The following is a 57,671-nucleotide window of genomic DNA, read 5'->3' as shown; positions in this document are numbered from 1 at the left end:
TTAGTGTCAATTGAAGTTCAGCTAAGGATTTGCTCTCTTCCAACCTTTTATTGTTGCCATCAACGACGCGAAAGGTCATTTTGAGATGATCCGGTACATGCTCTAACTGCCAAGCTTCACGCTCGATCGTTACTCCGCTCATCCGTCGGAATTCACGTTCTAAGCATTCGAGTAACGGTAGGCTTAAATCCGTCACACGGCCTAAGAAAGCGTCAGCATAGTCAGGAGCAGGAACAAAATTACGGCGAATCGGTTTAGGTAAAGACTTAATCAGGGCCACTATTAAGGTTTTGCGCAGGCCCGGGATCTGCCAATCGAAGCCTTGCTCGCTGATCTGATTGAGCAGGGGCAACGGAATATGGACTGTCACGCCATCGGCATCCTTGCCTGGCTCGAATTGATAAGTAAGCGGTAATTGAACATTGCCCTGCTGCCAGCTATTGGGATAATCATTCGCATCGATATTCCCCGCCCCCTCTCGTACCAACATCGTTTTATCGAAATCGAGTTGATGAGGATCGTTTTGATAAGCCTTTTTCCACCACTTATCAAAATGGCGCACTGAGACGATATCTGCTGGGAGACGCTGTTCGTAAAACGCGAATAACGTTTCGTCATCCACCAAAATATCTCTGCGACGAGATTTATGCTCAAGGTCTTCTATCTCTATGCGTAGCTGTTGATTATGGCTAAAGAAACGGTGGTTTGTTTGCCACTCACCTTCAACTAAAGCGTGACGGATAAACAGTTCGCGGCAGAGCGCCGGATCAATCTTGCTGTAATTAACCTTACGTTGCGCAATAATCGGTAAACCATATAAAGTGACTTTTTCAAAGGCGGCGACTGACCCCTGTTTTTTCTCCCAGTGCGGTTCGCTATAGCTATGCTTCACTAAGTGACTTGCCAAAGGTTCGATCCATTCTGGTTCAATTTTTGCGGCGATCCTTCCCCATAACTTACTGGTTTCGACCAATTCGGCGACCATTACCCACTTAGGCGGCTTTTTAAACAGGCTGGAGGCAGGGAAAAGGTGGAAACGTGTTTGGCGCGAGCCCATAAACTCGCCCTTTTCGACCTCTTTCTGGCCTACGCGTGATAATAAACCACTTAATAATGCGCTATGTAATTCACGATAAGGGGCGGGTTCACTGTTCAGCGAGAAACCGAGTTCACGAACGACCTGGCGCAATTGCGTGTAAATATCTTGCCACTCACGGATACGAAGGTAGTTAAGATAGTCACTCTTACATTGTCGGCGGAATTGATTACCGGTTAACGCCTTCTGCTGTTCTTGCACGTAATTCCACAAATTCACCCAAGCAAGGAAATCAGACTCTTTATCTGCAAAACGGCGGTGTTTCTCATCTGATGCTTGCTGCCGGTCGGCTGGACGCTCTCGCGGATCTTGGATAGACAGTGCAGCGGTGATAATCATCGCTTCTCGTACACAGCCAAACTGCTGCGCAGTGAGGACCATCTTCGCCAGACGCGGATCAATGGGTAATTGCGCTAATTGTCGACCCGAAGGCGTGAGTTTCTGGACATCTTGCGTAGCATTTTCGACTGCACCCAGCTCTTCTAATAGACGAACACCATCTTGGATATTACGATTATCCGGTTTTTCAACAAAGGGAAAGTGTTGGATATTTCCTAACCCTAAAGCCGTCATTTGCAAAATGACAGAGGCCAAGTTGGTCCGTAAAATTTCCGGATCGGTAAATTCTGGGCGAGATTGGTAATCATCCTCGGCATAGAGCCGAATACAGATCCCTTCTGATACCCGTCCGCAGCGGCCTGCTCGCTGATTGGCAGAGGCTTGTGAGATGGGCTCAATCGGTAAACGCTGTACTTTAGTCCGGTAGCTGTAACGGCTGATTCTTGCTGTTCCGGGATCGATGACATATTTGATGCCGGGTACCGTCAGAGACGTTTCCGCAACATTGGTCGCTAAAACGATGCGTCGGCCAGTGTGCGTTTGAAACACACGGTTCTGTTCGCTGTTCGAGAGACGCGCATAAAGCGGTAAAATTTCAGTATGAGCGAGTCCCTGACGTGATAGAGCGTCAGCCGTATCCCGAATCTCACGTTCACCACTCATAAAAATAAGAATATCACCCGGCGGCTCGCGGTAAAGTTCATCTACCGCATCGAAAATGGCTTGCAGTTGGTCGCGATCTCCATCACTGCTTTCAGCACTGACCGGCCGATAGCGAATTTCTACCGGATAAGTTCGGCCTGACACCTCAATGATCGGTGCGTCATTAAAGTGCTTAGAAAATCGCTGTGGATCGATGGTCGCGGAGGTAATGATAACTTTTAAATCGGGACGTTTAGGCAGAAGCTCTCGTAAATAGCCTAATAAAAAATCGATATTAAGACTCCGTTCATGGGCCTCATCGATAATAATCGTATCATATTGTAGCAGGTGTTTATCCTGTTGAATTTCTGCCAGTAAAATACCATCAGTCATCAGTTTGATATGCGTCTGTTCAGAAATCTGATCGGTAAAACGCACGCGATAACCAACAACTCCGCCCAGTGAGGTTGCAAGTTCTTCAGCAATACGGGTAGCAACGGTACGCGCAGCTAAACGTCGTGGCTGAGTATGACCAATTAAGCCTTGACGTCCTCGTCCGAGTGCCAAACATATTTTTGGAATTTGTGTCGTCTTTCCTGACCCCGTTTCCCCAGCGATAATCACTACTTGATGTTTTTCGATGGCTTCAGCAATGGTCTGTTGCTTTTGGCTAACCGGTAAATTATCTGGAAAATTAATAACAGCTGGACGGCTAGCATCATGGGCGCTAAGCCGCTGCTCCGCCGTGACAAGGTCTTGTTCAATTTTAAACATAACCGCTTGCTGTGATTCGGGATCGGTAATCTTGTCGATACCTCTCAATCGTCGACGCAACTGCTGCCGGTCACGGAATGAAACGTGATCGGTACGCGTCCAAAGGGTGGATAGAGTCGTCGATTCAATTTTAGACATAGAACGGTATTACCTTGAAATGTAAGCAACGGAGGATATCAACACTGCGTTAGGCTGTTTTACTTAGCCTGTGATGGTCGGATTATAGCATAACTCTGCCTTAAACGGCAGGCGGCTCGGATGCCTTAAAAGGGGCCTCTCGCCAGAATTATTGTTCAGATAATTTGAAGAAAGACATCGAAAAGATTAGCTGTTCTCTCTTATAATGTATCCCTATAATGATGATAAATTACCGTTTAATAAGGAAATCTCATGAGCAAAGTTTTAGTACTTAAATCCAGCATACTCGCCGAATATTCGCAATCTAGCCTGTTGGCGGATTACTATGCAGAAGAAGCGACTGCTAATGGTGACACTGTCACAATTCGTGATCTCGCGGCAAACCCAATCCCTGTGCTTGATGGCGAACTGGTCGGTGCATTGCGCCCAAGCGACGCACCGCTTACTGACCGTCAACAGCAAGCACTGACACTTTCCGACCAATTAATCGCTGAGTTACAAGCACATGACATTATTGTGCTCGCAGCACCGATGTACAATTTTAATATCTCAACGCAATTGAAGACTTACTTTGATTTAATTGCCCGGGCAGGCGTAACCTTCCGTTACACCGAAAAAGGTCCTGAAGGATTGGTTACTGGTAAAAAAGCCGTGGTACTTTCAACCCGTGGCGGTATCCACAAAGACACACCAACAGATTTAGTTACACCCTACTTATCACTTTTCCTAGGTTTTATTGGTATCACCGATGTGAAGACCATCCTGGCAGAAGGAATTGCTTACGGTCCTGAGGTCGCGACGAAAGCGATTGAAGAAGCAAAAGCTGAAATTAAGCAATTAGTTTAGCGCGATACTCTGCGTACCAAAGCGCCTTAATTGGCGCTTTGTATTTTAGTTTGCCCTGGTGCTTGCATTTTTTCTGGCGTTTTCTCTGATTGCCGTTGTTTAATCAAACGCTCAACGTCGGGATCGGCTTTTATCGTGATCTCGTGATCCACTTTAACGTTCATATTAATAGTAATAGGCTGTTTTGGCGCCGCCACTTCGATTTTAGGAATACAACCCACCAAGGTTGTTGTAACAGCAAGTAATGCGATCATGCCTAATTTCATTTTGCATTTTCCTTATTAGCAGGCAGCCGTGTCTGCTCCTCTAACCACGACTGTAAATTATCGCCATAGCTTAAACTCCGCCATAACATAAAGATATTTTCGGTGTGCTGATAATTGAGATTGACTCGTTGTCTTTTGTCATCAAAGCGGCTCGTTCCATGAATCTGCGATTTCATCAGAAGCTCCCCTTTGGCACTGACTTGAACAGTGGCATAGGATTTTGAAATTTCCATGTAACGCAACCAATCAATTGCCGCGCCTGCCGCAAGGTTATTTTTTAATATTTGATCCAGTAAATCTTTATCAACACGCAGCGTTAAACCTTTATCATCTCTGATCCAACCGTTTTCGATCAACCACGGCGAATTTTCGAGCCAAAAAGGTAATTGGCCACTAATTTTGCCTGACATTGCGATTTGTTTAGGATGAATAGCCGTAATTAACTGACTCATACCAAGATGTTTAATCGCTAACAGCGCACTTTGTCGCTGCGGTAACCGCAAATGTGCTAGGGCTAAAGTACCGCCAAAAATATCTAATGAAGCATCATTAATTTCTAAAGGATTCTGTTCATCCCAAGGCCAGCTTCCCTTCAGCTTTAGGGTAAGATGGCTCATGGGGAATTTATTTTCGATATTTTCAATCGTTAATGATACCGGCTCGCGTAAACCAAAATGCCAACGATGGTCGTTAAAGCGGAAAGGTAAGGAGAAGTTAAGTCCCTTAAACTGATAATTAGGTAGCCAGATATCCCCTTGCTTAACCACCCAGTGCCCCCCTGCTTGGAAACCCTTATCCTCCGTTAAGGAGAAAGCCGCTTGTGCACGCAGACTGCCTGAGCGTAAGGCGACGCTTTTTGACGGCCCGGCTAAAGGTTGGAACACAGATAAGGGTTGTTCTGGCCACCATGCTCTGCCTAGCCAGCGACTATTATCCCGACGTCCTATGACGCTAACCGGCCCAATACGATTCGCCACCAATTGTCCCTTAAAACCAAACTGATCAGGGGTGGTGCCATTAACATCCAGATCAAGTTGCGCAGCGGGTAACTGGCTCGTTTCGCCAAAGAAGGTGTGATCTGCCGTGATTTTAAATTGACCCGTAAATTGCGGCTTATCCTGTTGCGTCACCCAATGTACAGGCTCAGTAAGCGTCATACGTGGCTTTTGCATTAACATGCTGCCATAACGAATTTGGTCGAAACCCGTCGATAATGATGTGAGTGTGATTTCTTCGTTATGCCAAAAACCACGACCTTGTACATCCCAATTCGCGGTGAGTGGCAGGATCATTCCTTTGCCCCAATAACGCCAATCCCAACGACCTTTATCCGGTAAAAAGCTGTCGGCCATACCTGCCAAGTGCAACAGATAGAAGCTGCTACGCTCATTTCTTACCATAAAGTTGGCTTGTAAAAGGCCGCTGAGCCCTTGTTGCGTAAGACGAGCCCCTGCTATCGGCCATCTCGCCTCATCCACTTCCCAGCCAGGTAGAATCTCGCCACGCATCAGCAGCAAAGCTTTAGGTTGGAAATGGATGGCCGGATCGATTAATGCTCCCGTTAAGGCGGCTGGAAGGCCAGCGTAAAACTGTAAGTCTTTAAGTTTTGCAGTACCGGTTAAACGTAAAGGAAATTGATTATTATAGAAGGATAATTTTCCCGGTCCTAAGGTCAGTACCACGTTGCCTTTACCCCCACGTCCTTGTGTCAGGGCATTGACCCGTCCACTCAATAGCGTCTGTTCGAAGCCTTGCTGCCAATTTTCAGCGGAAAGCGAGAAGAAACCACTAAGATGTTGTACTGGCATCGGCCACGCCCAAGTGCCTTTTTCAATCCGAAATTCATCTTGGCTCACGTTAAAGGGCGCGTTTAATAGGGGTTGCTGTGCGGTCGTATCCTTAACAACTAACGCACCATGCTGATGTTCGCGCGACAACGTAACCGTAAGAGGATTAGGATATGACGCAAGTTCCACCTTACCTACTAAGTTTGCTTCATCGGGAAGCACAGTGACACCATCAGCAAGCCTAATCTTTCCCGATAAGTTCAAAGGGTGCTTTAACAACGGATGGGAAATGCTAAGGGCCTTCAGGTTCAGCATCTGCCCCGAAAGTTCTGCGTCCAGGGTGGCCGCTTGCCCATGATAAGTCAGGTGTTGTTCTGCACCGGATGAAGAAAAATGTAACGCGCCTTGATAAGTTTGCCATGGAGAAATGGACAGCGAAGCAATATCAAGGCTAACACTGGGGATAATCTGCTGTAAGTGACGGAGGCTCAAGGGCTTCTGGTCGGAAGTCGAAGCAGACGGCCACTGTGTAAAACAGTTACTATTAATCGTCAGCTTATCCACCGCTATCTTTAGCGGATAACGGCTTAGCGCAATACGGGTGGGAGATATTTGGGCAAGTTGGCAACCCTGAGCTGATAAAGAAAAAGAGGGTAATGTAAAATGCGCGTGGGAGAGTGAAAAACCACTTTGTCGTTCAACGCTCACCCCTTTAGGCAAGAAATGTTGCACTAAAGGAATCGACCATTGATTAATGGATAGCCCAAGTCCAAGAAGGCTAATACCCACTATTGCTGCGGCAAATAAGATATAGCGTAACGCTAACGACATATTTCCTTATCCCTTATAACGCTTTTAACAAATCCCACTAATACATTGATATTATTTATTCATTTACTCTTATAAAAATGATGTAGCGCAAAATGTACCAATGCAGCTCGAAGTATAACATCACCCGTCTCTAATGGAGAAAAAACTATGAAAATTGCGGTTTATAGTACTAAGAGTTATGACCAAGCGGTACTTAATGAAGTGAATAAACAGTTTAATTATACTTTCAGTTTTTTTGATTTTCGGCTCACCGCTGAGACAGCTAAAAATGCGGTGGGACACCAAGCTGTCTGTTTATTTGTTAACGATGAGTGTGATCAAACTATTTTAGCGGAGTTACATCGTCTTGGCATACGCGTGGTTGCGCTACGTTGCGCCGGATTTGATAATATCGACCTTAGCAGCGCCCATCGACTGGGGATTGACGTTGTACGCGTCCCAGCTTATTCACCCGAAGCGGTAGCGGAACATACCATTGGCATGATGATGTGCCTCAATCGCCGTATTCACCGCGCTTATCAACGCACCCGCGAGGGTAATTTCTCACTTGAGGGATTAACTGGCTTCAATATGCACGGTAAAACCGTAGGCATTATTGGGACAGGTAAGATAGGTCTGGCAACGTTGCGTATTTTACACGGCTTTGGAATGGAGCTTCTTGCGACTGACCCTTACCCTAGCGCCGAGGCAGAAGCCTGTGGAGTGACCTATACCACTTTAGATGAGCTTCTCAAACGTTCTGACATCATTTCGCTACATTGTCCGATGACCTCCGACAACCACCACCTTCTTAATGCCGTTGCCTTTGATAAAATGAAAAAAGGGGTGATGATCATTAATACCAGTCGGGGCAGCTTAATCGACTCCTCCGCCGCCATTGAGGCGCTAAAAGAGGGCAAAGTCGGTGCCTTAGGCATGGATGTCTATGAGAACGAACGTGATCTCTTTTTTGAAGATAAGTCTAATGAAATTATCCAAGATGATATTTTTGGACGCCTCTCTGCTTGCCATAATGTCCTTTTCACTGGACACCAAGCCTTCTTGACCCGAGAAGCGCTTACCAGTATTGCCGAGACGACACTGAACAACTTATCGCAGATATTCTCTGGCCAACCTTGTGAAAATGCAGTGAATTAACTCAGTGCACGCGAAGAAAATCTTAGCGTGCGCAGTGACCACTCATCAATGCCGTCTCACTACAACGCTTACCGTTCACAAGCTGACACATGCCAACGCGACTGCCGTCGAGTTGCCGCGTGTAGGCTAATGAGCCCCCTGCCATCTCACAGTTATCTGAGGCGAGTGAAGACATGTGAACAGGCTGTATATGGGCAGCGGTTGCCTGCTGTTCAGGTTCCGCAGGTTGATGGCTGCTACAACCCGCTAGAAACATAACAGTGCCTGCCAGCATTAAAGAAAAAACTTTCATTCGGTAAGTTCCAGAGTCTATAAGCAAGAGCTTGAAAATATGTCAGAGTTGGCACAATTAATCGAGTTAATACATAACTATTTACGATTTAATTAAACATTGAGTCGTTAGAGGGGAATTTTAAAGACTTTTGATGCAATACTTCTGATTGAGGCAGGAATTATGCTAGACTTCGCCGCGCGTTGAACGACGACTTGTTCAACCACTGTCAAACGACTTTCTCGAAGAATTATTGATTCAGGTACTCGCTTAATGTCATTCAATCCCGAAATTACCAGTAAACAGCAATATAACCTCAATAAATTACAAAAACGCTTACGTCGCAATGTCGGTGAGGCGATTGCTGATTTTTCTATGATTGAGGAAGGCGACCGAATCATGGTTTGCCTCTCTGGCGGTAAGGATAGTTATACCCTACTTGAAATTCTACGTAGCTTACAAAAAAGCGCACCGATCAATTTTTCACTGATCGCAGTGAACCTCGATCAGAAGCAACCCGGTTTTCCTGGTCATATTCTCCCTGAATACCTTGAATCGTTAGGCGTTGAGTATAAGATTGTCGAAGAAGATACCTACTCTATCGTCAAAGAGAAGATCCCTGAAGGGAAAACGACTTGCTCGTTATGCTCGCGCCTACGACGCGGGATCCTGTATCGCACTGCCTCAGAGTTAGGCTGTACTAAAATCGCCTTGGGCCATCACCGCGATGACATCATTCAAACGTTATTTTTGAATATGTTCTATGGCGGCAAAATGAAAGGTATGCCACCGAAGTTAATGAGCGACGATGGTAAACATATTGTTATACGGCCCCTCGCCTATTGCCGCGAGAAAGATATTATTCGCTTCTCTGAAGCTAAACAGTTCCCGATTATTCCTTGTAACCTTTGTGGATCGCAACCTAATCTACAACGCCAGGTGATCGGTGATATGTTACGCGATTGGGATAAGCGTTATCCTGGTCGAATCGAAACGATGTTTAGCGCCATGCAAAATATTGTCCCTTCCCATATGGCTGATACCACATTATTTGATTTTCATGCAGTGACCCACGGGAGTCCTGTTGTAGAAGGCGGTGACCTAGCCTTTGATCGGGAGACACTGCCTGTGACGCCAATCGGCTGGCAGCCTGACGATAATGAGGATCAACCCCGTACCCATGACCGGCTCGATATTGTTGAACTCAACTAATTATTCTAGGAAGGCAATTGCCTTCCTTTTTTTTCCAAAAAAAAACCGGCCCTAGTTTCCTAGGTGCCGGGGTCATGAGAATCAATTTCGCTATGCTTTAATTCAAAAAATAAGACAATGTGGAGCACAACGCCCATCGCTTGACGTTGCATTCACCTGCGAAGGGAAGTATGCCCTAGCGACCAATCTTTCGTTTTGATTCAGATCACCTTTTTGTATGGCATTACCTAGAGCCATTTGCGGCTTTTTAACCATAATGTTACAGCGATTGCGATGGCAGCGAGAACTAGACAGAACACCGTAAAACCGTAGTGCCAACTTCCACCTGGAATACCGCCTAGATTAACGCCGAAAAGACCGGTAAGGAAGGTTGCCGGCAGAAAGACCATCGCCATTAACGACATAATATAGGTTCGACGATTCATGGATTCGGCAATGAGCGCATCAATCTCATCACTGATCACTGCGGTACGGGCGATGCCTGCATCAAGATCTTCTAAGCCACGACCTAATCTCTCCGCAATATCTTGCATCAAGCGTCGATCCTCATCAGCCATCCACGTAAATTTTTCATTAGCAATCCGCGCAAAGACATCGCGTTGTGGTGCCATATACCGTCTCATCACGATCAATTGTTTGCGTAAAAGCGCCATTTCGCCGCGAGCTGGGACTTTAGCATCCAATAGAGCATCTTCCAGCGCGATAATACGGTCATACAATTGTTCAATAAATTCGCCGCTTTGCTCGGTCAGCGCGTCACAAAATTCGACAATCCAGTTTCCTGCATTTTCTGCACCATGCCCATTTTGTAAATCTTCCCAGACCGTATCAATGGCGCGCGCTTTACGTTTGCGGGTAGTGATGATCAAATCTCCATTAATAAAGACTCGCACGGCCACCAGCTGATCGGGACGCGCATTATCGTTATGGTTAATGCTCCGTAACACCAACATAAAACCATCTGCAAGCCGACTAATACGCGGGCGAAGACTATCCCCTGCTAACGCATCACGAACGGTATCAGGAATAAGCGGCGTGGATTGTAACCAATCTCGGCTAACGGTGGAGGAATAGTCTAGATGAACCCAGCAAGGTTTGGTTGGCCCGACTTGCCCTGCCGAGGAAATGGGTAGCATTCCCCCCACCCCATCAAGTTGGCAAGCAATAATGGCATCAGGCACATGCAATTGCGAAATATCGATTGAACTCAAAACGGTTCCCTTCTTCTCGTGTTTTTTCCAGTGTAAGTGCAATGAACCCTAGCCTGTCACTCAATACGTAAAATTTTATTAATGCTTTTCGATACGTAATTGTCGGCTATAAGCGACATCTTCAGGATTGGTGATGGGATAGCCTTTTACCCAAGGTTTAATCAAACGCCCATTGGTGTATTGATAAATCGGCGCAATGGGTACGTTTTCCGCAATCATCTGTTCTGCAGCAGTGTAAATTTTTTCACGTGGGGCGAGCGTTGTTTCCCTACTGGCTTTATCCATTAATGCATCATAAGCGCTATTGGTGAACCGTGAAATATTACCTGTGTGCTGTGAGGTCAATAGTGAGAGGAATGTTGAGGGCTCGTTATAATCGCCCACCCACGACGCGCGGATCACGTCAAAGTTACCTTGTTTACGGCTATCGATATAGGTTTTCCATTCTTGATTAACCAAGCTCACTTCTGCGCCTAAGTTCTTTTTCCACATCGATGCCACGGCAATCGCTATCTGTTTGTTGCTGTCCGAGGTGTTATAAAGAATACTGATCTTCAACGGACGACTCGGCCCATACCCTGCTGCGTTTAACAGTAGTTTAGCCTGACGATTACGCTCAGCCTGGCTGAGTTGTTGATAGGCTAAGGTCGGAGGGGCAAAACCTTGAGTAATATCAGGGGTGAAATACCAAGCAGGTTTCTCGCCGGTTCGCAGAATTTTATCCGCGATAATGTGTCGATCGATGGTCCAAGATAAAGCTTTTCTTACATTAACGTTTGCCGTTGGCCCTTTATGAGTATTAAACGCATAATAATAGGTACCGAGTTGCGCGGGAGTATATACCTCACCCGGCATCGTTTGCTTTAAACGTTGATAGCGATTTTTTGGAAAGGACTCTGTTACATCAATATTATTCGCCTGATACCAATGGGTAGCAGTGACTGAATCGCTGAGTGGAACGAAGGTCACCTTATTAAGCGTCGAATGAGCATTATCCCAGTAATGGTTATTTCTGGTCAGTACCACACGTTCGTTAACAATGTGTTTCTCCAATTGATACGCCCCGTTTCCCACCAGATGCCCCGGTAATGTCCATTGATTACCGTATTGAGCAACAACTTTTTGCGGCACCGGATACAAAGCGAAACTACTGGTTAGCACTGGGAACCAGGCAACTGGGTGCGCTAAGGTCACTTTAAGATGGTAGTCATCGCTCGCCACCACCCCTAAACTTGCCAATGGCTTTTTACCCGCGGTAATCTCAGCAGCATTTTCGATCGCCGCCAAGGCGGGGAACCAGGCATAAGGAGAACTGGTGCGTGGGTCAACCATCCGCTGCCAGCTGTATACAAAATCTTTTGCCGTGACCGGGTCACCGTTCGACCACTTGGCATCTTTACGTAGAGTGAATAACCACACTTTTTGGTCACTGCTATGCCAGCTAACTGCTACACCGGGTACTGGATGTCCTTGTGCATCCTGATTGGTCAGTCCTTCGAATAAGTCACGAAGGATAGGAATTTCTGGAAGCCCAACAGCCTGTGCGGGGTCTAAGGATGCCGGCTCATCTTTAATCTGACGCACAATCTCTTGGTTGGCTGCCAAGCTGTCAGACTGAGCAGAAGCAACACAAGGTAAATAGAGTGGCACTAAACAGGCGACGGTAATGCTCGATAGATAACGCATAGACGATATTCCTTAATCCTCAGTTAACTCACTGTCATGGTCCAATACACGGATTCGCATTTCAGCTCTCGATTAAACCGCAAAAGTATGTCATAAAAGTAGGGTTAACTCATTAAAGTTCCTACTAAACAGGGACGCACTATTTGAATTAAGGAATCCATAATGTCGCAATCTGTTACGCTCAAAGGTTCACCTATCACCGTCGCTGGTCAATTCCCAAGCGCTGGCAGCAAAGCCCCTGCGTTAACGCTAACGAATAAAGATCTTGCCGATATTGGCTTAACAGCCTATGCAGGTCAGCGTAAAGTACTGAATATTTTCCCAAGCGTTGATACGGGCGTCTGCGCGGCCTCTGTCCGTAAATTTAACCAATTAGCGTCAGAGCTAGCCAATACCGTTGTGCTATGCGTCTCCGCTGATTTACCTTTCGCACAATCTCGCTTTTGTGCGGCGGATGGTCTAGATAACGTTGAATCATTATCCACATTCCGCCATCCAGAGTTTAAAAAGTCATGGGGCGTAGATATCGAAGAAGGTCCTTTAGCCGGCCTCACCGCTCGTGCGGTAATCGTATTAAACGAAAACGATGAAGTGATTTATTGCGAGCTAGTGTCAGAAATCGCTCAAGAACCTGATTATGATGCAGCCTTGAACAGCTTAAAATAATCACGCTGGCCAAGCAGAATCTGCTTGGCCTTGTTAGCGTACCGCTCTACTTACTCTTTCGGCTTACTGTTTTTCTGCCCGACACCATATTCACGCAATTTATTCGCTATCGCGGTGTGTGATACCCCTAATCGCTTGGCTAATTTACGTGTGCTGGGATAACTGGCATAGAGTTTTGTTAAGACTGAGCGTTCAAAGCGTCCGTTAATCTCGTCGAGACTCCCTTCAAGCTGCAAAATATCGACGTCGTCATCATTCGTGAAGTTTGGTAGATTCACATCTTGCGGCCGTAGTTCATCCCCCTCACATTGCGTCATCGCTGCATAAAGGCAGTTTTTCAACTGGCGAACATTTCCCGGCCAGTGATAGCGTGATAGATGGGTAGCAAGTGAAGGTGCCAATCGGGGTACGGTAATCCCCTGCTCGTGGGCAAAACGCGCAACAAAGAAGCTCGCCAAGGCCATAAGATCTTGCGGGTGCTCGCGTAGTGCAGGTAACTGTAGGGATAACACATTTAAGCGATAAAACAGGTCTTCGCGGAAGGTGCCCAAGTCAACAAGTTCTTGTAGATTTTTCTGGGTCGCACAAATCACTCTGACATCCACATGCACTTCATGCTCATCCCCTACGCGCCTAAAGGTTCCATCATTAAGAAACCTCAGCAGTTTAGTCTGTAGACTTGGGGACATTTCGCCGATTTCATCGAGAAATACCGAACCGCCCGCGGCTTGTTCAAAAAAACCTTTTTGAGTTTCAAATGCGTTAGGGTATGCGCCTGCCGCATGACCAAATAATTCACTTTCCGCGACATCATCAGGCAATGAACCGCAGTTTAACGCCAAGAAAGGATGGCTATGGCGTGGGCTTAATTGGTGACAAGCACGAGCAATAATGTCTTTACCTGTTCCCGTCTCCCCAATAATCAACAAAGGTGCATCGTGCATCGCGAGTTTTTTTGCTCGTTGTACCACCTGGCGCATCTTTGGACTGTCGGCAATGACATGATTAAACGCCCCCTCTGTATCAAGCTCGGCGACCGTTACCCCCCTACCGATTTCGGTCGCGGATTTAAAAATCACTAAGGTGCCGGTTTGTTGTACTTGTGAGGTGTCATCATCTGGCAAGAAAAGTGGACATATCTCAACCAAAAAGTCGCGTCCCTGTAAAGTAAAGGGCAGTGACCTCTTAGTATGAAATTGAGGAAGCTCAATATTCGGAAGCAAGCTGGTCAGTAACTGCGCTGGCGAGTGATTATCGAGTGCAAAAAGCTGCTGGGCTGCCATGTTAGTCAGTTCAATGCGCCCTTTCAAATCAGTACATAACACCGGTTCAGGCAGGCTGTTGACCAAAGCATGTAAAGCGCGTTTGGCCTGTTCAGAGGGCATGTACGTTACACGGCGTACATCGCTCACACCTGGTGTTCTCCTAATTTCAGCCATGAGTCCGCTGAAATCGTCGAAGTTTACGGAGCTAAATCGCAGATAGACCGTATAGTTCTCACTAATCTCGATACCATAAAGATCGATATTACGTTTTACTAATAAGTTTAAAAGTTCGTGAACCAATCCTTGACGATCTTGGCATTGTACTTCTAAGCGCATGACAACTCTCCCCGACTGCGTAATACCTTAAGTATACGCTAGGTATAAATAAAGCAGAATATTTCTGTCAGGAAAAGTTGACACTCGCGAGTACAATAGACACGTCAATCATTAATCTGATTTACGATGCCGAAATTTATCGCCAAGATCGGCAATTAACCCGCGCCGAAACTCACTGACTTTCGGTGCCTCTCCCTCAACCCAAGGGATTGGCCGGCAGAGAGACATTGTCTTAACCCCTAAACGCGCCGTCAGTAATCCAATTCCCACACCCTGCGCAACACGACCAGAGAGGCGTGCCGCGAGATCTTGTGATAACCAATCAAGGCTACTTTCTTGGATCCATTCGCTGGCACCTGCGACGGCCATATTCACTAATAAGGCACGCAGTAGCTTTATACGCCCGAAATAACCTGGTTCAACCTGATAAAGCTTGGCAATTTGATTAATCATACGCAGGCTGCGCCAAGCGACCAATCCCATATCGACCAGTGCATAAGGACTTGCAGCGACCATAAAGGCCGATTGGGTTGCTGTTTGACGAATTAAACGGCGAGCTTGGTTATCGAATGTCGGTTGGACAAGGGTGGAGTAGAGGGTGACGACCTCTTTATCACTCAGTGAAGGGTCAAGGGCTGCATGCCATTGCATCACAGCCGGATGCTCAGCGGGCAGTCCAGCATCCTTAATCAAGCTTTCACAAAATGCCACGCCATGCTGATGGCTGTGGCTGGATAACAACCTCTGCGCATACTGATGAATGTGCATCTGTTTTTTTAACCGTCGTAATCGTGATAACTCTGCCAGCATTGCACCCAACCCAGCACACACAATCATCACCCCAGCAGTTGCCATCCCAATGGTAACCCACTGTTTCTCATACCAAGCCGTGAGAATAGTTTGGACCAGCTGTGCAACACCACTCACGAATAAAACGAGTACACCCAGCAGTAGCAGACGGGCCCACACAGGAAATCTAGGACGTAAACTCTGTTCCAATATGATTTCTTCAACGTCATTCAGCCCATCATGGTGTTCATACTCTTCAGCAACAAAATGCTGCTCTGCGTGCTGTTCGTCAAAGTGATGGGCTATTTTAATCTTTTCTGCGTTCGACTCTGAGGGCGTCACGGCAAAATCTATGCGTGGCCTAACATCATTGCCCTTCATTTCAGTTTATCTCCCAATAAAAAATCTAACGCGTTATCCATACGTAAATGTGGTAATGGCTTATTGGCATCCATCTCCAGTGGCGAGAAGTTTTCGAACTTGAATCCTTGCTGTTGCCAAAAAGAAGCGGTAGGCAGCTGTGTAGGGACTTCACCAGGATAGAGTGAAACCGGCTGATAGTCTGGTAAACGTCGTCCTCTCAGCGCGGGGACCTGTTGATGTTGATGTTCGATAATGCCAGGAATTGTTGCTTGGATTGAACTCAACGCTAAGCATTCGATATTTACCCCTTCAAACGCAGCATTTTGCCAAGCTGCTTGGGTCACCTGGCGGAGTAAAGAGACCATATTGGCGTGTTGATCGCTGGTAACATGATCAGCTTTTGTCGCAGCAAAAAGCAGTTTATCGATTACCGGAGAAAAGAGCCGTCTAATTAGTGAGCGCTGACCGTAGTGAAAGCTCTGCATCAGTTGCGTCAAGGCTAAGCGCATATCATTAAAAGCATTCGGTCCCCTATTCAGGGGCTGTAAACAATCCACCAACACAATCTGACGATCAAATTTCACAAAAAACTCTTTATAGAATTTCTTCACGACATGTTGGCAATAAAAATCGTAGCGTTGTCTCAGCGTAGCAAACGTGGAGGTTTTATCGTGGCTATCTGCGTGGTTAGCGGGAAGATCATCAAATGGCCAAGGAAAAAATTGTAATGCAGGAGCGCCAGCCATTTCACCGGGTAAAATAAAGCGACCGGGCTGGATAAAGTGGTAGCCTTCTTTTTTACACTGATGAAGGTAATCGGTCCAACGCTGTGCAATCTCGGTGAGTAATAGGTCGTCGGCTGGCGCGTGGGGATCGAGGTCGGCGCAAGCCGCCTGCCAAGTTGATGCCCACTCTGCACGCTGACCTGTGAGTAACTCGCGCATTTGCGCAGACCATTGTGTATAGCTTTGCTCTAACATCGGCAGATCAAGTAACCATTCACCTGGATAATCGATGATTTCAAGGCGAAGCGATGAGGTCGCTTTAAGGTAACGCATCAGTGAATGCTGAGTACGGTAACGAATAACCAACTCGATTTTACTCACCCCTTGCGTGGGAGTGGGCCAACTCGCAGGAAGTCCATAGAGTTGGGCAAGTCCAGTGTCATAGCTAAAACTTGGCGTAGCAAGGTCACGTTGAGGCACTCGTTTTACGCCAATAATCCGCCCTTCACGCACTGGGGTAAAGAGCGGTAAACGTGTACCATGATTAACAGAAAGTAGCTGATTGACTAAAGAGGTGATAAACGCCGTTTTACCACTGCGACTCAATCCTGTCACCGCAAGACAGAGATGCTGATCTGTGCTGCGTTGCACCCAAGAGATCACCTCATTTTGGATTTTTTTCATGCTGCTCTTTTAGTAATTTAGCGGAAATTTTTTTCATCATTTTACTCAGAAGCGGTTCTAAGACCATCCCGAGAAAGAGTTTCACCGGCTTTTTACTCACCGATTTTACTGCCCAGCCAGCCACGCCTGCAGGACCAAAAGTAATAGCATTAATGAGTACAAATTTACCCACTGATTTTAAGGCAGGTTTCACCTGCCGTTTTGCTGAGTCTTTCCATTGTTTGTTCATCAAACCCTCACTTTATAATCCGCTCACGATGAGACAGATGACTTAAAGCTTCCGAAAACGACTACGAACCGAAAAGGTTTCTGATGTGACATAGCCTTCCATCTTACGCAGACGTTGTTCACTCTCTTTCAAGGTTTGATCTGCTTGACTCAATACCTCATCAATAGAAAGTGTAGCGGGTTCTACTTCATACCCGCGAGGTTTTTTATCCAAAATGAAACCCAGCGCCACATAAATTAATAACGTGACAAAAAATAGGCCAAACGTTGAAAGAACCGCAATAATCCGAACCACGTTAGCCGGTACACCACTGTAATCAGCAATCCCTGCACAGACACCTAAGATCTTGCCCTGTTCACTATTACGGTAAAGGGGTTTATCACTGATAAATGGCAGTTTAATCATGATTGTCTCCACTCTGGGTTTTCGGCATCAAGAATAGCTTCTAAAGCATGAATACGATTTTGCATCCGATCCGCATCTTTTTTCAGCTGTTCAATCTGTGCAATTTCTTTGACTGATAGCTTATTGGAGAGTTTCCCTCTATTGCTATAGTGTAGCCACAGCCATAAGGGCGCGATAAAGACTACAAATAGCGTTAAAGGTACACTTAACAAAAATCCGCTCATCAACACTCCTTTTTTGTCGGTTAGGTCACACTCTGTTATTCGGGCTTGGCGACTTGCTGACGAATTTTGGCTAATTGTTGGCTGATTTCATCGTCAGCACTTAATTCAGAAAACTGCTGGTCCAGACTAGCAGTATTGGCAGATTTTAAGACTTCGGCTTCGGCTTCCATGTGGTCAATGCGTCGTTCAAAGGATTCGAAACGCGCTAGGTTCTTCTCAACCTTGCCGCTGTCAATATGTTGACGAATTTGGCGGCTGGTTGAAGCCGTTTGATAACGTACTGTTAATGCTTTTTGACGTGCACGCGTTTCAGTTAATTTTGTCTCAAGCTCGGCTGTTTCGTTTTTCATCTTGCTAATATTTTCATCGAGCATTTCGGCATCAGCTTGGAGTTTCTCTGCTAACTGCGTCAACTTTTGTTTCTCGATTAAAGCCGCCCGTGCAAGATCTTCTTTATCTTTACGAACCGCTAATTCTGCCTTTTGCTGCCACTCTTCAGACTGTACAGCTGCCGAATCAATACGGCGTTGCAGCATTTTTTTTTCTGCTAACGCTTTAGCTGAATGAGTCCGTACCTCAACCAGCGTATCTTCCATCTCTTGGATCATCAATCGCACCATTTTTTGAGGATCTTCTGCCTTTTCTAATAGCGTATTGATATTTGAATTAATGATGTCGGTGAACCGTGAAAAAATACCCATTAGTAAACTCCTTTAAAATTACGTGTAATACTCATATCAGTCTTAGCAAATCTCATGCCAAAATATAACGTATTGTTTTTGATAGGAATTAATATCTATGCTTTTTAAGTTCTTATTATAAAATGGTTAAATTGACTAACTTTTAGCGAAATAAACCAATCATGAAGAGTGATAATGTATTAGGTGAGGCGGAAAATTTTCTCAATATGCTCGATCACGTCTCCACTTTAGCGCCGCTCAATAAACCGGTGATTATTCAAGGTGAGCGCGGGAGTGGTAAAGAGCTGGTGGCACAACGATTACATTACTTATCAACACGTTGGGAAGAGAACTTTATTACTCTCAATTGTGCCGCGCTCAATGAAAACTTATTAGATTCTGAGTTATTTGGCCACGAGACCGGTGCTTTTACGGGTGCACAAAAACGCCATCTTGGTCGCTTCGAACGCGCGAATCAGGGCACGCTTTTCTTAGATGAGATTGGTAACGCTCCATTGGTAGTACAGGAAAAATTATTAAGGGTGATTGAATATGGTCAGTTTGAACGGATCGGCGGCAGTACCACCCTCACGGTAGATGTTCGTGTGATATGTGCCTCTCACGAGGATTTACCCGCACTGGTTAAGGCGGGGAAATTTCGCGCGGATTTACTTGATCGCCTCGCTTTTGATGTGATTTATGTTCCCCCGCTGCGGGAACGCCGAGCGGATATCCTGCCCTTGGCCAATTATTTTGCCATGCAAATGTGTCGGGAACTGAAAAGAGCCTATTTTCCGGGCTTCAGTCAATTTGCTGAGCAGCAACTGATAGCGGCGTCTTGGCCTGGTAACGTACGAGAGTTAAAAAATGTCGTTGAACGCTCAATCTATCGCTCGGCCCAAACGGATAAACCTCTTGCTGAAGTGATTCTTTCACCTTTTCAGTCAGCGACTCTTCAACCAGAGGTTCCCTCAACTCCTCCTCGACTTCCCGCGCTTCCTATCAATTTGCGTGATTGGCAACACCAGCAAGAAGCGGATTTTGTGCAAGCGAGTTTACAGCAATTCCCTCAACATACGCTTGCCGCCAAGGCCTTAGGGTTAACCTACCATCAATTTAGGGCCTTATTAAAAAAACATAGAATATAAAATTGTAGGAAATGCAGAGATCGAGATAGGGGCTGATCCCGTGAGTAGCCTCCTCCCACACCAGTGTACTTACAGGTCCGTATACGGCGGTTCGGTTATGTTGAGGAGGCTGTAGTCCAACCGTAAGAGAACGTATGCCAAGTACTTTTTCGAACAGATTTGTTTATGGGCAAGATCAGTATCGAAAGTATCGACTGAATTTAGTCATCTGAAAGATCGGGGTGTACCATTCTAATTTCTTCTATGCGTCTTATCCCCATGTTTATCTGGCAACTTAACGCTGTTGTGCCATAACCATCAATTCTTTCAGCTCCGGTACTGGCTGCTTTACAGTAGTCCTGACGATATTTCAACCATAGCTCCTGGCTTCGAATAAAAGCGTCTTTCATCTCTTCCCTTTGTTTTTTCTCTCCCATCCACCACTGGTTATAATCGTAATTTGAAATCTCATGTAATTTGTCCTGATAGACAGTATTTAATATTTTTTCTGCCTTTTCACTTAGAGACCCCAGACACTCACTATTATTATCACTATGCTCTTCTGTACAGGCGAAAACTTCATTATTTTCGACGATGGTTCCTGAATTTGATACAGCATAAGAATTAATAGTGAAGACTGAAAATATCGCACAAAAAATATATTCAGAAAAAAAATCTAATCATTTATTCAGCTCCCTTATTCTTATTTCATTTCTTCGCCAGTCCCTACTTAAAATCGGATCATTTTTTAGGTATTGTATGATTTCATGTCGGCTCCCTCCTCGTGCCATTATTTTTACCATGTCTGGTGCTGACCTGTTACCCTAGTATATTGTATCTACAAACACATCACGTATTGCTTTATCGATTTTGTACCAGGTGAGAGCATCCGTTATATGGCGTGAATTTCTTGAATATACACCTTGTGTATAATTAAGTTTTTCGCTGTACACAATCTCAAAAAGTCTAACCTGCTGGGTGTGAGTGATCTCACCAATAAGGGGACCATAAACCTTCACAAATTGTCCTGCCTGACGACCTTAGAACATATAACAGCTTTATATTCCTCAATGCCAGCCTGTCTAAGTGTTGAGAATATCTCACCACTACTGCGACTTCCCATATCGTACCCTCGTCCGATAGTTACACCCGATGAGATTTTTGCAGGCCAGTGTAATATCCTAGAAAAACCCGGATAACGCTGCTGCCTGAAAGGCTCCACTGCGGTGATGTAATCAAGTCCTTCTGAATCAAATGTTACCTGTCCCTCGCTTACCCGGAGAGAACCTGATGTATGCTGTGGTCTCCATCCCGGAGAGTACGCATTTTTCATAGCATAAATAAAAAAACTATCTGTAGGATGAATAAGCCCGGTAGGAGATAATGTCAAAAGACGTTGATACCATATTATCGCCTGATCGGTTTCCAGACCGCATACGCCATTTGCACTGATAGTCCTTCCAGTAGATAACTGGTATCCAGCCCCAATTATCATTTTCTTTATTTCTTTTACGTCATAAGCATTATTGGTTCCACAGCTACCAACCGTTCCTTTCAGACGGTATATTCGTGGTTTATGATATGGCATTTATTTCTCCTTTCCTATTGAATTTCAATTCCATTTTACCATTATGTAATAATAATATTATTGTCAGCCGCTAACTACCAATTATTTTCAATTTTTGATGCATCAATATATTTATAAAGAGTGAGTCTCGATACCTTCATTAATTAACATATCTACTTGACGGTATGTTTTATTTCATCATAAAGTTGAGCTCCCAGAGCCTGTTTACCTTTATTCAGGACATTTGGCCCCCCTTTTTCGAGCCCTGGAACGTGCAGAGTGAAGCCCGGTCTGAGTCCTTTCCCGAGTCAGGTTGCGTTCAAATTCTGCTAGTGCACCAAAGAAGCATTCCGGAGCTGGAAGTAGTATCGATGGATTCCTGAAGACGCTTTAAACGGATACAGCAGGCCCCAGTGACCAGATTTTTGGCCCTTTATGGTTGCTGGGCTATCAGTTTTCTCCACGCCTGGCGGATGCAGGCGCTTCAGTGTTCTGGCGCGTAGACAAAAGCGGATTATGGCGTACTGAATGATCTTGTCTGTAACACAGCCAATATGCGGAAGATAGCGCAGCACGTGGACGACATGATGCATAGGGCCGGTTCCCTCGCTGGGAAAAATTCGGGCCTCAGTGACGATCCATTCATTATTGAACAGCGACCGACCTTCAGCCTGAGGCAGGCGACAATCGAAGCGGGAAAAACAAATACAACGTCGTATCTGCTTAATTATATTGATGAAGATTGCATGCCCGACACACCCAAAAAAAGCCCGCGGTCAGCGGGCAAGAAATACTAGAAGCAATGTGAGCAATGTCGTATCTGATAACCTGTCATCACCAGATATTTTTGATAGTAATCATTATCATTACCGTTTGCAAATATTTCTCATTCTTTTTTAAACAAGTTCCTGTCTCTCATTATTGCCCTGCGATTGGTTTTACGGGCGGCTTAGGGTAAAATTACTCAATGGTTCATTAATTTAGCTCCCTATGACAAAAATGTTACGAGCTTTGCTCGCCAGTTTTGGTGTGCTATACGCAACGTCTACACTGTGCGCCGCCTCTCCGACTCACAATACCGGTATTGTTTATTGTGTAAACGGTGAGGTGAACACCTTCAATCCCCAACTTGCGAGTGGCGGTGTAGTGATCGATACGCTCTCCGCGCAGCTCTATGACCGCCTATTAGATGTCGATCCTTATACCTTCCGTCTCATTCCAGCCCTGGCAAAGCGCTGGGAGATTAAAGACGAAGGCGCAACGTTTATCTTCCATCTTCAATCCGATGTTTCGTTTCAACATACTCAATGGTTTACTCCTACCCGTAAAATGAATGCTGACGATGTCGTGTTCAGCTTTACGAGAATGTTTGATAAACATCATCCTTGGCACCAAGTGAATGGCGGCCACTACCCCTATTTCGATAGTTTACAGTTTGCTGATAGTGTTCAGTCCGTAAAAAAATTGGACAGTCACACGGTAGAAATTAAGCTGGCCCATCCTGATGCCAGCTTTTTATGGCATATGGCCACCCACTATGCGCCGATTCTCTCAGCCGAATATGCACAACGTTTAAGTCAAGAGCATCAGCAAGAAACGCTAGACCGTCAACCTGTGGGCACAGGCCCGTACCAGTTAAGTGAACACCGCAGTGGCCAGTTTATCCGTCTGCAAAGAAATCCATTTTATTGGAAAGGCGTTCCGCGTTTGCGCCAGGTGGTTATCGACTTAGGTGCAGGTGGCACAGGACGGCTGTCTAAACTGTTAACCGGTGAGTGTGATGTGCTGGCCTATCCCGCTGCAAGCCAGCTGACTATACTGCGGGATGACCCACGCTTACGAATGACACTGCGCCCTGGAATGAATATGGCATTTTTGGCCTTCAATACTCGGCGCCCACCGTTAGATAACGTTAACGTTCGTCGAGCCTTATCTCTTGCCATTAATAATGAGCGATTAATGGCCTCGATCTATTATGGTACGGCTGAAACGGCGGCTTCGGTACTCCCCAGAGCGTCATGGGCTTACGATAACGATTCAAAGGTAACTGAATACGCTCCTGAAAAGGCCAAACAACTTCTTAAACAATTGAATATCAATGATCTTCACTTAAAAATGTTGGTCCCAGTGGCTTCTGAGCCATGGAATCCCAGTCAATTGAAGACGGCAGAACTTATCCAAGCAGATCTTGCTCGAATTGGCGTTCATGTTGAAATTCAACCTGTCGAAGGACGTTTTCAAGAGAATCAGCTCATGGCGATGAACCACGATTTAACCCTAGGGGGCTGGAGCACCGATAGTAATGATCCCGATAGCTTCTTTCGTCCTATGCTAAGTTGTGCGGCCATCAACTCGGGCACTAATTATGCCCATTGGTGTGATGAGCAATTTGATAATACATTACAATTAGCCCTTCGTTCGCAGCAGCTATCCGGTAGAATTGACTATTACCGTCAAGCACAGCAGATATTAGCGCAGCAGCTTCCTATCTTGCCCCTTGCCTCATCGTTACGGTTACAAGCTTATCGTTACGATATTAAAGGATTAGTTCTCAGCCCATTTGGTAACAGTTCTTTTGCGGGGGTTTACCGCGATAACTCACAGGGGGAGACACCATGAGCCTCTATATCGCGCGACGTCTCTTTTTACTTCTTATCACTTTAGTTCTGCTCTCTTGGGTGAGTTTTAGCCTCTGTTATTATACTCCTCACGCGCCATTACAAGGCGCGACCTTAACGGATGCCTACTTTTTCTGGTTACAAGGGATGTTGCATTTCGATTTTGGCGTGTCCAGCATTAATGGACAGGCGGTCAGTGAACAATTGCTTGAAGTATTGCCTGCCACCCTTGAGCTCTGTTTCTTAGCCGCGATACTGGCCACGTTGGTCGGGTTACCTTTAGGGATCATTGCCGCCCTTAATCGCTATAAATGGCAAGATAAACTGATCAGTGGTTTTGCATTGGTCGGATTTTCACTGCCGGTCTTTTGGCTCGCCCTCCTCTTAACCATGCTCTTTTCACTCTCTCTCGGTTGGTTTCCCGTTTCCGGACGCATAAATCTTCTTTATCCTGCCCCAGCCATTACCGGGTCAGCGTTAGTGGATGCATGGTTATCTCGTTCTCCTCTACGTCATGAGATGCTCTTGAGTGTATTACGCCATTTGGTATTGCCGGTAGTGACCTTATCGATCGTGCCAATGACTGAATTGATCCGCCTGATGCGCGACAGTACGCTGGATATAATTAATCAGGGCTATATTAAAGCCGCAACCATTCGCGGACTTTCACGTGTTACCGTGGTGCGGCGGCATGTGATTCATAACGCGCTGCCACCCATCGTTCCGCATCTGGGTCTGCAATTTTCGACACTGCTGACCTTAGCAATGATCACTGAGGCGGTATTCAATTGGCCGGGAATCGGACGTTGGTTAATCACCGCCGTGCGGCAAGCCGACTATAATGCCATCTCAGCCGGAGTAATGACCGTGGGGAGTTTGGTCATCTTCATCAATATGCTGGCAGATATTTTCGGTGCCATCATTGACCCATTAAAACATAAGGAATGGTATGCCAATCGATAAGATCTATCAGGAAGAAAAGCTTCCTGGCGCATTTCGACGAGCATGGCATTTTTTCTATCGTGATACCTCAGCGATGATCGGCTTTTATGGTACCTGTGCCCTGCTTTTACTCTGTATTTTCGGTCGATTACTGGCTCCCTACGGCCTTGACCAACAATTTATCAGCTACCAGTTACTACCGCCTTCATGGTCTCGTTATGGTGATGTCTCTTTCTTCCTAGGTACCGATGATCTTGGCCGTGACCTGTTAAGTCGATTGTTAGCGGGTGCTCTGCCTACCATTGGCGGCGCGTTGATCGCGACCTTTTTTGCAGCGGCCTGTGCCTTTTTACTCGGAATTTTAGCGGGAATGACCCGTGGATTACGCTCAGCAACCATCAATCACTTTTTAGATATCGCATTATCCTTACCGTCATTGTTAATCGCTATCATAGTGGTCGCGTTTCTAGGACCCAGTCTCGGCCACGCGATATTGGCAGTATGGCTTGCCCTCACCCCGAGAATGATCCGTACGCTCTATTTGGCGATTCGTGAGGAGATGAGCGAGGCTTATGTTGTCGCGGCAAAAATGGATGGCGCGAGTCCATTTTTATTATTAAAAGGAACGATTTTACCGAATATTTTACCTATTCTGGTCAGTGACGTAACGCGATGTCTATCTATCGCTATCTTTGATATTTCAGCACTAGGCTTTCTCGGTTTTGGCGCACGACTGCCTTCACCGGAATGGGGAACCATACTCGGGGATTCGCTCGAATTGATTTATGTCGCCCCATGGACGGTTATGCTACCCGGAGCCGCCATTATGATCGCTACCCTACTGATTAATCTATTCGGTGAAGGAATACGCCGTGCTATTGACGCAGGAGTAAAGTAGATGCCACTGCTCGATATCCGTAATTTAACCATTGAGTTTGTTAACGACAATAAGCCAATCAAAGCAGTAGATCGCGTCAATCTCTTACTGAATGAGGGCGAAATCTTAGGACTGGTCGGTGAATCGGGGTCTGGTAAAAGCCTGGTGGCCAAAGCAATCTGTGGCGTTACCTCTGATAATTGGCGGATTACCGCTGATCGTATGCGCTTTGGCGATATCGATTTGCTTCGTTTGTCGCCACGCGAACGACGTAAAATTATCGGTCGTCATATCTCGATGATTTTTCAAGAGCCACAAGCTTGTCTTGACCCTTCTGCCTCGATCGGTCGTCAGCTAAAACAAGCAATACCGCGTGAGACCTTTAAAGGTCCTTGGTATAAACGTCTGTTACCCTGGCGTAAAGAACGAGTGATCGATATCCTGCACCGCGTCGGATTTAGCGATCATCGTGATATTATGCGCAGCTACCCTTATGCCTTAACCGAGGGTGAATGTCAGAAAGTGATGATCGCTATCGCGCTGGCCAGTCAACCGAAATTGTTGATAGCGGATGAACCGACAAATGCCATGGAATCGACCACTCAAGACCAAATTTTTCGCCTGTTAAGACGCTTAAACCAAAACAATAATACGACTATCTTATTAATCAGCCATGACCTGCGTACGGTAAGCCAGTGGTCGAACCGTATCCAAGTGCTGTACTGCGGTCAGACGGTGGAAGCCGCAACGAGTAAAGAGTTGATTGCCACGCCCCATCATCCTTACACTCAAGCGTTGATGCGTGCGATGCCAGATTTTGGTCAGCCGCTTCCTCATAAAAGCCGCTTAAATACCCTGAATGGGTCAATTCCCTCTTTAGAGCATCTGCCCCTTGGCTGCCGATTAGGTCCTCGTTGTCCTTATGGTCAACGTGAGTGTATTGTGCGTCCACCTTTAACTGGGACTAAGCATCATCAATATGCCTGCCATTTCCCTCTTAATATCGAGAGTTAGCTATGTTAGAAACCCTATTAGAAGTCAGGAATCTGAACAAAACGTATCGATATAAGACTGGATTATTTCGTTCCCAACAGATCGATGCGGTAAAAAATGTCAGCTTTACATTAAAGGAGCGACAAACCCTAGCAATCATTGGCAAAAATGGTTCTGGGAAATCAACCTTAGCGAAGATGCTAGCAGGGATGGTTGCACCCACCTCGGGGGAGATGCTAATTAATAATCAACCCCTGGTCTACGGCGATTATCGTTTTCGTAGCCCGCTTATTCGGATGATATTACAAGACCCCACTGCCTCACTGAATCCACGACAGCGCATCAGCCAAATTCTTGATCTGCCGCTAAGACTCAATAGTGAATTGACCGATGAACTGCGTTACCAACATATTATCGCCACGCTACAAAAAGTGGGATTACTTAAAGAACATGCTGGATTGTATCCGCACATGTTGGCACCGGGACAGCGGCAGCGTCTTGCCCTGGCCCGAGCGTTGATTTTACAGCCAAAAATCCTGATTGCCGATGAGGCCATGACCTCCTTGGACATGACTATGCGTTCACAGTTAGTCAATTTGATGTTGGAATTGCAAGAGCGTGATGGGCTCTCTTATATCTATGTCACTCAACAAATCGGTATGATGAAGCATGTTAGCGATTCACTATTAGTGATGCGAGACGGTGAAGTGGTCGAACGTGGTGGAACCGCTGATGTTCTAGCCTGTCCGCTCCATGATTTAACGCGAAAATTAATCAACAGTCATTTTGGCAGTGAATTAACCTCTGATGCATGGCGTAATGATTAGGCAATCTGTCTATATTTTCGCCGTAAATCTCGCCAAATTAGCCTATCGAAGAAAAGTCGTGTTAGAATCGCGCCAACTTTATCGCAGAGACAGTATCTGCTAACAATACTGATAGTTAAGGGATCAAAATTATGGGTTTTCTTTCAGGTAAACGCATTCTTATTACAGGTGTAGCAAGCAAGTTATCTATCGCTTGGGGCATCGCACAAGCGATGCACAAACAAGGCGCAGAATTAGCTTTCACCTATCAAAATGACAAACTTAAAGGTCGTGTTGAAGAATTCGCTAAAGAAGTCGGTTCTGATATCGTCCTGCCATGTGATGTTGCTGAAGACGAAAGCATCAAAACACTGTTCGCTGAATTAGCGAAAACCTGGCCTAAGTTTGATGGTTTTGTTCATTCAATTGGTTTTGCTCCAGCAGACCAATTAGATGGCGACTATGTGAATGCAGTGACTCGCGAAGGATTCAAAATTGCTCATGACATCAGCGCGTATAGCTTTGTTGCGATGGCAAAAGAGTGCCGTGAAATGCTAAATCCTAATGCTGCTTTGCTGACCCTGTCATACTTGGGTGCTGAGCGCGCAATCCCTAACTACAACGTAATGGGCTTAGCGAAAGCATCTTTAGAAGCTAACGTGCGTTACATGGCTAACGCGATGGGCCCTGACAGCGTACGTGTCAATGCTGTCTCGGCGGGTCCAATCCGTACTCTGGCCGCATCAGGGATCAAAGATTTCCGTAAGATGTTGTCACATTGCGAAGCAGTAACACCAATCCGTCGTACCGTTACTATCGAAGATGTCGGTAACTCAGCGGCCTTCTTATGTTCTGATCTGGCCGGCGGGATCACCGGTGAAATCGTTCACGTTGATGGTGGTTTTAGCATTGCCGCAATGAATGAATTAGAACTGAAATAATATCTTTAGGCAGGTATGCTCAGTACCTGCCTAATTCCTCCTGTCATTCCACTCCCACTCGCTAATTGCGCGATTAATGTCTTGCCGCAGCGTACCGATTCGCGTAAAACTGATTGCCGCCAATTAGCCACTGATGACTGAAAATTATGCTTCAAGATAATCCGCTGCTGGCGCAGCTAAAACAGACACTGCATGAGAAGACCCCACGCGTTGAAGGTGAGGTCAAAGGAACCGATAAAGGGTTCGGCTTCTTAGAAGTTGAAGGCCAAAAAAGCTATTTTATTCCCCCACCACAAATGAAAAAAGTGATGCATGGCGATAAAATTAGCGCGGTGATCCAAACAAACAAAGATAAAGAAAGCGCCGAGCCAGAGAAACTGATTGAACCCTTCCTCAGTCGTTTCGTGGGAAGAGTTCAGAAAAAAGATGACCGGTTATCCATTATTCCTGACCATCCATTATTAAAGGATGCCATCCAATGCCGTCCAGCACGTGATGTTGATCACGATTTTGTCGCGGGCGATTGGGCGGTTGCCGAGATGAAACGCCACCCTCTTAAGGGAGATCGTGGGTTTTATGCAGAACTAACAGAATTCATTACCTTTGGTGAAGATCATCTTGCTCCATGGTGGGTGACACTGTCACGTCATAACTTAGGACGCAGTGCTCCTGAAGCCGATCTTCCAGAGTTTCAGCCGGAGACCCTCGAACGTCGTGATCTGACGGCATTTGATTTTGTGACGATCGATAGTGCGTCTACTGAAGATATGGATGACGCATTGTTTACACGACAACTCGACGATGGAAAGCTATGCTTGACTGTCGCGATTGCCGATCCTACCGCGTGGGTGGTACCTAACACCCCTTTAGACGACATTGCGGCCGAACGAGCTTTCACAAACTATCTCCCGGGTTTCAATATCCCAATGTTACCGCGTGAGCTTTCTGATAATTTATGCTCGTTACGCCCTAACGTTAAAAGACCTGTTTTAGCCTGCGATATCACTATCGATAGCGAAGGCGCTGTGGTTGGCACACCAGAATTCTATGCAGCTTGGATTGAGTCGAAAGCGAAGCTCGTCTACGATAACGTATCAAACTGGCTGGAAAATACCGGTGAGTGGCAACCAGAAAGTGAAGCCATTGCACAACAAATTACCTTGTTGCAAAACTTCTGCACCACACGCCATCAATGGCGTAAGACGCATGCGCTAGTATTCCGCGACCGCCCTGATTATCGCTTTGTCTTGGGCGAGAAAGGTGAAGTCTTAGAAATCATTACTGAGCAGCGTAGGGTCGCCAATAAAATGGTTGAAGAGGCCATGATCACTGCTAATATCGTGGCGGGTGAAGTCCTTCGGGATCAACTTGGATTTGGTATTTACAACCTACATAGTGGCTTTGATGAACAAAATGCTGAGCAAGCGAGCGCTATTCTTGCTAATCACGGCATCACCGTTGAAGCTGCGTCGATTGCCACGTTAGAAGGCTTTAAAGTCTTACGCCGCCGTTTAGATGAAGAGCCGACACAATATTTAGATAGTCGTATTCGTCGCTTCCAGTCTTTTGCAGAAATTGGGACTGCAGCAGGCCCACATTTTGGATTAGGGCTAGACGCTTACGCAACCTGGACTTCGCCTATTCGTAAATATGGCGATATGGTTAACCACCGTCTTCTGAAGTCAATTATCCTAAAACAACAAGATAGCAAGCCTGAAGACGCCTTAACCCTGCGCATGTCTGAGCGTCGTCGTCAGCATCGTATGGCTGAGCGTGATGTAGGTGATTGGCTCTATGCACGGTATTTAGTACCCTTTGCAGGGACCGAACAGAAGTTTAGTGCTGAAATTATCGATATTAGCCGTGGTGGAATGCGTATCCGCCTAGTCGATAACGGTGCTGTGGCCTTTATTCCTGCTCCATTTATTCACGCTGTTCGTGATGAGCTGGTCTGTAGCCAAGAACTTGGTACCGCGCTGGTCAAAGGTGAAGAGCGTTATCGAGTGACTGATATCATTGAGGTAACCATCGCCGAAGTGAGAATGGAGACGCGATCCGTTGTCGCTCGACCTATCGCATAATAGCTTTGTAAAATTCTCAACCACCCTACAGGGTGGTTTTTTTACCGTTAAATAAAGTATTTCATGGTACACATATCCTGATAACAAGAGGGTAAATAGCGATTAATTGTAAAATTAGGTCAGCACCTCAATATATAAGAGAATTCACCTATAATTTAGATTGTATACAAATTAAAATCCTTGATACTTGCTATTAAATCCCATATAACTAACAGTCTGATTTAGTTGGATGGATTACGTTGGATAGTAACTGTTCAACAAGGAGAATTTATGACACTTAATAATAAAACAATGGTCAAAGCAGTTATTGCATTAACGCTAGTGACAGTTTTAAGTGGTTGTTCCAACTGGTCTAAAAGAAACCGAAATACTGCTATCGGCGCAGGGATTGGTGCCATTGGTGGCTCAGTATTAACCCATGGTGATGGGCTAGGTACGCTCGGTGGCGCTGCGTTAGGCGGTGTGATAGGACATCAGTCAGGTAATTAAGTGAAGCCGGTGTTCGCACCGGCCTCTCGTACGAGGATTACCCCCCAGCAAGCTTCACGTGAAAACCCTTCCCTTCTAAATAGTTTTTAAGAAAATCACGTTTGTCACCCTGAATTTCAATACTCCCCTCACTTACTGTCCCCCCACACCCACATTTTTTTTTGAGCTCTGCGGCGAGTTGGCTAAGGGCTGTATCCTCTAAATCAAGACCTGTAATGATGCAAACACCTTTACCTTTACGTCCGCTGGTTTGACGGCTAAGGCGAACAATACCATCCCCTTTTGGACGAGAAATTGCTTCTTTTGGTGGTGTAATCCTTCCCCCCTCAGTCGAATAGACTAATGGTGCATCATCTTTCATGCTAGTGCCTCCAACGAGCGTAAAATCGTTTTAAGAGTATGCTCTGGGTTAGCTGACTGAGTGATGGGACGACCGATAACCATGTAATCAACACCAGCATTAACCGCGTCGACCGGAGTCATAATACGGCGCTGGTCGCCTTGTTCACTGCCTGCAGGACGAATACCTGGCGTGACAAGAAGAAACTCTTTACCCAGCGTCTGCTTAAACTGTACCGCTTCCTGTGCAGAGCAGACGACCCCTGCTACGCCACAGGATTTTGCAAGACTCGCTAATTTGGCAGCATGCTGTGATGGGGTATCTTGAATGCCTAGGCCATGGAGATCAGATTGGTCCATACTCGTTAATACGGTGACAGCAATAAGGTGAGGTGCTTCATTACCATATTTATCCAGTGCATGTTTGGCAGCTTCCATCATCCGAGCTCCCCCTCCAGCATGTACGTTAACCATCCATACCCCAAGGTCTGCGGCAGCAGTCACCGCTTTGGCAACGGTGTTAGGAATATCGTGGAACTTTAAGTCAAGAAACAGCTCAAAATTACGACTATGTAAGGCATGAATGACTTCTGGTCCGAAACGTGTGAACATCTCTTTACCAATCTTCAAACGACAACTTTTAGGGTCGATTCGATCGGCCAAAGCCAAGGCAGAATTCAAATTGTCGAAGTCGAAAGCCACAATCACGGGTGAAGATACAGACATATTATTCCTTACAGTAGGGAGGCAACCAATTCCCTTCCATTTTACCTGCTTAACTAAATCGGTGACAATGCCAAAGTATCGCTGTTTTTGAAACTTCAATAGTATGTTGTAACTAATGTGTATCTTTTTTATGAGTCCAAACCTCTCATCGGTTTTATTGTCGACCAGCTTTTACAAGATGGGCAATGCCAATAAATAGCATGAGCAGTAAACCCACATTTTTGACAACGATACCGGGGTTTTAAACGTAACTGTTCACCCACCATATCTCGCAGTACCGCTAGACTCTCTTTAGCTCGGCCATCTTGAGTACCTTCCAAGTAGTAGTTAACTAATCGATGGAAGCCATACAAGGTTGGTGCGGAATGGAGTTGTGCTTCGAGAAAATGTTGAGCCGGCTCAAGTCCCTGATGAGATTCGATCTCTTCAGCTAAGTAGAGTTCCGCCATACTCCCTCGATGTTTCGCCACACATTTTTCTAAAAATAGTCGCCATTGACTCATATCCTCTAACCGTTGATAGGACTCTTTGATTAACGGCAGTACCTCGCTAATCATCTCTGGGTCCTGTTCTGGGACTTTTTGTAGAACTTGGACCGCTTTCTCTGGCTCTTCTTTGGCCGTCCATACCCTACCAAACATAATAGAAACACGCGCACAGTTCTTATCTGCCGATTCGGCTTTACGTAATAAGGTCAATGCCCTTTCTAAGTCATCCCCAGCCATTGCTTGAAGTGCTAATTCACAATAGAAATGAGCGATATTGGTCCCTTGTGGTGATTTATCAGCACGTGCCAGTTTTTCTGCGGTATCAATAGATTGCTGCCAATCGCTAGTCAATTGGTAAATAGAGAGGAGTTGTTTTAATGCACTAACTTTAAAATCATTTTCATTGATCAATTGCTTAGACATCGACTCGGCACGGTCGTAAAGCCCCGCTGCCATATAGTCTCGCCCCAATTGTTGAGTAGCAAGCAATCGTTGATCATAATCAAGAGAGGTACTTTCTATTAAGGATTGGTGAATTCTTATTGCCCGGTCAACTTCACCACGTGAGCGAAAGAGATTACCCAAGGTTAAGTGGGCTTCGATCTCTGTCGCATCTTCTTTAAGCATATCTAAGAAGAGGTCAACGGCTTTGTCTTGTTGATTGGAGAGCAAAAAGTTGACACCTGTCACATATTCACGAGACAGACGATTAGCCTCTTGTTGCTTACCCTGCTGCGCACTCCTTCTCCCCATATACCAACCATAGGCGGCTGCGACAGGCAATAGCAGGAACAACAACTCAAGCATCGTATGATCCTAGGTAGAGTGGCTTAACGAACATACGACTATCGCTACTTAGTGAGCTGTTGTTCAAGTTTGATAACTTTGTTTTTCGCATGAGCTAAGGCAACACGGGCTCGTAACCAAAACAGACCACATATCGCCCATCCTAAAAGGAAGCCGATACCAAATAAAGAAGCCAGAAGTGTCGATAATCTGAATGTCCCTTCAGCCACTAAAAAGTTGAAGGTCACTATTTGTTCATTTTTCGCCCCAAGGGTAAAAGAGACAATAAAAATAAATAGAACGACGATAAATAATAGCAAATATTTAAATTTCACTTGGCATCCCTTCAAACCGTTGGTCCAACAAACCAACTATTTAATCAAATTGTATTAAAAAAATTTTACCAATTACTGCTTATAGTATGGGGATCATTCACGCTTTTACAATCGATATTGGTAAAAAAACCACTTTATGATCGTCGGTGCGAAAAGAAGTGGTAAATTACCAAGACTAAAAATGTAAAGCCCCAAGCAATCACAACAGAGGCGATGAGATCTCTTGGCCAATGCATACCTAATAACATTCTACTCCACATCACCGCCCATGCCCACAGCGTGACAATAATTAACAGCGGCCAAGATTTTTTAATACTCAGTAGGCCGTAGAAAAGCAGTAGCCAACTTGCAACGAAGAAACTATGTCCTGAAGGAAATGAGTACCCTGTCTCTTTTAGCCAGTGCCCTTGCTGCCAAGCAGGTAAGGTTGGCCAGAAGGTGCTGGCCTCGCGAATAAGCTGTTGACGCTCAGACTGCGTTTGCTGATAAAAATAGCTCGGGGTTTGGTGCATCTCTTCCATCAAGGCCACTACGTAAGGTCGCGGTTGAGCGAAATAAGGTTTTAATAAAGATTTAATACCCTGCCCACCCCATACAACAATCACCATCAAAAGAAGTGACACACCTAAGTTACGTGTTAGCGGTAACGCATTGCGATAGAGCAGGAGACCCAAAAGTATTGAGGTGACAATACCCCATGGACGCGTAACCGTTTGTGTAAACAGGTAAAAGGGATAGGCGGTAATTGAGGTCTGCTGTCCATGCCAATGCCATCCACAAACGAGTGCTAATAGTGCCGGTAGTAATAATAGTATTGCACCGAGTGTTAAGTTCTTCAGCTGCTTACTCATAATTCCTCATTACAATAGTATCTTGGTGTGCTTTTTCGTTAACATCTTACAGACTTCTGCTGTGACTATGGCAGAATATAGGCAAGCATTGAGGATATTGAGTATAAATTAAATACTGGGGTAAGTAATGCAGTTAACACGTATAGCCGAGGCCAAACTTCCTACCCAATGGGGCGAGTTCCTAATGGTTGGCTTTGAAGAAATTTCAACCCAAAAAGATCATGTAGCACTAGTGTTTGGCGATATTAGTGGCGATACACCAGTCCTCACCCGTGTTCATTCCGAATGTTTAACGGGTGATGCACTGTTCAGTCTGCGTTGTGATTGCGGGTTTCAACTTGAGTCGGCACTGGATGCCATTGCAAAAGAAGGACGAGGGATTTTGCTTTATCATCGTCAAGAAGGACGGGGTATAGGATTACTCAATAAAATTAAAGCCTATGCGTTACAGGATAAAGGCTATGATACGGTTGAAGCCAACGAAGCCTTAGGCTTTGCTCCGGACCAACGTGACTTTTCCTTCTGTGCGGATATGCTCACCCTATTGGGTGTCGATAAAATCCGTTTACTGACCAATAATCCGAAGAAAGTCAGTGTACTCAGTGAGGCCGGAATTAAAATTAGTGAAAGGGTTCCTCTTCAAGTCGGGCGTAATCCTAAAAATAGCCACTACCTCGATACCAAAGCAGAGAAATTAGGGCATTTGCTGGGACGTTCGTGAACTCGCCCTTAACTGCTGGGATAGGTTGCTTAACACAAGAGCTGGGTTCTGATACTGGAACTCGGTTCTAATTGTCATTGTTTCATCGAGCAATGAGTTGCTAAAGCAAAACTTTCCACAATAAGTAGCCACAAAGAGCCCAAAAACCGATACAAAACCCAAAGCTTAGTAACCAGATTGTCTTGACTAAGACTCGCTGAGTTACGTATTTCGCTATGGGTGATTCAATTTGGTGATCCATTATTCTTCCATACCACACGTTCATTAATCGTTGGTGTGCAGTATGGCGGGAATTGCCAACTCGCCCATGACTGTGATCAAGCTTAGCTTTACTAACTTGAAGAATAGTCATAAATCAATGTAGTGACCTATTTAAAAGGTAACTTTATATCTTTAAACATAGCTTCAATATCATCGTTTGAACGTAAGGCTATTGCCGTGTCAACGACATCTCTTGTTAAGTGTGATGCAAAACGTTGGATAAAGTCATACATGTAGCTGCGTAAAAAGCTACTACTGCGAAAGCCAATTTTTGTCGTGCTATGCGTGAAGATATTGGAGGCATCTATTCCGACCAAATCTGGGTCAGAAACGGGGTCGACCGCCATGCTGGCAATCACACCGATTCCTAGTCCTAACCGCACATAAGTTTTGATGACATCAGCATCCGTCGCGGTGAACACAATTTTCGGTGTTAATCCCGCATGGCTAAAAGCGGTATCGAGCTCAGAACGCCCGGTAAAGCCAAAGGTATAAGTGACCAAAGGATACTCGGCCAGTTCTTGAATTGTGATCTCTTTCTTCTGCGCAAGGGGATGCGAAGGTGGGACAACGATTGAACGGTTCCAATGGTAACAAGGTAACATAATTAAATCGTCATAAAGATGCAGCGCTTCCGTTGCAATAGCAAAATCTGCATTTCCTTTTGAGACCGACTCAGCAATTTGGGTGGGTGAGCCTTGGTGCATATGCAAAGAAACCCGTGGGTATTTTTGCATAAATCCTTTTATCGTCTCGGGTAGCGCATAACGGGCTTGCGTATGCGTTGTTGCAACGTAAAGCGAGCCTTGGTCAGGCCAAGTATGCTCCCCTGCTACCGATTTTATTGCGTCAACTTTCGATAAGACTTCGCGTGCGATGCGAATAATTTCTTGACCCGCCGGTGTCACTTGCGTGAGGTGTTTGCCGCTACGTGAGAAAATTTGAATACCCAGTTCGTCTTCAAGCATCCTGACTTGCTTACTGATCCCAGGTTGTGAGGTATAAAGCCCCTCAGCCGTCGAACTAACATTCAAATTATGGTTAACAACTTCGACGATATAACGTAACTGCTGTAATTTCATTAATCTTCCTTAACACGCTACGACGTAGGGGCTAGGCTGGCCAAAAAGAAGCGGGAGAAAAGTAGCTTTCTATAACCATCATAACATTATTTATATACAGAAAGAATAATGGGTTATAACACTTTTAAGGGCTTTATCATGCAGGAAGAGATACACACGCCCTAGTGGGGCGTGCGTGGAGGGGTTACTTTTTAGCTTCTTGCCATTTACCATTGATATAAAACAGAGTCCAATTGGTCGCTTTACCCTCTTTTTCAGAAGAGACATATTGCTGCTTTGTTTTACGGCTGTATCTAACGAGAGTTTTATTATCTTGAGGATCCGTTGCAGGCGCTTCGGTCAAATAAATAAACTTCTCAGGTAAACGTTCTTTAAAACGCTGCAACTCTTCAATAAGAGGGGCGCGTGTTTCACGTGATTTAGGGAAAGTATTGGCCGCAAGGAAAATTCCAGATGCCCCATCCCGTAATACAAAATAGGCTTCAGATTTTTCGCAAACTAATTCAGGTAAGGGAACCGGATCTTCCTTCGGTGGCGCCACCTCTCCGTTACGTAAAATTTTTCGCGTATTTTTACACTCTTCATTGGTACAGGCCATGTACTTACCAAAGCGTCCCAATTTTAGATGCATCTCACTGCCGCATTTGTCGCATTCAACAATTGGGCCATCATAGCCTTTAATACGAAACTCGCCTTCTTCAACTTCATAACCGTCGCACGAAGGATTGTTACCACACACATGAAGTTTACGTTTCTCATCGATGAGATAACTGTCCATTGCCGTACCACATTTAACACAGCGACGGCGTGCACGTAAGGCATTAGTTTCCGCATCATCCCCTTCGAGGATATTCAACACTTCGCTTTCAGGAATGAGATTGATAGTTTGCTTACACCGTTCTTTAGGAGGCAAGGCGTAGCCTGAACACCCTAAAAAGACGCCAGTGGTGGCGGTACGAATTCCCATAGCGCGTTCACAGGTCGGGCAATCGATAGAGGTGAGCACCATTGGGTTAGGTTGCATTCCCCCTTCTGCCGGATCTTTTTCAGCTTGGGTTAGCTGCTGAGTGAAGTCACCGAAGAAATTATCAAGTACCCCTTTCCATTCGGCCTGGTCATTGGCGACTTGGTCAAGATTATCTTCCATCCGCGCGGTAAAATCATAATTCATCAACTCTTGGAAATTCTCTTCCAAGCGATCAGTGACGATCTCGCCCATTTTTTCCGCGTAGAAGCGGCGATTCTCGACTTGTACGTAACCACGGTCTTGAATGGTGGAAATGATTGACGCATAGGTAGAAGGTCGACCAATACCCCGCTTCTCTAATTCACGCACCAATGACGCTTCACTAAAGCGAGCCGGTGGCTTGGTGAAAAGCTGCCGCGGTAAAACTTCTTGTAAATCGAGCGCATCACCGACCGTCACGACAGGAAGCGTCATATCTTCATCATTTTTACGCAGGGCTGGCATCACCTTTGTCCAACCATCAAAACGTAAAGTACGTCCTTTCGCCTTGAGTAGATACTCGTCCGCTTTAACCGTCAACGTCGTCGAATCGTAACGGGCGTGGGTCATCTGACAGGCAACGAATTGACGCCAAATAAGTTGATATAACTTACGTGCGTCAGCTTCCATATCTTTAAGCTGATCGGCATCAACTGAAACGTCTGAAGGGCGGATGGCTTCGTGAGCTTCTTGGGAATTCTCTTTATTCGAATAAAGGGTCGCAGAGTCTGGCAAATACTTATCACCAAATTCTGATTGGATATAGTCGCGTGCCATACTCAGCGCGTCCTGGCTTAAGTTGGTTGAGTCAGTACGCATATAGGTGATGTGACCACCCTCATACAGACGTTGCGCCAACATCATGGTCTTTTTCACGCCATAGCCAAGCCGTGTGCTGGCAGCTTGTTGTAACGTTGAAGTGATAAAAGGGGCGCTGGCTTTACTACTCGTTGGTTTATCTTCGCGGTCAAGGACCTCAAATCGTGCTTTTTTAAGTAGCTTAACTGCTGAGTCAGCGTCTTGTTTGTTGGTTGGACGAAATGCACTGTCATGTTTATGAGTGACGCGCATCAGTAGCTCATCACCTTTCGGGGTGTTGAGCGTAGTATCCACTTCCCAATACTCTTGAGGCACAAAAGCTTTAATTTCACGCTCGCGCTCAACCACTAAACGTACCGCGACAGACTGCACACGACCAGCAGAAAGGCCACGCGCTATCTTTTTCCACAATAATGGGGAGACCATATAGCCCACAACGCGGTCCATAAAGCGGCGAGCTTGTTGGGCATTGACGCGGTCGATATTTAACTGCCCTGGCTTTTCGAAGGCTTGTTGGATAGCGTTCTTAGTAATCTCGTTAAACACCACACGGCTGAAACGTTGATCGTCACCGCCGATAATTTCCCGTAAGTGCCACGCAATAGCTTCCCCTTCGCGGTCCAAATCCGTTGCGAGGTAAATATGGTCAGCATCTTTCGCGAGTGCTTGTAACTCAGCCACTACTTTCTCTTTGCCCGGTAAGATTTGGTAATTCGCTTTCCAACCGTGCCACGGATCAACGCCCATACGGTTCACTAACGCTTCGGTTGCGTCCTTTTTAACCGCTTTGGTCCCTTTGGCTTTACTGGTAGTCCCACTTTTTTTTGTTGCCGAACCACTTGTTGGTAAGTCACGAATGTGACCCACACTTGATTTGACAACGTAGCCACTGCCCAGATATTTATTAATCGTTTTGGCCTTTGCAGGTGACTCCACTATTACAAGTGCTTTACCCATAAATAATCTACCTAATAGAAACGTTCAACGAACGTAAAAAAACGTTGATGGATAACATTCATTACCCGCTAAATTCTGTTACAGAATATGTTGTATAGCATAATTGTGGCATTCCAGCGGGAAATAACCAACTGATTAAAATAATTTAATTTCCAGCATTATCATAAAACCAGACCTGTTAGTCTGCTACGCTAAATCGCCACACTCTACCTGATAAAATCAGTTTCGCAACATTAATTCTAGCCACTTGCGGGATAACCCTAGAAAAAAACTGACAGGATAATTATCCAGATAACGGCTAAAAAGCCTCTGGTAAAAGAGGCTTCAACATAGAGAGATTGGTGTTAGAGTAGCGGTTTCTGACCCCGTTGCCATAACTTAAGTATTGCCTTTTCAAATACCGTTGCACCGCTTTGAGTAAAGCGTTCCATGACGGTTTTACGACGGGTATAGCATAGACTTAGCAACCTGAATTGCTGCATCTTACTGATTATCAGTGCATCGCTAGTCGCGATCTCATCGATAAGCCCTTTTTCTAACGCCTGTTTGCCATACCAATGCTCTCCAGTCGCCACGCTATTGATATCTAGGCTCGGACGCATCTCTGCAACGAATGACTTAAACAGCTGATGGGTTTCATCCAGGTCTTGACGGAATTTTTCGCGCCCCTCTTCACTGTTCTCACCCAACATGGTCAGCGTACGTTTATATTGTCCTGCCGTATGCAACTCGACATCGATGTCATTTTTCTTTAATAAACGATGGATATTGGGAATTTGCGCCACAACGCCAATAGAACCGATAATAGAGAAAGGGGCTGCTACGATATGGTTAGCTACGCAAGCCATCATATAGCCGCCGCTGGCTGCCACTTTATCAACCACGGCCGTCAGGGTTAATCCTTTATCACGGATACGTTGTAATTGTGAAGCCGCTAAACCATAGCCATGTACAACACCGCCGGGACTTTCCAGTTTGAGTAAAACTTCATCACCTGGTTTCGCAACAGACAGGACGGCAGAGACTTCTTTACGAAGTGTCTCGACTTCATGAGCATCCATACTGCCTTTAAAATTTAATAAGAAGAGGACAGACTTAGTAGGCGTACTTCCCGCTTTCGCATTGGCTTTCTCTTCTTTTAAACGCGCCTTCTCATTCTGTTTTTGTGTTTTGCGCCACTGCTTCTGAGCTGAGGGGTCAACGAGAGCTTGTTCAAGACGTTTCTGAAGTTGTTCAAACTCTTTACCAGGATCGCGAATCAGTAACTCACCAGGGGATTGCTTCGTTTTGCTACGCTGATTCACAATAAAAACCACTATACCCAAGATGACCACTACCAAGGTCACACTTTTGGCTAGGAATAAACTATATTCTGCTGTAAAACCCACGTTATTCTCCTCTCGAGGGTAAGTGACGATAAAAATTAATTGTTTGAAATAATCTGTCGCGGTGAGTCATCCCCTATAATTGTAACATAGCCATAGAAACGGCATAACCGCTCATCTCTTCTGCTTAAGGAAAACGCTATGCAATATCAAGCAGCCAACGATCTGTTAAAAAATCGAACAATACTTGTCACGGGTGCAACCGATGGAATTGGACATGAAGCAGCGCTCACTTATGCGCGACACGGTGCGCGGTTGATCCTTCTTGGCCGTAATCAACAGAAGCTCGATCATGTTGGCGCCGAAATCCATCATAAATTTGGTCAATTCCCTTCCCTCTTCAAAATAGATTTCGCTACTGCTAAACCAGAAGATTATCAGACACTCGCGCAACATATTGCCTTAGTCGCTCCCACCCTTGATGGGGTCTTACATAACGCAGGAATATTGGGTAAAATTTTACCATTGATGGATACGCCACCCACACTTTGGAAACAGGTGATGACCGTCAATCTCGATGCAACTTTTTACCTTACGCAAGCCATCATGCCCTTACTGCTTAATGCTGAGCAAGCCTCGTTGATTTTCACAACATCGAGTGTTGGTCGCCAAGGCCGCGAAGGTTGGGGAGCTTATGCGATGTCCAAGTTTGCCACCGAAGGGATGATGCAAGTGTTAGCAGAAGAGCTTGCCGATACACAAGTTCGGGTAAATTGTATTAATCCTGGTGGCACTCGCACCCAGATGCGGGCTAACGCTTACCCGAGTGAAGATAGTACGAAGCTGAAAACGCCGAGCGATATTATGCCGCTTTATCTTTGGTTGATGGGTGATGATAGTCAAGCGACTCACGGTCAAAGTCTCGATGCACAGCCTGGGCGCAAAGCGGGCCCTGCGGAATAATCAGGCGTCTCTCACTGGAAAATGTGACTTATCTTTGCCATGCTTGGTGCATAAACAATCATTAACGCAAGGATAAGTACCATGACTGACGTCCTATTTCACCATAGCGAGCAGAGCTTTACTTGGGGAAGTGGAGATCCTGTGTTAGAGGTTTTTTTAGAACCCACATGTCCTTTTTCAGTTCTGACTTTTAATAAACTCCCTGCCTTGCTGGCTGACGCCGGCAAGGATCATTTACAAATTAAAATCCGGCTGCAGTCGCAGCCTTGGCATATGTTCTCCAGCATTATTGTGCGTTATATCCTTGCAGCATCTACTTTGGTTGAAGGTCAAGCGGCAGTGCAAGCAGTGATGCAAAGTGTGGCTGATCACCGTGAGCAATTTGAATTTATCGATCACTGTCGGGGGCCAAACTTGCATACCACGCCAGAACAATTGCTGAAACGTTTAGCGGCTTACAGTGGCGTGGATGTGAGAGATATCTTTGACCAAACCAATTTGCAAGATTTAGTGAAACGGCAAGCAAAATATGCTCGGCAGAATGGGATACATGTGTCGCCGAGCTTTATGGTCAACGGCTTATTACAACCTGATATGAGTAGCCAAGACACTGTCGAAGAATGGATGCATAAGCTTGGTCTAGGCTAACAAATTCAGTGAGTTAACCTATTTTTTAACCAAGTTGTCGCTTTCTTATTCACTCAGACGTTATGATGTAATTTTAGCTTTGACATGGCTGCGGTGAATCGTTACGATGCGCCGCGTTAACCCAATTCCTCTGTAGTTCAGTTGGTAGAACGGCGGACTGTTAATCCGTATGTCACTGGTTCGAGTCCAGTCTGAGGAGCCATATTAAAGAAACCAGATGTCTACTGACGTCTGGTTTTTTGCTTTCTATCAATAGGTTATTCCCTCTCGTTTGCCTACTCTCGTTCACTAAAAACACTCTACGCTACACCCTTTGCTGGTAAAGCGGGTTCGATTTTCTTTTTACCAGTAATCAGGGAAACCGTTATTTCACTTACTGATACTAAAGTAAAAAATGCAAAGCTTTCTGAAAAGACCATCAAGCTCACTGATGGGTTCGGCCTCTGCCTGCTGTTTCATCTCAACGACTCAAAATACTGGCGGTTAGGTGATCGCTTTGAAGATAAAAAAGTTGTTATCCATAGGCGCCTACCCTGCCGTATCTCTGGCAGACGCAAGGCAACATCGCGACGAAGCTAGAAGCTTTTCACATCCGGAATTGATCCCAGCGCTAAAAATAGGATGACAACAAAATCATGCTGGAAAAGAGTAATAATACCCATATCAAATAAAGGGTTTTACGTTATACTTTGTTAAAAGGGTGATTTGTAATGTTAATCAACATAAATCCAAATCCAGGTAAGGGAGTACCCCCTATGAGTAATGCAGTATTTCCTGCAACGGTGTTTACAACCCAGCGGTGTTTCAATGATTTGTCTACAGATGATATGCGTTATGGGGACATGCCGGAAGACAGGCTCAAAAGAGAGTTCGGGCTTAACTACATATCGAATGTGGTTGATCCCTACACCTTAACTCGACTGACAGCGTTTGATAATCCGCAATCAAGGTTCGCAGGGACTTATGGTGGTATTCACCGTGGGGCTAAGTTAAGCATTCAGCAATGTGCTCAGCTATTATTTGAAGAAATGCAGGTAACATCTCTACCTTTTTCTTTCATTGGTCCGCACAGGCATTTAATCAATCAGATGCTTAGCAATTTTCAGTCATCACGCGGAGTAGATTTCCATAATCCTCAATTAGATATAGCTTATCGGGATAAGTTGCACTCTGACTATGCAGTCAAGAAAACAATCTCTATTATGCAAGAAACTATTGGATCATTTATTGACTACACCTCTAGAGGATATCCTCAGGAGCGCTTAGGTGATTTAACATCTGCCATCAAACTCTCAGTACTTCCCAAATTTGATTCTTTGATACTTGATAAAATTAATGGGATGGGAATTACTATCCACGACGTTTATGCAACAAAAATCGACATCCTCCGTCTTGATGTTAATAACTATGGTTGGAAAGCAAGTGTCAGGTTCACAGGTCAGGATCATTTTGGCCTGGATGTCAGTGATATACGTAAGCAGAAATTTTATCAATTCCAGTTTTTCAGAATATGGTTTGTTCTTCAGCGATTTAATAAATTTAGCTTTCGCCCATTCCTGACAACGATGCAAGCAGTCATCGATATAAAAGGAAACCGATAATGCGAAGGTTTGTAATCTCAATATTTTTACTACTATTAATTGTTATTGGCTATCTGATAATAACGAAGCCACATGTCTCTGTGGTTGATGCACATTATGATGGCAGAACTGGACAGGTGATTGTCGATAAATTACCTTTTCTCGAATCAGACAAGATATCATGGTGGAACGAAAGTAAGGAAAACATAATGCGAAAATACAATATCCCATCAGGCCAAAATACTCCTTTCCTAATCACCATTTATGCTTTTGGAGATGGGTATAAAGAAGAAGAGGAAGAAGACAGACGCTGTTTTCAAAACATAAAACCGCCTAAAAATTGTATTGATAAAAATATTATTATGTCAATAACCCGTAGACGTGATGGCAGTGTAAATTATGATTTTTAATTTCAATTGAGATAAATCCAGGTAAGGGAGTACCTCCTATGAGTAATGCAGTATTTCCTGCAACGGTGTTTACAACCCAGCGGTGTTTCATTGATTTTTCTACAGATGATATGCGTTATGGGGACATGCCGGAAGACAGGCTCAAAAAAGAGTTCGGGCTTAACTACATATCGAATGTGGTTGATCCCTATACCTTAACCCGACTGACAGCGTTTGATAATCCGCAATCAAGGTTCGCAGGGACTTATGGTGGCATTCACCGTGGGGCTAAGTCAAGCATTCAGCAATGTGCTAAGCTATTATTTGAAGAAATGCAGGTAACGTCTCTACCTTTTTCTTTCATTGGTCCGCACAGGCATTTAATCAATCAGATGCTTAGCAATTTTCAGTCATCACGCGGAGTAGATTTCCATAATCCTCAATTAGATATAGCTTATCGGGATAAGTTGCGCTCTGACTATGCCACAAGACAAACCAAAACAGTTTTACATGACAATATAGGATTATTTATTGACTATAATAATAAAGGATTTCCGAATGATAAATTAAAAAACCTCACCAGCGCGCTTCAGGATTCTATACTGCCAAAGTTCGACTCTTTCCTCCTTGATAAAATTAATGGAATGGGAATTACTATCCACGACGTTTATGCAACAAAAATCGACATTCTCCGTCTTGATGTTAATAACTATGGTTGGAAAGCAAGTGTCAGGTTTACAGGTCAGGATCATTTTGGCCTGGATATCAGTGATATACGTAAGCAGAAATTTTATCAGTTCCAGTTTTTCAGAATATGGTTTGTTCTTCAGCGATTTAATAAATTCGGTTTTCGCCCATTCCTGACAACGATGCAAGCAGTCATCGATATAGAAGGAAACCGATAATGCGAAGGTTTTTAATCTCAATATTTTTACTACTATTAATTGTTATTGGCTATCTGATAATAAGGAAGCCACATGTCTCTGTGGTTGATGCACACTATGATGGCAGCACTGCACAGGTGATTGTCGATAAATTACCTTTAACTAATGCAGAAAAAATTAATTGGTGGAGGAAAAATAAAGCTCAAATTCTTAAAAAATACAATATACCGACAGGAGATAAAATACCATTCCTTATCGTAATCTATGTCTTTGGTAATGGCTATCAGGTAGAAGGTAAAGAAGACAGACTTTGCTTCTTGGACGTTAAACCACCAAAAAACTGCATTGACAAAAACATCCGCATGATAATCTGGCGCACACGTGATGGTGGCGTAAAATACCAATTTTGATATCTTTAACTCCCTTATCACTAAATACTTCATTATCAGGCCTGAACGCTAGTTACTTCTTAAGTATTAATACATAACGAAGCGAAATAAGGTCATATCTCTAATACTTAGTTAGGTTTACACCTTAAGCGGCGGATCAAAAAGTGCTGCCAGAGCGAAAGAGAAAGCCGTTATCTGTTGTCAATCAGCCTGATATTCAATGGTACTAGATTTTATGCATGATAGCTTATATTGCGGTAAGCGTTTCAGAACTTTGAATATTATTGATGAGGGGACAGATCAATGTCTTACGATTAAAGTTGATACGCCATTGCTTGCAGAAAGAGTTATCCGTGCCCTCAACGGTTGAAAGAAGAATGTGGGCTTCCTCGGCAAATCAGAGTTGATAACGGGCCAGAGCTGATATCGGTTAACTTAATAAATTACCGTGAATATAATGAGAATAAACTCTGTATCCATGAAAGTTTGGGAAAAATTCCCTCGGAGATATACCAGAAACAGCTAGAAAACGCTAATCAGCGTTTGTCTCAGATAACGGGGAGTGGACAGCACCACTGTAAGGACAGTTAAGATATCTTAGCTCGGTAAAAACCATTACCATCGGAGCAAAAATATATATAACAACTGTTTCTCATCCACAATATCATCAATGAGGGTATTCATTTTATGCGATATGGGTCGCCCGTAAAGACACTATTATTAGCTTGCACCCTACCCTTATTGAGCTTCGCAACGCTCAGCGAGGCAAGCCCACACTATATCCTAGATAAAGTGGTGGTAGTCGCGCGCCACGGTGTACGCTCACCCACTGATGATCATCAGTACGCTGCTCTGACTGGACAACGCTGGCCAACTTGGAATGTCCCAGCAGGTAACCTTACAGGGCATGGTTACGCAGGGATGGTGCAGCAAGGCAGGTATTTTCGCGAACAATGGCAGCGTCTTGGATTGGCGCCTGCCTTAAGCCAAGGCTGCCCAACAGCGCATAGCGTCAGTTTATGGGCAGCACCCGACCAACGTACACAAGCCACAGGAAGCGCATTACTTGATGGATTATTTCCCGGCTGCGGAATACCGATTGCACACAGTCATGGCGCGAAGGATCCGCTGTTCGACGCCATTAAGATGGGCATCACTAAACCGAATACCGCGCTAATACTTGCGCAAGTCCGTGCGCGAATAGCGGAACGCTCACCCTTATCATCTCATTACCACGCGGCGATAGCCCTGTTTCGCCAAGCGGTGTGTAACCCTGATTCACCAAGCTGCGCATTCTTGGAAAAACCATGGGGCGTGAGCATTAACGATAATGGACAAGTCAAATTAACTGGGACAGTGGCTTATGCGGCTTCGATGGCAGAGAGTATTCGACTCGCTTACAGCGAAAATCTCCCCCTTTCCGAGGTGGCTTTTGGGCATGCTCCTCAAGCTAGCGATGTGAGTCGGTTAATGGCACTGCATGCAGCAAAGTACGATTTAGTCAGTGATACCCCTGAATACGCTAGACAAGGTGGCTCAATACTGATGACTCAAATTATCAATGCTCTGGCAGAAAGCCCCAATGCTTATGCTTCGCGATTAACGCGTCCGATCGTTATCTTTGTCGGTCACGATACCAATATCGCCCAACTCCAGACAATGTTGGGGTTTAACTGGCAACTAGCTGAATATCCTCGCAACGATATCCCACCAGGAGGTAGCTTACTTTTTTTACGCTTTCATGACGTTAAGACCGGGAAACAGTTTATACAGTTAAGCTTTGAGACCAGAAGTCTGGATCAATGGCGCTCGCTGAGTCGGCTATCATTAGAAAATCCGCTGCTTGAAGCCCGCTATACGCAAAGAGGCTGTTTCCATCATGGAGCGGAATTGCTCTGCCCACTATCTGCTTTTCTTATCCATGCCCGCCAACACATTGTGAATCAGGGTACAGACCAGCCTCTTTTTCAGTAGTAAAAAAGGCCCTTTCGGGCCTTGATTATTTAACTGGATTACTTCGCTTGTTGACGCTTAGAGTTCGGTCGCGCCTTAGCCGTTGGAGAAGCCGGTCTTCCCTTCTGACTGCTCTCGCCCCGTGCGGCTTGGCGGCGTGTATTACCTGAAATTTGATTATGGCGTTTCACCGCACGACGAATTTGATTCGCTTTAGTGCTACGGCGGTCTTTCTCAACGGCAAGCTTGGTCACCGTTTCTTCGCTCATCCCTACCAGCTCACGCAAGTAGTTAACGGCCGCGAGATCCATCTCGGTGTATCCACCCCGTGGAAGTCCTTTAGGAAGGAGAATATCGCCGTAACGAACACGCATCAATCGGCTTACTTGTACACCTACCGCTTCCCAGAGACGACGTACCTCACGGTTACGCCCTTCAGTCAAGGTAACGTTGTACCATTGGTTAATACCTTCACCGCCTCCAAACTTCAGGGTTTTAAAGGCTGCTGGGCCATCTTCGAGTTGCACGCCGAGGCTAAGTTGACGAATTTTATCATCATCGACTTGCCCAAAGACCCGCACCGCATACTCGCGTTCAACTTCACGACTTGGGTGCATTAAGCGGTTCGCGAGTTCACCATCGGTAGTAAACAGCAGCAGCCCACAGGTATTAACATCCAGACGCCCTACTGCTATCCAGCGCGCGCCATGTAATTTTGGTAATCGGTCAAAGACGGTCGGGCGACCTTCAGGATCATTACGCGTACAGAGCTCACCTTCAGGTTTGTAGTACGCTAAGACCCGACACACTTCACTTTCTGTTGCAATGACCGCCACTTGACGACCATCAATACGTATTTTTAATGCATTTGACGGTTCGACTCTGTCGCCGAGTGTGGCGATTTTGCCATCAACGCTCACACGACCTGCCGCTATCATCGTTTCAATTTCACGACGTGAACCGTGTCCCGCCCGCGCTAAAACTTTCTGTAACTTCTCACTCATAACTGCCTCGCTGTCGCCTTCCCAGGCATCAGTTTATAAATTCGTTAAAAATCAATAACTTAAGTTATTATCTACTGCCATTATACAGGATGAAAGATTGGATGTAACGCCTTTTATCTCGCTGCCTTAGGGATTTTGTTTGCTGGAAATAGCTAAGCTATACTGAGTCATTGACATAACCCTCTGTCATTATCAACTCTAGCCAATGAGAAGTTTCGCTAATCAACTGTTGAAGACGTCCAACAAACCTCAGGGTTTATTTTATAACGGAGTTTCCCATGCGTTTACCTCGTCGTTCTCTCCCGCTGATGCTTAGCGGTGTCCTGCTGCTCGCCAGCTCGTGCTACGCAGACTCTACCCAAAATATAGATCAACGACTCGACCAACTGATGGGTGCTCACAGCCATACGCAGTACCATCAATTCTTCGAGACGTTCCAACGTGCAGTGGTAAGCCACAATAAGCAGCAAGTCGCCAGCATGTTAAGCTATCCGATCACGGCTCAAGTAGCGGGTAGGGATCGCATTCTGCTCAATAAAAAAGCCTTCCTCGCTGTTTACGATAAGGTATTTACCCCGAGTCTACAGGATGTCGTGCGTCACCAACGTTATTCCGATCTCTTCGCCAACAGCGATGGTGTGATGATAGGCGAGCAGGGAGAAATTTGGTTTAGCGGCATCTGCCAGCAAGGATCCTGTCGACCATTCACTGTGAAAATCATCCGCATCAACGGCGATTCACGTTAAGAAAGATTGGGCAATAGAGCCATTGCCCAATCTGGCTATTCAAAGGGACGAGTATCTCCTGCGCCTTGGCGGACGACAACCGGCGACCCATCAGAGAGATCGATAACCGTGGTCGGATGCTGACCGATAGGGCCGCCATTCAGAATCAAATCGACTTGATTTCCGATAGTATCTTGGATTTCTTCTGGGTCGGATTCCGCGAAATCATTACCAGGAAGGATCAATGTGGTCGACATTAGGGGTTCGCCTAACGCTTCCAATAACGCTTGGGCAACAGGGTGTGACGTGACACGCAGTCCAATCGTTTTCCGTTTTTCATTCATCAAACGGCGCGGGACTTCTTTAGTCGCTTTTAGTAAGAAAGTGTAACTGCCTGGGGTGTTATTTTTGAGGAGGCGAAAGGCGATATTATCCACCTGCGCATAAGTCGACAGCTCCGATAAATCTCGACACATCAAGGTAAAGTGGTGGCGGCCATCTAATTGTCTCAAGCGAATAATCCGCTCCATGGCGGCTTTATCCTCAAGTTTACACCCTATGGCATATCCCGAATCTGTCGGATAAACAATCACTGAACCTTGATTAATTTGCTCAACCGCTTGTTTGACGATACGTGGCTGAGGGTTTTCTGGATGAATATAAAATAATTGACTCATAGTAGTCTCCTACCCCCGAGTTGGGGCAGCTAAAGCTGGAAATTTTTCCCATATGGGAACCACATCTTTCGGTAACCACAGTTTACGACCTAACTCTATCCATGCACAGGGCTGATGGAAATCAGAGCCAAGCGAGGCTGATAAGCCGTAATCCATTGCATACTTGGCCAGTTGTTGCCGTTCATTCGGTGCCTGTTGGCATTGTGCGACTTCCATTGCATCCCCTCCGATTTCAGCGAAGTATGCCAATAAGCGCTTCAGCCATTTAGTAGAGAGTTGATAGCGTGCAGGATGGGCGACCACGGCTACTCCTCCGGCTTGATGAATCGCTTCCACCGCAGTGGGGAGCGTACACCATTGCGCCGGGACATATCCCGTTTTGCCGCGAGCAAGATAATTTTTGAATACCTGCGCCATCGTCTCAGCTTTACCTTGCTGAATAAGGTAACGAGCGAAATGGGCCCGAGTAATTTGCCCTTCCCCCGCTTTTTCTCGTGCACCGCTCAGCGCCCCAGCAATACCAGCTTTCGCTAAGCGTTCAGCAATCATAGCCGCACGGACTTCACGCCGCTGATATTGCTGCTGTAATAAATCCACCATGGCCGGGTGTTGTGGGTCGAAGCCTAAGCCCACAATATGAATCTCATGATTTTCCCATAATGTGGAGATCTCTACTCCCGTAATCAGGGTAAGATCGAGATCCTCTGCGTGAATAGCAGCTTCGGCGGCTTCTATCGCTGCAGTAGTATCGTGGTCAGTGATCGCCAATACCTTTACGCCACGCTCACTAGCTCGTAAAACGAGCTCTTGAGCACTCAGTACCCCATCTGACGCTTGGGTGTGGGTATGCAAATCATAGATAATCGCGCGTACATTCTCGGTCAAAATTTACTCTCTCAGACGTGTTCAACATTTCCCCTACTGATAAATCACTTTTAGTTAACGTAGACTGTTGACAATTCCGCCATGAACTAGTTAACTAGTACACAAGACTTCAGATAGGACACAATCTCATGATGGTTATAACGTTAAAGCTTTTACAATGGTGGCGCGTCACTCTCCCATAATCGGGCGACGTTGTCATGCATCCAGCTAAAATAACCGCTATGCAGATTTCTAAGCCCGCCCACTCGGCGGGCTTTTTATTGGAAGAATAAAAGAGATAACACTAATGACATCATGCAAACTCAAACTCATCACTGTTGAAACACCCTATTCTGCCGACCCTACCGCGCTATTTAACCAATTATGTGGTGCGAGACCGTCTACATTGCTGCTCGAATCGGCAGATGTCAGCAGTAAAGACGATTTACAAAGCTTAATGATTGTCGACAGCGCATTACGTATCAGCGCGATGAGAAATGTCGTCAACGTCCAAGCATTGAGTACTAACGGTCAAAGCCTGTTACCGCTACTGTGTGAAAAACTCCCGGCAGAAGCCCACACCAAGGTATCGGCCGATCAACTCGTCATTACCTTTAGCGAGACTCCAGCGCTTCAAGATGAAGACAGCCGTTTGAAATCCGCCTCGGTATTCGATGTGCTGCGCCTGATCCCCACATTAACTGCCAATAGCGATCAACAACGTCATGCCCTATTTTTAGGTGGTCTGTTTGCTTACGACTTAGTTGCCGGGTTCGAAGCACTTCCCCCTTTGCAGCAAGATCAAGCCTGTCCTGACTACTGCTTCTATCTGGCTGAAACACTCTTAGTCCTTGATCATCAGACACAGCAGGCGCGGCTACAAGCGAGCCTATTTACCGATAACAGCGAAGAGTTCCAACGTTTGCAAGCAAGACTGCATCAGCTTCATCAACAAATGTTGACTACACCCAATAAAGTGTCGGCTGCCCCGGTACAGGATATGCAGTTAACCTGTAATCAAGATGATGAAACCTACTGTAACGTCGTTAAAGCGTTACAAGTCGCTATTCGCCGTGGTGATATTTTCCAAGTTGTCCCGTCGCGACGTTTTTCTTTACCTTGTCCTTCACCGCTCGCCGCTTACGACGTATTGAAGAAAAGCAATCCAAGTCCTTATATGTTTTTCTTACAGGACCAAGATTTCAGCTTATTTGGTGCCTCACCCGAGAGCTCATTAAAATACGATGCCCAAAATCGCCAAATCGAGATTTACCCCATTGCCGGTACGCGGCCACGTGGCAGACACGCTGACGGATCACTCAATTTAGATTTGGATAGCCGTATCGAACTGGATATGCGTAGTGATGAAAAAGAGATGTCCGAACATCTTATGTTAGTGGATCTCGCTCGTAATGACTTGGCACGAATTTGCACCCCTGGGAGCCGCTATGTGGCTGACCTCACCAAAGTTGACCGTTATACCTTTGTTATGCATCTCGTTTCGCGGGTCGTTGGCCGTTTACGTGACGACTTAGACGTTTTGCATGCTTATCGTGCCTGCATGAACATGGGCACCTTAAGTGGAGCACCGAAAGTGCGCGCCATGCAACTGATTGCCGAGCATGAAAAGACGCGTCGTGGCAGCTACGGCGGTGCGGTCGGCTATTTTACCGGGTCCGGGGACTTCGATACCTGTATCGTGATCCGTTCAGCTTACGTCGAAAAAGGCATTGCCACCGTTCAAGCGGGTGCAGGGGTGGTTCTCGACTCTGATCCTCAGTCCGAAGCCGATGAAAGCCGGAATAAAGCGCGTGCTGTGCTGAGAGCCATCGCGACTGCCCATCATTGCCAGGAGACCTTCTAATGGCTGATATCTTATTAGTGGATAATTTTGATTCCTTTACTTATAACTTGGTCGATCAATTACGTACCTTTGGTCATAACGTCATTATTTTCCGAAATAATGTCCCGGTAGAGCAGTTGGTCACCAAGGTCACTAGCCTACACCAACCCATTGTGTTGTTATCGCCGGGTCCAGGTTCACCGAGTGAAGCAGGCTGTATGCCTGAGCTGCTAAAACAGTTACGGGGCAAAGTTCCAATCATCGGTATCTGTTTAGGCCACCAAGCTATCGTCGAAAGTTATGGTGGAACCGTGGGGCAAGCTGATGAAATCTTACACGGTAAAGCCTCAGACATTACGCATGATAACCAAGAAATGTTCCAACAGTTACCTTGTCCTCTACCCGTCGCACGGTATCACTCGTTGGTCGGCAGTAACGTTCCATCAAGCTTAACGGTTAATGCCACATTCAATGGCATGGTGATGGCGGTCAGACATGACGTGGACCGTGTGTGTGGCTTCCAATTTCATCCAGAATCCATCCTCACCACTCATGGCGCTAAATTACTGGAACAAACGCTGGCCTGGGCGTTAAAACGATAAGGGACTCTCATGAAAGCATTACTTGAACGCCTCTATCAGGGGCAATACATCAGCCAGCAAGAGAGTGAACAGCTCTTCTCTGCGGTGGTAAAAGGCGAAATTGACCCGGTGAGCTTGGCTGGGCTACTGATTGCCATGAAGGTGCGTGGCGAATCACCGCATGAGATCGCGGGAGCCGCAACGGCTTTTCTTAACCATGCCCTACCTTTTCCACGGCCAGATACATTATTCGCTGATATCGTCGGTACCGGCGGTGATGGTTCCAACAGTATTAATATTTCCACCGCCAGTGCCTTTGTCGCGGCCGCCTGTGGTTATAAAGTGGCGAAACATGGAAACCGCAGCGTCTCGAGTAAATCAGGCTCTTCTGATCTCTTAGCCGCTTTTGGGATTAATTTGGATATGCCGCCAGCCCAAGCGCGCGAAGCGCTGGACGATCTGAATCTTTGTTTTCTTTTCGCGCCGCACTACCACAGTGGCTTTCGTCATGCGATGCCAGTGCGTAAACAGTTAGGCACGCGAACGTTATTTAACGTTCTTGGCCCCCTGATTAACCCAGCACGACCACCTTTGGCACTGATTGGAGTTTATAGCCCAGAGCTTGTGCAGCCCGTAGCAGAGACATTACGGGTATTGGGCTATCAGCGGGCAGCTGTGGTGCATGGTGGGGGGATGGATGAGATTGCCATTCATACGATCACTGAAGTGGCTGAACTCAGGGATAATGAGATCACCCGTTATCAAATTAGCCCAGAAGATTTTGGTCTCTCCCTGCACCCAATAGAGAGCTTACGGGGCGGAACACCGGAAGAAAATCGTGACATTTTAGAGCAATTACTTCAGGGTAAAGGTAAGGAAGCGCATGAACACGCTATCGCTATCAATGTTGCGATGTTAATGAAACTGTTCGGCCAAGAAAACCTACGTGAAAATGCGACAAAAGCACTCGACATGCTGCGTAGTGGTGCTGCCTATCAATGTGTTACAGCGTTAGCCGCAAGAGGATAATATGCAGGGTACCGTACTTCAGAAAATTGTTGATGATAAAATAATCTGGATTGAGGCACGTAAAGCCACTCAACCACTGTCTGATTTTCAAGCTAAGGTCATTCCCAGCGACCGCTCCTTTATTGAGGCACTGCGTCAACATAATCCCGCCTTTATCTTAGAGTGCAAAAAAGCTTCTCCGTCCAAAGGGCTGATTCGAGAAGTGTTTGATCCTTTAGCCATCGCAACAGTTTATCGTGACTATGCCTCGGCCATTTCGGTACTCACCGATGAGAAATATTTCCAAGGCGATTTCTCATTTTTACCGATAGTACGCCAAGCTGTTCACCAGCCAGTGCTATGCAAAGATTTTATTGTTGACCCTTACCAGATCTGGTTAGCACGTTTCTACCAAGCTGATGCCATCCTTCTGATGCTCTCTGTGTTAGATGACGAGCAGTATCGCCTTCTTGCCGATGCCGCTAAAGCGTTAAAGATGGGGATCCTTACCGAAGTCAGTAACCAAGAAGAGTTAGTACGTGCCGTTGCATTGCAAGCAGAAGTGGTAGGTATTAACAATCGGGATTTACGTGACCTTTCTGTCGATACTGATAAAACACGCCAGTTGGCTAACCAGCTTCCTGCCGGTACCTTGGTTATCAGTGAATCAGGGATCCAACAGTACGCTCAAATCAAAACCTTAAATCAGTATGCGCAAGGATTTCTGGTCGGCTCATCATTAATGGCAGAAGATGACCTACGCTTTGCCATCAAACGTCTACTATCGGGCGAAAACAAAGTCTGTGGATTAACACGTAGCCAGGATGCAGAAGCTGCCTATCAAGCCGGTGCACTGTATGGTGGATTAATTTTTGTTGAAGCCTCACCACGCTATGTGAGCGAACAACAGGCTAAAACCATTATTGAAAGCGCCCCACTTCGCTATGTAGGCGTTTTCCGTGATGTCGAAGTTGGCGATATCGTATTAAAAGTTGAAGCCTTAGGCCTATCCGTAGTGCAACTTCATGGGAGTGAAGATCCTTCCTATATCCGCCGCCTACGCGATTTATTACCCGCTAGCTGCCAGATATGGAAAGCCTTTAAAATTGATGGGCATCTACCGGATCGAGGCTGGATCGGCGTTGATCGTTATATCTTCGATAATGGCAACGGTGGCAGTGGCCAAACGTTCGACTGGCAGTTATTAGCCGATCACCCTCTTGATGACATCATTCTGGCGGGAGGACTCTCAGCGGACAACATCGCACAGGCATTAGCCCTTGGCTGCGCGGGGGTTGATCTGAATTCTGGAGTAGAAACGACGCCAGGGATTAAGGATAAGCAAAAACTGAACAGCGTTTTTGCAACGATCAATACTTACGCAACCCACGCTCAATAACAATTGATTGGATACTGACTATGACACTATTAAATCCTTATTTTGGTGAGTACGGTGGACAATACGTCCCACAGATTTTGATGCCAGCCCTGGCACAATTAGAAGACGCTTTCGTCAGCGCTCAGCGTGATCCAGAATTTCAGCAGCAGTTTACTCAGCTGCTCAAAGATTATGCGGGTCGCCCAACAGCCCTCACCCTATGCCAAAATTTAACGGCAGGAACGCAGACTCGTCTCTACCTCAAGCGCGAAGATCTCTTACACGGTGGTGCACACAAAACCAATCAGGTATTGGGACAAGCACTACTGGCTAAGCGTATGGGGAAGAAAGAAATCATCGCAGAAACCGGTGCCGGTCAACACGGGGTCGCCTCTGCGCTGGCCTGTGCGTTATTAGGGATGAAGTGTCGTATCTACATGGGTGCGAAAGACGTCGAGCGTCAGTCCCCCAATGTATTCCGTATGCGTTTAATGGGTGCAGAGGTTATTCCTGTACATAGCGGCTCAGCAACCTTAAAAGACGCCTGTAACGAAGCGCTGCGCGATTGGTCTGGCAGCTATGAAACCGCCCACTATATGTTGGGGACCGCAGCTGGACCCCATCCTTTCCCCACGATCGTTCGCGAATTCCAGCGCATGATCGGTGAAGAGACTCGCCAGCAAATTCTGGAGAAAGAGGGTCGTCTACCTGATGCCGTAATCGCCTGTGTCGGCGGCGGGTCCAATGCCATTGGTATGTTTGCAGACTTTATCGACACCCCAGAAGTCCAGTTAATCGGTGTAGAACCTGCGGGTCATGGTATTGAAAGCGGAGAGCATGGTGCCCCTTTGAAACATGGTCGTACCGGTATCTATTTTGGGATGAAAGCGCCGATGATGCAGACAGAAGAAGGACAAATCGAAGAGTCTTATTCGATCTCTGCTGGCCTAGATTTTCCCTCTGTCGGCCCACAACATGCCTACCTAAATAGTATTGGGCGTGCCGATTACGTTTCGATCACCGATGATGAAGCATTAGATGCTTTTAAAGCATTATGTAGAGCTGAAGGAATTATCCCTGCATTGGAATCCTCGCACGCTCTCGCCCACGCGATCAAGCTGGCTAAAGCGGATCCTGAGAAAGAGCAACTTTTGGTCGTCAACCTCTCAGGGCGTGGCGATAAAGATATTTTCACTGTTCACGACATCCTACAACAGCGGGGAGAAATTTAATGGACCGTTACGCAACGCTTTTTTCCCGTTTAGCTGAACAACAACAAGGCGCCTTCGTCCCGTTCGTAACCTTAGGTGATCCAACCCCTGAGCTCTCTTTGCAAATCATTGATGCCCTGGTTGCAGGGGGGGCGGATGCCTTGGAGCTCGGTATCCCCTTCTCTGATCCTCTGGCCGATGGCCCGACAATTCAGACTGCAACCTTGCGCGCTTTTGCTGGCGGAATCACCACTCAAAAGTGCTTTGACATCTTGCGTACCGTTCGGACTAAATATCCTCAACTCCCTATCGGATTACTGATGTATGCGAATTTAGTCTTCAGCCAAGGGATTGATGAGTTTTACCAGCGCTGTGCACAAGCCGGTGTAGACTCCGTATTGATCGCTGATGTGCCTATCGAAGAATCTCTGCCTTTCCGTCAAGCCGCAACCCGACATGGCATTGCACCGATATTTATTTGTCCACCGAATGCAGATGACGCGCTCATTGAGTCCATTGGTCAATGGGGGCAAGGTTACACCTACCTCCTGTCACGTGCTGGTGTCACTGGGGCAGAAAACCGTGCCACGACGTCCCTCGCCCATTTGGTGAAAAAGCTGAGCCAATATGGCGCACCTCCTGCGATACAGGGGTTTGGTATTTCACAACCGGAACAAGTGCGTGCAGCCATTGCATCAGGCGCTGTAGGTGCTATCGCAGGCTCAGCCACAGTGAAGATCATCGAGCAGCATGCAGAAGATCCCGTCCGTTTACTTGAGACGTTAAAGCGCTTTGTTGCTGAGCTGAAGGACGCTACGAAAAAGTCGCCAACTCA

The 57,671-nt window shown here is 45.8% G+C and carries 52 protein-coding genes, 1 tRNA gene, 4 pseudogenes and 1 other annotated feature (2 of these 58 running past the window's edge); of the genes and pseudogenes, 31 read left to right on the top strand and 26 right to left on the bottom strand.

The features are described from left to right. Positions 1–2,989: the 5' portion of an ATP-dependent RNA helicase HrpA gene (hrpA, locus tag HH682_RS01150; protein ID WP_214235429.1), read on the bottom strand. 914 nt of this gene lie to the left of the window's left edge; 2,989 of the gene's 3,903 nt are visible here — the first part of the coding sequence; it begins with the start codon at positions 2,987–2,989; the stop codon falls past the left edge of the window. Between the two features lie 252 nt (positions 2,990–3,241). Between hrpA and HH682_RS01145 the strand changes: the two genes are divergently transcribed. After that, on the top strand, positions 3,242–3,835 hold the full coding sequence (locus tag HH682_RS01145) for an FMN-dependent NADH-azoreductase (RefSeq protein WP_214235427.1): 594 nt from the start codon (positions 3,242–3,244) through the stop codon (positions 3,833–3,835). Positions 3,836–3,861: 26 nt separating this feature from the next. Here the strand turns inward: HH682_RS01145 and HH682_RS01140 are convergent, their stop codons facing one another. After that, entirely contained in the window at positions 3,862–4,089 is a 228-nt protein-coding gene (locus tag HH682_RS01140; RefSeq protein WP_420826170.1) for a YnbE family lipoprotein, read from the bottom strand. Positions 4,090–4,097: 8 nt separating this feature from the next. After that, complete coding sequence (locus HH682_RS01135; RefSeq protein ID WP_214235423.1) at positions 4,098–6,719, bottom strand: YdbH family protein; 2,622 nt, start codon at positions 6,717–6,719, stop codon at positions 4,098–4,100. A gap of 147 nt (positions 6,720–6,866) precedes the next feature. On the opposite strand from HH682_RS01135, the gene HH682_RS01130 reads away from it, so the two are divergent. Then, positions 6,867–7,856 (top strand): 2-hydroxyacid dehydrogenase, encoded by a 990-nt coding sequence (locus tag HH682_RS01130; protein WP_214235421.1) that lies wholly within the window; start codon positions 6,867–6,869, stop codon positions 7,854–7,856. Between the two features lie 22 nt (positions 7,857–7,878). Here the strand turns inward: HH682_RS01130 and HH682_RS01125 are convergent, their stop codons facing one another. Further along, on the bottom strand, positions 7,879–8,148 hold the full coding sequence (locus HH682_RS01125) for a putative hemolysin (RefSeq protein ID WP_214235419.1): 270 nt from the start codon (positions 8,146–8,148) through the stop codon (positions 7,879–7,881). Between the two features lie 252 nt (positions 8,149–8,400). Between HH682_RS01125 and ttcA the strand changes: the two genes are divergently transcribed. After that, on the top strand, positions 8,401–9,339 hold the full coding sequence (gene ttcA, locus HH682_RS01120; protein WP_214235417.1) for a tRNA 2-thiocytidine(32) synthetase TtcA: 939 nt from the start codon (positions 8,401–8,403) through the stop codon (positions 9,337–9,339). A 227-nt stretch (positions 9,340–9,566) separates the two neighbouring features. Here ttcA and zntB read toward each other — a convergent pair whose 3' ends face one another. Both zntB and HH682_RS01110 read right to left on the bottom strand, forming a co-directional pair. Further along, positions 9,567–10,550 (bottom strand): zinc transporter ZntB, encoded by a 984-nt coding sequence (gene zntB, locus HH682_RS01115; protein ID WP_214235415.1) that lies wholly within the window; start codon positions 10,548–10,550, stop codon positions 9,567–9,569. 78 nt (positions 10,551–10,628) lie between these two features. Then, positions 10,629–12,236 carry a peptide ABC transporter substrate-binding protein gene (locus HH682_RS01110; RefSeq protein ID WP_214235413.1) on the bottom strand — a complete coding sequence of 536 codons (1,608 nt, stop codon included), beginning with the start codon at positions 12,234–12,236 and terminating at the stop codon, positions 10,629–10,631. A gap of 162 nt (positions 12,237–12,398) precedes the next feature. Between HH682_RS01110 and tpx the strand changes: the two genes are divergently transcribed. Further along, positions 12,399–12,902 (top strand): thiol peroxidase, encoded by a 504-nt coding sequence (gene tpx / locus HH682_RS01105; protein WP_214235411.1) that lies wholly within the window; start codon positions 12,399–12,401, stop codon positions 12,900–12,902. Positions 12,903–12,952: 50 nt separating this feature from the next. Here tpx and tyrR read toward each other — a convergent pair whose 3' ends face one another. The 7 genes from tyrR to pspA all read right to left on the bottom strand — a co-directional run bounded on the left by tyrR (position 12,953) and on the right by pspA (position 18,623). After that, complete coding sequence (gene tyrR / locus HH682_RS01100; protein ID WP_214235409.1) at positions 12,953–14,503, bottom strand: transcriptional regulator TyrR; 1,551 nt, start codon at positions 14,501–14,503, stop codon at positions 12,953–12,955. A gap of 111 nt (positions 14,504–14,614) precedes the next feature. Next, positions 14,615–15,673 carry a YcjF family protein gene (locus HH682_RS01095; RefSeq protein WP_214235406.1) on the bottom strand — a complete coding sequence of 353 codons (1,059 nt, stop codon included), beginning with the start codon at positions 15,671–15,673 and terminating at the stop codon, positions 14,615–14,617. Next, on the bottom strand, positions 15,670–17,064 hold the full coding sequence (locus HH682_RS01090; protein ID WP_214235404.1) for a YcjX family GTP-binding protein: 1,395 nt from the start codon (positions 17,062–17,064) through the stop codon (positions 15,670–15,672). Before HH682_RS01090 ends, HH682_RS01095 begins: the two co-directional genes overlap by 4 nt. Further along, on the bottom strand, positions 17,045–17,293 hold the full coding sequence (gene pspD / locus HH682_RS01085; RefSeq protein WP_214235402.1) for a phage shock protein PspD: 249 nt from the start codon (positions 17,291–17,293) through the stop codon (positions 17,045–17,047). Before pspD ends, HH682_RS01090 begins: the two co-directional genes overlap by 20 nt. 42 nt (positions 17,294–17,335) lie before the next feature. Continuing rightward, a complete protein-coding gene (pspC, locus tag HH682_RS01080) occupies positions 17,336–17,698 on the bottom strand; it encodes an envelope stress response membrane protein PspC (RefSeq protein ID WP_214235400.1) in 363 nt (120 codons plus the stop codon). Continuing rightward, a complete protein-coding gene (gene pspB / locus HH682_RS01075) occupies positions 17,695–17,922 on the bottom strand; it encodes an envelope stress response membrane protein PspB (RefSeq protein WP_214235398.1) in 228 nt (75 codons plus the stop codon). Before pspB ends, pspC begins: the two co-directional genes overlap by 4 nt. A gap of 35 nt (positions 17,923–17,957) precedes the next feature. Further along, on the bottom strand, positions 17,958–18,623 hold the full coding sequence (gene pspA / locus HH682_RS01070) for a phage shock protein PspA (protein ID WP_214235397.1): 666 nt from the start codon (positions 18,621–18,623) through the stop codon (positions 17,958–17,960). Between the two features lie 161 nt (positions 18,624–18,784). Between pspA and pspF the strand changes: the two genes are divergently transcribed. After that, positions 18,785–19,750, top strand: coding sequence for a phage shock protein operon transcriptional activator (gene pspF, locus HH682_RS01065; RefSeq protein ID WP_214235395.1), 966 nt, complete (start codon positions 18,785–18,787; stop codon positions 19,748–19,750). Positions 19,751–19,950: 200 nt separating this feature from the next. Here pspF and HH682_RS01060 read toward each other — a convergent pair whose 3' ends face one another. Both HH682_RS01060 and HH682_RS15650 read right to left on the bottom strand, forming a co-directional pair. Beyond that, the gene (locus HH682_RS01060; RefSeq protein WP_338049290.1) at positions 19,951–20,325 is read right to left on the bottom strand and encodes a lysozyme inhibitor LprI family protein; all 375 of its coding nucleotides are present in this window, start codon (positions 20,323–20,325) and stop codon (positions 19,951–19,953) included. Between the two features lie 419 nt (positions 20,326–20,744). Next, complete coding sequence (locus HH682_RS15650) at positions 20,745–21,317, bottom strand: lysozyme family protein (RefSeq protein WP_250318471.1); 573 nt, start codon at positions 21,315–21,317, stop codon at positions 20,745–20,747. 418 nt (positions 21,318–21,735) lie between these two features. Here HH682_RS15650 and HH682_RS01050 point away from each other — a divergent pair. The 9 genes and pseudogenes from HH682_RS01050 (at position 21,736) to osmB (ending at position 31,043) form a co-directional block, all read left to right on the top strand. Further along, a pseudogene (locus HH682_RS01050) lies at positions 21,736–22,093 on the top strand (Tn3 family transposase). A 193-nt stretch (positions 22,094–22,286) separates the two neighbouring features. Then, positions 22,287–23,915: an ABC transporter substrate-binding protein SapA gene (gene sapA / locus HH682_RS01045; RefSeq protein ID WP_214235393.1), complete on the top strand. Its 1,629-nt coding sequence runs from the start codon at positions 22,287–22,289 to the stop codon at positions 23,913–23,915. Then, positions 23,912–24,877 (top strand): putrescine export ABC transporter permease SapB, encoded by a 966-nt coding sequence (gene sapB, locus HH682_RS01040; protein ID WP_214235391.1) that lies wholly within the window; start codon positions 23,912–23,914, stop codon positions 24,875–24,877. Before sapA ends, sapB begins: the two co-directional genes overlap by 4 nt. Beyond that, a complete protein-coding gene (gene sapC / locus HH682_RS01035; protein ID WP_214235389.1) occupies positions 24,864–25,754 on the top strand; it encodes a putrescine export ABC transporter permease SapC in 891 nt (296 codons plus the stop codon). Before sapB ends, sapC begins: the two co-directional genes overlap by 14 nt. Further along, complete coding sequence (gene sapD / locus HH682_RS01030) at positions 25,755–26,747, top strand: putrescine export ABC transporter ATP-binding protein SapD (RefSeq protein WP_214235387.1); 993 nt, start codon at positions 25,755–25,757, stop codon at positions 26,745–26,747. It begins immediately after the preceding gene. Positions 26,748–26,749: 2 nt separating this feature from the next. Next, a complete protein-coding gene (gene sapF / locus HH682_RS01025) occupies positions 26,750–27,553 on the top strand; it encodes a putrescine export ABC transporter ATP-binding protein SapF (protein WP_214235385.1) in 804 nt (267 codons plus the stop codon). Positions 27,554–27,684: 131 nt separating this feature from the next. Further along, the gene (gene fabI / locus HH682_RS01020; protein ID WP_214235383.1) at positions 27,685–28,473 is read left to right on the top strand and encodes an enoyl-ACP reductase FabI; all 789 of its coding nucleotides are present in this window, start codon (positions 27,685–27,687) and stop codon (positions 28,471–28,473) included. Between the two features lie 146 nt (positions 28,474–28,619). Continuing rightward, on the top strand, positions 28,620–30,554 hold the full coding sequence (locus HH682_RS01015) for an exoribonuclease II (RefSeq protein WP_214235381.1): 1,935 nt from the start codon (positions 28,620–28,622) through the stop codon (positions 30,552–30,554). Positions 30,555–30,824: 270 nt separating this feature from the next. Then, positions 30,825–31,043: an osmotically-inducible lipoprotein OsmB gene (gene osmB / locus HH682_RS01010; RefSeq protein WP_214235379.1), complete on the top strand. Its 219-nt coding sequence runs from the start codon at positions 30,825–30,827 to the stop codon at positions 31,041–31,043. 37 nt (positions 31,044–31,080) lie between these two features. Here the strand turns inward: osmB and yciH are convergent, their stop codons facing one another. From yciH to HH682_RS00985, 5 genes are all read right to left on the bottom strand, one after another. Beyond that, positions 31,081–31,404 carry a stress response translation initiation inhibitor YciH gene (gene yciH / locus HH682_RS01005; protein WP_214235377.1) on the bottom strand — a complete coding sequence of 108 codons (324 nt, stop codon included), beginning with the start codon at positions 31,402–31,404 and terminating at the stop codon, positions 31,081–31,083. After that, on the bottom strand, positions 31,401–32,108 hold the full coding sequence (gene pyrF, locus HH682_RS01000) for an orotidine-5'-phosphate decarboxylase (RefSeq protein ID WP_214235375.1): 708 nt from the start codon (positions 32,106–32,108) through the stop codon (positions 31,401–31,403). The genes yciH and pyrF overlap by 4 nt, the downstream gene beginning before the upstream one ends. 128 nt (positions 32,109–32,236) lie before the next feature. Next, positions 32,237–33,403, bottom strand: coding sequence for a lipopolysaccharide assembly protein LapB (gene lapB, locus HH682_RS00995; protein ID WP_214235373.1), 1,167 nt, complete (start codon positions 33,401–33,403; stop codon positions 32,237–32,239). A 44-nt stretch (positions 33,404–33,447) separates the two neighbouring features. After that, positions 33,448–33,717 (bottom strand): LapA family protein, encoded by a 270-nt coding sequence (locus HH682_RS00990; protein ID WP_214235371.1) that lies wholly within the window; start codon positions 33,715–33,717, stop codon positions 33,448–33,450. 134 nt (positions 33,718–33,851) lie between these two features. Next, on the bottom strand, positions 33,852–34,568 hold the full coding sequence (locus HH682_RS00985) for a phosphatase PAP2 family protein (RefSeq protein WP_214235369.1): 717 nt from the start codon (positions 34,566–34,568) through the stop codon (positions 33,852–33,854). A 127-nt stretch (positions 34,569–34,695) separates the two neighbouring features. Between HH682_RS00985 and ribA the strand changes: the two genes are divergently transcribed. After that, on the top strand, positions 34,696–35,289 hold the full coding sequence (gene ribA / locus HH682_RS00980) for a GTP cyclohydrolase II (protein ID WP_214235367.1): 594 nt from the start codon (positions 34,696–34,698) through the stop codon (positions 35,287–35,289). A 368-nt stretch (positions 35,290–35,657) separates the two neighbouring features. Here the strand turns inward: ribA and cysB are convergent, their stop codons facing one another. From cysB to sohB, 3 genes are all read right to left on the bottom strand, one after another. After that, a complete protein-coding gene (gene cysB, locus HH682_RS00975; protein WP_214235365.1) occupies positions 35,658–36,632 on the bottom strand; it encodes an HTH-type transcriptional regulator CysB in 975 nt (324 codons plus the stop codon). 184 nt (positions 36,633–36,816) lie between these two features. After that, on the bottom strand, positions 36,817–39,414 hold the full coding sequence (gene topA / locus HH682_RS00970; protein ID WP_214235363.1) for a type I DNA topoisomerase: 2,598 nt from the start codon (positions 39,412–39,414) through the stop codon (positions 36,817–36,819). Between the two features lie 344 nt (positions 39,415–39,758). Further along, the gene (sohB, locus tag HH682_RS00965) at positions 39,759–40,802 is read right to left on the bottom strand and encodes a protease SohB (protein WP_214235361.1); all 1,044 of its coding nucleotides are present in this window, start codon (positions 40,800–40,802) and stop codon (positions 39,759–39,761) included. 138 nt (positions 40,803–40,940) lie between these two features. On the opposite strand from sohB, the gene HH682_RS00960 reads away from it, so the two are divergent. The 10 genes and pseudogenes from HH682_RS00960 to HH682_RS00920 all read left to right on the top strand — a co-directional run bounded on the left by HH682_RS00960 (position 40,941) and on the right by HH682_RS00920 (position 47,566). After that, the gene (locus HH682_RS00960) at positions 40,941–41,702 is read left to right on the top strand and encodes a YciK family oxidoreductase (protein WP_214235359.1); all 762 of its coding nucleotides are present in this window, start codon (positions 40,941–40,943) and stop codon (positions 41,700–41,702) included. A gap of 81 nt (positions 41,703–41,783) precedes the next feature. Continuing rightward, entirely contained in the window at positions 41,784–42,350 is a 567-nt protein-coding gene (locus tag HH682_RS00955) for a DsbA family protein (RefSeq protein ID WP_214235357.1), read from the top strand. 126 nt (positions 42,351–42,476) lie between these two features. Continuing rightward, positions 42,477–42,552, top strand: a tRNA-Asn gene (locus HH682_RS00950). Positions 42,553–42,716: 164 nt separating this feature from the next. Further along, positions 42,717–42,983: pseudogene (locus HH682_RS15645) on the top strand (Arm DNA-binding domain-containing protein); the annotation flags it as partial. Positions 42,984–43,105: 122 nt separating this feature from the next. After that, positions 43,106–43,951: a DUF3289 family protein gene (locus tag HH682_RS00945; RefSeq protein ID WP_214235355.1), complete on the top strand. Its 846-nt coding sequence runs from the start codon at positions 43,106–43,108 to the stop codon at positions 43,949–43,951. Continuing rightward, positions 43,951–44,340, top strand: a complete 390-nt coding sequence (locus HH682_RS00940) for a DUF943 family protein (protein WP_250318470.1) — start codon at positions 43,951–43,953, stop codon at positions 44,338–44,340. Before HH682_RS00945 ends, HH682_RS00940 begins: the two co-directional genes overlap by 1 nt. 38 nt (positions 44,341–44,378) lie before the next feature. Continuing rightward, positions 44,379–45,224 carry a DUF3289 family protein gene (locus HH682_RS00935; RefSeq protein ID WP_214235353.1) on the top strand — a complete coding sequence of 282 codons (846 nt, stop codon included), beginning with the start codon at positions 44,379–44,381 and terminating at the stop codon, positions 45,222–45,224. Next, positions 45,224–45,613: a DUF943 family protein gene (locus tag HH682_RS00930; protein WP_250318469.1), complete on the top strand. Its 390-nt coding sequence runs from the start codon at positions 45,224–45,226 to the stop codon at positions 45,611–45,613. The genes HH682_RS00935 and HH682_RS00930 overlap by 1 nt, the downstream gene beginning before the upstream one ends. Before the next feature lie 111 nt (positions 45,614–45,724). Then, positions 45,725–46,183: pseudogene (locus HH682_RS00925) on the top strand (DDE-type integrase/transposase/recombinase); the annotation flags it as partial. A 96-nt stretch (positions 46,184–46,279) separates the two neighbouring features. Next, a complete protein-coding gene (locus HH682_RS00920) occupies positions 46,280–47,566 on the top strand; it encodes a histidine-type phosphatase (protein ID WP_214235351.1) in 1,287 nt (428 codons plus the stop codon). Positions 47,567–47,604: 38 nt separating this feature from the next. On the opposite strand, the gene rluB is transcribed toward HH682_RS00920, so the two are convergent. After that, the gene (rluB, locus tag HH682_RS00915) at positions 47,605–48,549 is read right to left on the bottom strand and encodes a 23S rRNA pseudouridine(2605) synthase RluB (RefSeq protein ID WP_214235349.1); all 945 of its coding nucleotides are present in this window, start codon (positions 48,547–48,549) and stop codon (positions 47,605–47,607) included. Positions 48,550–48,827: 278 nt separating this feature from the next. On the opposite strand from rluB, the gene HH682_RS00910 reads away from it, so the two are divergent. Beyond that, positions 48,828–49,295 (top strand): hypothetical protein, encoded by a 468-nt coding sequence (locus tag HH682_RS00910; RefSeq protein ID WP_214235347.1) that lies wholly within the window; start codon positions 48,828–48,830, stop codon positions 49,293–49,295. A gap of 35 nt (positions 49,296–49,330) precedes the next feature. Here the strand turns inward: HH682_RS00910 and HH682_RS00905 are convergent, their stop codons facing one another. Both HH682_RS00905 and rnm read right to left on the bottom strand, forming a co-directional pair. After that, positions 49,331–49,951, bottom strand: coding sequence for an L-threonylcarbamoyladenylate synthase (locus HH682_RS00905; protein WP_092675377.1), 621 nt, complete (start codon positions 49,949–49,951; stop codon positions 49,331–49,333). 9 nt (positions 49,952–49,960) lie between these two features. Then, entirely contained in the window at positions 49,961–50,836 is an 876-nt protein-coding gene (rnm, locus tag HH682_RS00900) for an RNase RNM (RefSeq protein WP_214235345.1), read from the bottom strand. A gap of 152 nt (positions 50,837–50,988) precedes the next feature. Next, positions 50,989–51,098 (top strand) — a sequence feature (Trp leader region). A gap of 24 nt (positions 51,099–51,122) precedes the next feature. On the opposite strand from rnm, the gene HH682_RS00895 reads away from it, so the two are divergent. From HH682_RS00895 to trpA, 5 genes and pseudogenes are all read left to right on the top strand, one after another. Then, positions 51,123–52,679 (top strand): anthranilate synthase component 1, encoded by a 1,557-nt coding sequence (locus HH682_RS00895; RefSeq protein ID WP_214235343.1) that lies wholly within the window; start codon positions 51,123–51,125, stop codon positions 52,677–52,679. Next, positions 52,679–54,268 (top strand): annotated as a pseudogene (gene trpD / locus HH682_RS00890) (bifunctional anthranilate synthase glutamate amidotransferase component TrpG/anthranilate phosphoribosyltransferase TrpD). The gene HH682_RS00895 and the pseudogene trpD overlap by 1 nt, the downstream one beginning before the upstream one ends. 1 nt (position 54,269) lies before the next feature. Next, positions 54,270–55,646, top strand: a complete 1,377-nt coding sequence (gene trpCF / locus HH682_RS00885; RefSeq protein ID WP_214235341.1) for a bifunctional indole-3-glycerol-phosphate synthase TrpC/phosphoribosylanthranilate isomerase TrpF — start codon at positions 54,270–54,272, stop codon at positions 55,644–55,646. Positions 55,647–55,666: 20 nt separating this feature from the next. Continuing rightward, a complete protein-coding gene (trpB, locus tag HH682_RS00880; RefSeq protein WP_214235339.1) occupies positions 55,667–56,857 on the top strand; it encodes a tryptophan synthase subunit beta in 1,191 nt (396 codons plus the stop codon). Next, positions 56,857–57,671, top strand: the 5' portion of a protein-coding gene (trpA, locus tag HH682_RS00875; protein ID WP_214235337.1) for a tryptophan synthase subunit alpha. The gene runs 4 nt beyond the window's last position; 815 of the gene's 819 nt are visible here — the first part of the coding sequence; its start codon is at positions 56,857–56,859; its stop codon lies off the right edge, out of view. Before trpB ends, trpA begins: the two co-directional genes overlap by 1 nt.

The organism is Rosenbergiella gaditana, from assembly GCF_018494065.1.
GTDB classification, from domain to species: domain Bacteria; phylum Pseudomonadota; class Gammaproteobacteria; order Enterobacterales; family Enterobacteriaceae; genus Rosenbergiella; species Rosenbergiella gaditana.
The sequence above is the reverse complement of the archived record's forward strand: the minus strand, read 5'-3'. Positions and strand labels throughout refer to the sequence as shown.

Bases quoted from the DNA above. Each gene is read 5' to 3' on its own strand.
- HH682_RS01145 (WP_214235427.1), top strand. From the start codon at position 3,242: ATGAGCAAAGTTTTAGTACTTAAATCCAGCATACTCGCCGAATATTCG.
- HH682_RS01140 (WP_420826170.1), bottom strand. From the start codon at position 4,089: ATGATCGCATTACTTGCTGTTACAACAACCTTGGTGGGTTGTATTCCT.
- HH682_RS01135 (WP_214235423.1), bottom strand. From the start codon at position 6,719: ATGTCGTTAGCGTTACGCTATATCTTATTTGCCGCAGCAATAGTGGGT.
- HH682_RS01130 (WP_214235421.1), top strand. From the start codon at position 6,867: ATGAAAATTGCGGTTTATAGTACTAAGAGTTATGACCAAGCGGTACTT.
- HH682_RS01125 (WP_214235419.1), bottom strand. From the start codon at position 8,148: ATGAAAGTTTTTTCTTTAATGCTGGCAGGCACTGTTATGTTTCTAGCG.
- ttcA (WP_214235417.1), top strand. From the start codon at position 8,401: ATGTCATTCAATCCCGAAATTACCAGTAAACAGCAATATAACCTCAAT.
- HH682_RS01110 (WP_214235413.1), bottom strand. From the start codon at position 12,236: ATGCGTTATCTATCGAGCATTACCGTCGCCTGTTTAGTGCCACTCTAT.
- tpx (WP_214235411.1), top strand. From the start codon at position 12,399: ATGTCGCAATCTGTTACGCTCAAAGGTTCACCTATCACCGTCGCTGGT.
- tyrR (WP_214235409.1), bottom strand. From the start codon at position 14,503: ATGCGCTTAGAAGTACAATGCCAAGATCGTCAAGGATTGGTTCACGAA.
- HH682_RS01095 (WP_214235406.1), bottom strand. From the start codon at position 15,673: ATGAAGGGCAATGATGTTAGGCCACGCATAGATTTTGCCGTGACGCCC.
- HH682_RS01090 (WP_214235404.1), bottom strand. From the start codon at position 17,064: ATGAAAAAAATCCAAAATGAGGTGATCTCTTGGGTGCAACGCAGCACA.
- pspD (WP_214235402.1), bottom strand. From the start codon at position 17,293: ATGAACAAACAATGGAAAGACTCAGCAAAACGGCAGGTGAAACCTGCC.
- pspC (WP_214235400.1), bottom strand. From the start codon at position 17,698: ATGATTAAACTGCCATTTATCAGTGATAAACCCCTTTACCGTAATAGT.
- pspB (WP_214235398.1), bottom strand. From the start codon at position 17,922: ATGAGCGGATTTTTGTTAAGTGTACCTTTAACGCTATTTGTAGTCTTT.
- pspA (WP_214235397.1), bottom strand. From the start codon at position 18,623: ATGGGTATTTTTTCACGGTTCACCGACATCATTAATTCAAATATCAAT.
- pspF (WP_214235395.1), top strand. From the start codon at position 18,785: ATGAAGAGTGATAATGTATTAGGTGAGGCGGAAAATTTTCTCAATATG.
- HH682_RS15650 (WP_250318471.1), bottom strand. From the start codon at position 21,317: ATGCCATATCATAAACCACGAATATACCGTCTGAAAGGAACGGTTGGT.
- sapA (WP_214235393.1), top strand. From the start codon at position 22,287: ATGACAAAAATGTTACGAGCTTTGCTCGCCAGTTTTGGTGTGCTATAC.
- sapB (WP_214235391.1), top strand. From the start codon at position 23,912: ATGAGCCTCTATATCGCGCGACGTCTCTTTTTACTTCTTATCACTTTA.
- sapC (WP_214235389.1), top strand. From the start codon at position 24,864: ATGCCAATCGATAAGATCTATCAGGAAGAAAAGCTTCCTGGCGCATTT.
- sapD (WP_214235387.1), top strand. From the start codon at position 25,755: ATGCCACTGCTCGATATCCGTAATTTAACCATTGAGTTTGTTAACGAC.
- sapF (WP_214235385.1), top strand. From the start codon at position 26,750: ATGTTAGAAACCCTATTAGAAGTCAGGAATCTGAACAAAACGTATCGA.
- fabI (WP_214235383.1), top strand. From the start codon at position 27,685: ATGGGTTTTCTTTCAGGTAAACGCATTCTTATTACAGGTGTAGCAAGC.
- HH682_RS01015 (WP_214235381.1), top strand. From the start codon at position 28,620: ATGCTTCAAGATAATCCGCTGCTGGCGCAGCTAAAACAGACACTGCAT.
- osmB (WP_214235379.1), top strand. From the start codon at position 30,825: ATGACACTTAATAATAAAACAATGGTCAAAGCAGTTATTGCATTAACG.
- yciH (WP_214235377.1), bottom strand. From the start codon at position 31,404: ATGAAAGATGATGCACCATTAGTCTATTCGACTGAGGGGGGAAGGATT.
- pyrF (WP_214235375.1), bottom strand. From the start codon at position 32,108: ATGTCTGTATCTTCACCCGTGATTGTGGCTTTCGACTTCGACAATTTG.
- lapB (WP_214235373.1), bottom strand. From the start codon at position 33,403: ATGCTTGAGTTGTTGTTCCTGCTATTGCCTGTCGCAGCCGCCTATGGT.
- HH682_RS00985 (WP_214235369.1), bottom strand. From the start codon at position 34,568: ATGAGTAAGCAGCTGAAGAACTTAACACTCGGTGCAATACTATTATTA.
- ribA (WP_214235367.1), top strand. From the start codon at position 34,696: ATGCAGTTAACACGTATAGCCGAGGCCAAACTTCCTACCCAATGGGGC.
- cysB (WP_214235365.1), bottom strand. From the start codon at position 36,632: ATGAAATTACAGCAGTTACGTTATATCGTCGAAGTTGTTAACCATAAT.
- topA (WP_214235363.1), bottom strand. From the start codon at position 39,414: ATGGGTAAAGCACTTGTAATAGTGGAGTCACCTGCAAAGGCCAAAACG.
- HH682_RS00960 (WP_214235359.1), top strand. From the start codon at position 40,941: ATGCAATATCAAGCAGCCAACGATCTGTTAAAAAATCGAACAATACTT.
- HH682_RS00955 (WP_214235357.1), top strand. From the start codon at position 41,784: ATGACTGACGTCCTATTTCACCATAGCGAGCAGAGCTTTACTTGGGGA.
- HH682_RS00945 (WP_214235355.1), top strand. From the start codon at position 43,106: ATGAGTAATGCAGTATTTCCTGCAACGGTGTTTACAACCCAGCGGTGT.
- HH682_RS00940 (WP_250318470.1), top strand. From the start codon at position 43,951: ATGCGAAGGTTTGTAATCTCAATATTTTTACTACTATTAATTGTTATT.
- HH682_RS00935 (WP_214235353.1), top strand. From the start codon at position 44,379: ATGAGTAATGCAGTATTTCCTGCAACGGTGTTTACAACCCAGCGGTGT.
- HH682_RS00930 (WP_250318469.1), top strand. From the start codon at position 45,224: ATGCGAAGGTTTTTAATCTCAATATTTTTACTACTATTAATTGTTATT.
- HH682_RS00920 (WP_214235351.1), top strand. From the start codon at position 46,280: ATGCGATATGGGTCGCCCGTAAAGACACTATTATTAGCTTGCACCCTA.
- rluB (WP_214235349.1), bottom strand. From the start codon at position 48,549: ATGAGTGAGAAGTTACAGAAAGTTTTAGCGCGGGCGGGACACGGTTCA.
- HH682_RS00910 (WP_214235347.1), top strand. From the start codon at position 48,828: ATGCGTTTACCTCGTCGTTCTCTCCCGCTGATGCTTAGCGGTGTCCTG.
- HH682_RS00905 (WP_092675377.1), bottom strand. From the start codon at position 49,951: ATGAGTCAATTATTTTATATTCATCCAGAAAACCCTCAGCCACGTATC.
- HH682_RS00895 (WP_214235343.1), top strand. From the start codon at position 51,123: ATGACATCATGCAAACTCAAACTCATCACTGTTGAAACACCCTATTCT.
- trpCF (WP_214235341.1), top strand. From the start codon at position 54,270: ATGCAGGGTACCGTACTTCAGAAAATTGTTGATGATAAAATAATCTGG.
- trpB (WP_214235339.1), top strand. From the start codon at position 55,667: ATGACACTATTAAATCCTTATTTTGGTGAGTACGGTGGACAATACGTC.